Below are 53,195 nucleotides of genomic sequence, written 5' to 3'. Positions count from 1 at the left end.
ATGTCGACCACGGCGACGTCCAGGTCCTCCTCGCGCAGCGCGCGCAGTAGGGCCGGGCCGTTGTCCACGGAGGCGATCACCTCGCAGCCGTGCTCCCGCAGGGTGCGCATCAGCCCGTCCCTGAGCAGGAAGAGGTCTTCGGCGAGGACGACGCGCACGGAATCTCCAGGGTCACGGTGGTCGGGCCGCCCGGCGGGCTCCGCAGGGCGAGAGTGCCGTCGAAGGTACCCAACCGGCGCTGGACGCCGCGCAGTCCGGTGCCGTGGGAGAGGTCCGCGCCGCCCCGGCCGTCGTCGGTGACCGTGATGTGCAGCCGTGCGATCTCATGGGTCAGGGAGATACGCACCTCCTGGGCGCCGGAGTGCTTGGCCGCGTTGGCGAGGAGCTCGCTGACCGCGAAGTAGGCGGCGGACTCGACCGGTGCCGGAAGCCGCCCGGGCGGCAGGTGAACCTCGACGTGGACGTCGAGGAAGCTGTCGAGCGCGAGCGACCGTACGGCGTCGCCGAGCCCCCGGTCGGCGAGCACCGGGGGCTGGATGCCGTGGACCAGGTCGCGTAGGTCCTGGAGCGCCCGTGCGGAGGACTCCCGCACGTCGAGCAGCAGCGCGCGGACGGCGCTGAGGTCGATGTCGCCGATGTGGCCCGTGTCGCCGGTGTGGCCGGTGCCCAGCAGCCGGGTCGCCTCATCCAGCGTCATGCCGAGGGCGACCAGCCTGGCCTGTGCGCCGTCGTGCAGGTCCCGTTCGATGCGGCGCAGTTCGGCCGCCTGCGCGTCCAGCGACTCGTCACGGATGTCGGTGAGCCGTTCGACGCGCCGGGCGAGTTCGGTGCTGAGCGGCGCGGACAGCAGACGACGGCTCCAGCGGGCGTGCAGCTTGAGCATGACGGGAGCCAGGCGCACACCCGCCGCGATGAACGCGAGGCCGAGGACCAGCGCGGCGAGCATGGTCCGCGCGCCCATGGTGTCGGGCGGCTTGTACCCGGCAGCGCGGTGCGCGGAGCGGATAGAGGCGATGATGCGGTCCATTGACCTGGGCCCGTAGGGGCGCCCCGTGCGCGGCCGCGGCGTGCGCTTCAGATAGGACAGATACTCGGTGACAGTCTGTGGCGCGGCTGGCAGGGCACGGCGATCGACGGTGACGCACCATTCGGCGAAGCGGTCCATGTCGCCCTTGTAGCCGTCGCGGGTGCCATCGGCGATTCCGGCGTTGACGTCCTCCTTGGCCTGGTCGGACAGCCACGCGTCGGGGTCGTCATCTGGCGGAGGTACGGCGAGGGTTCGGTCCTCGCGGAGTGCGGGGAGGTGGCCGTCCACCAGCTCGGCGTCGACCACTTCGCCGGGGTCGTGCTTGGTCACTGGAGTTCCCGCAGGAGCGCGAGCACTTTCTCGCGGAACTCATCGCGCACGCGCTGCTTGGCGATGAGGAGTTGGTGGTCGCCCGCGATGGGTTCGACGGACCTGACTCCCTTGATGAGAAGCAGTGCGTTGATGATCGCCTGACTGTCGTCGTCGCGGACGTCCTCGTCCAAGGTGACCACGTACCCGGCATGGCGGTGGGTCATTTCGCTCCCCTGATCGTTTAGCTCTTCAGAATTTACATTATCTGGAGCCAAGCGGTCTGATGCCGCTGACGCGGCCCTCGCGGGGGCGGTCAGGGCGACCAGTTATGGGCGCCTTCGTGGCCGGCGGGCAGCGGGCACCAGGGCGCATCATCGTCAGGGAGGTAGCAGGTCGGTTCGTGCGTCCACTCGCGCGACTCCGAGGACCAGCGCAGCCACCAGTGGGTGACGTCGTCCGGGTCGAGATCGTCTGACTGACCCAGCGCGCAGTGAGGGCCAGCATGGCCGTCCTCAAGCTCACACTCCAACGGTGACTTCACCTCATGTGCGGCGCCGGGGAGTTGGCTCAGGTGCTGGATCTCCTCCGGCGTCAGCTCGACCGCGTCCGTTGTGCACTCGCGCATGACAATCCCCCGATCAGCAGTCATATGTGAGCTTATCGTGAACCAGAAGGCATGATCCCACAGCCCAACGACAGAGACTGTTCGAGGTGTTCGATTCTTCGTCAGGATCGATCCTAAGCTCAGGGCCCCTGGTGCCGGAATCTGTAGCCGCGCTCTCGATACCCATCTCGATTCGGGCCAAATTCACCAATCCGGTAGCGCATCGAACCTTGCGAACCTTAAGGTTCAGATATGGCAGAGAACGAACTCGGCATCGAAGAAGTCCGAGCGCAGATCGGCGACTTGGTCGATGACGCCCACTACGAAGGCACCATCACCCACGTCACCCGGCGCGGCCGCCGCCTTGCGTCCATCGTCCCCGCTGGCATGAAGGCCACCAGCATCTCCGACGCAGCCATCGAGGCTGCGGTCGACGCTGCGTGGCCTGGACTCCCCGAAGGCATCAGCATTGGCGAAGCCCGCCGCCGGGTCATCGCAGCGCTCAACGCCGCGTACCCCCACATGGTCGTTCCCTCCGAGCCGGAGGTTCTTCCGGACATCGACCGGCTCAAGCAGGTCAGCGAGAACATCGAAAAGCAGCTGACGGAGGGAGCGTTCGCCCCTGAGCAGGTGGAGCGACTGAGGCAGGCCGCCGAGAAAATCGCGGAGACCATCCGGGAGACGCGAGTGCGGATGACGCACCAGCAGATTTTGACCAAGACCATCGAGGAGGAGGGCGGCACGTGGGATGCAGCCCGGGCCGTCACGACGCTGGGCCTGGCTGGTCACGGCGTGGACGACAAGCGCGCCCGGGCGGTACTGCGCAGGATCGCTGCCACGGGCCTGCTGACCCGGACCAGCCAGACCCGAGCCATCTACGAGACCACCGAGAAGTGAGGACCCTGACCGTGAGCGACAACATGGACGCCCAACCGGACCGTTTTCTCGCCGACGCCAACACCCGCTTGCTCGCGGACCTGGACCAGGTGCTCGACGTCGAGGCCGGACTCGCCGAAGTGCTCTCGATCGCCGCAGCCGAAGACGCCCAGCGGGCCGCATTCACCATCAACGACGGCCTGGCCAACCTGTTCTTGCGGCTCGGGCCGCCCGACCATGAAACCGAGAAGTGAGGACGGCGACCATGCCGACTGTCGCTCCCGCGCCGCCCCTGCTGGTTCCGACCGGGGACGCCAGGCCCGTCGAGAAGGCAGCTGTTGACGGCATCGTGGATGGGTTCGAGCCCGAGACGTTCCTGTGGATTGTCTTCCACCGGCCCGACGGTGGAGCCCGCGTCTGGTACGCGTGGACCGACGGCGGCGCCACGCTCGGCAACCGTGTCGACCAACTGGCGCTCGCCGCGGGGCTGGACTGCGCCGACTGGCTCCACATCGGAGACCGCAACTGTCAACGCTCCACTCGGGGCCGCATCGCCATCGAGGCATATGCGCTCCGTCCGATCCTCGCTGACGTCCTAACCGGGGTACGCGCACCAGGCGACCGCCGCGACAAAGTGCTCCGCTTCATCGCCTGTGCGGCCGAGGAGACCGGGCAGACCCCGCGCCCCGGCGTACCGCGCTGGCTCGGCGTCGGCCCAACGCTGCTCAACCGCAAGTAGCGCGCCCTGCGCAGCAGGAGTCCCCCGCCTGAGGTAAGCAGGCGGGGGACTCGGCCGTACACGCTACCGGCTATCCGGCGGCATCGCCCCTGGGTGGTCAACGGCTTGACCACCCTCGGCCAGGGCGCGTCGCACCAACGGCAGCGACAGTACCCCGTGGGCCCGTCGACCCAACTCCCGCTTCCCCGCGCCCGCCGCGTGTTCGGCGCGCAGCGCATGGCCGAGCTGATCGAGCGCGCGGACCTCCGCATCCCGTGCCGTACGGACCGCCGCCAGCGCCTCGTCCACGGTCAGCGGGTGGTCAACGCCTTCACCACCGGTCTCCTCCGCTGTAGCTGACGGGCCGTGGTCAACGCGTTGACCCTTCTCCGGTGCCCCGCGGCCCGGCGGGTCATCCCGGTCCTCGAAGGGCCCGTACCGGAAGCGAGGCTCCCCGGTCAGCTCCTCCTCGTGGGCGTCGACGAGCTTGCGCAGCCGGGTCTCGTACCAGTCGGTGAAGATGTCCTCCACCTCCCAGTCCCGCGCCCGCGGCCAACCCGCGTCCCGCTCCAGGACCTCCATGAACGCCTTGTAGAGCGGATGCCCCCACTGACGCGGATGCTTCCCGCAGTCCTGCTCGCACACCGCGCACAGCACCGGCCACGGGTCACTGAACACGCCGTTCGGGAAGTCGTCCGACTGCACTTGGACCGCCAGGACGCCCGCCTCCGGCTTCGCCGCGTCGACCAGGATCTGCATCGACGGGCCGGGCAGCCACGCCTGCACCAGCGTGCCCCCACACTTGGGGCAGTACGGCACCGAGAGATCCAGGCCGCGCCGGCGGCGCACCTGATCCCCCACACTCGCCTGCCTCGGCATCCTGCGCCGCTTCGGCCTCTTACGCGACCGCGCCTTCGCCATCGGTCACCTCCGGCGCCACAGCGTAGAGGGCCTGGCGCCTGGTTATTTGCCTGGCCGGTGACCTGGGGTTGTACGGCCAGCTCAGGTCACGCTCCCACCGCCACCCACGGCCCAGCGAAATCCGTCCCCACATTCGACCCCGGGGTGATCAACGAAGGCAACGCTGTCCGGCCGGTCCCGTTCGTGGCAAACCGGTACGTCGCCGCAGTCAAGCCCAGATTCGCGGCCGCATCGACACCAGTCCAGCCGGAGCCACGGGTCAACGTTGGTGTCGCCGACGCGTTGAACAGCAGGCCGACCCAGTAGAACGCCCCCGCCGTCAGCAACTGAGACGCGACGACGCTGGTCTTCAGCCCGGCCGAGGAGACAGCGGCATCAATGCTCGTGGCGGCCATCAGCGTGCCGTCCGAGCGATACAGACCGACATGATTCTGACCCGCGACGGGTGATGATCCTTGGTTCCCGGCCCACCAGTAGATGCGTGTCGCGTTCACGTTGGCGGCGATGTTGACGCGGGTGAGATACAGCGTTCCGTTGTTCACCTGCGTGGAGTTGACCGCCAGCGCCGGGTCGTAACACCAAGCGGCAACCCCGTGGGCGGCGGGCGTGTCCTGACCGAGCGCGTTGCCCGTGACGGCCAGGTTGCCGCTCACGGTGCCGCCCGCCTTATAGAGGACGCCAGTCTCGAGCGCCGACGTCCGGGCCGCAAGAACATCTGCATCGGCCTGCGTGAACGCACCGATCGAGGCCGCAGGGACCGGGTCCGAGCCCCCAGTGGCGTGCGACGCCGCATGCGCGATCGGTGCGCGCGCGTCCGTCGTCGTCGGGTCGTCAGATCGGAGCGCCACGGTGGGCCCGTCACCAGCGGCACCGAGGGGCGGCTGCGGCCCCGGCTCGCCCTGGTCGCCTTTCGGCCCCGTGGGGCCAGCCGGTCCTTGTGGTCCCGCAGGTCCGACCGCTCCGGTCGGGCCGGGGTCACCATCGGCTCCTGCCGGTCCGGGCGCCCCGGCGGGTCCAGCAGGGCCTTCGGGGCCCGCCGGGCCCGGCACGTACACCACCGTGCCGCCGCCCGAGACCGTGCCGGACAGATCCGCGCGCAGATCCCCCAGCCAGTACGGGCCGCCCGTCTCCGGGACGAGGATGCGCGTCAGCACCGGCGTGCCGTCCAGCGCGCGGCCCTCCATGACCGCCCACAGCGTGTCCCCCGCCGCCGACTCGATCCCCGCGTTCGGCAGCAGATCGGCCGACCAGGCCCCGTCGCTCGCGGCCGTGATGCGTACGGGCCGCACGATCTCGCCCTCAGCGGAGGCCACGTAGCCCACCGCGCGGGCACCGGTCACATCTACCAGCTCGGCGGTCACCTCCACCCGGGACGGGTCGGCCGGGCCGATCAACTTGCCCTTCACGATGGTCATGGCGGTCTCCATTCAGTACCGGCGGCGGTCCGGGGCGAGCCCGAGCAGTCCCGTGCCGCTCGGGCTGTCAGAGGGTTGGGGCTGGGGCGCATCCCCAGTGATCCATGATCGCAATCGCGCGTTATTAATTGTGCGTTTCTGTAGGACACGGGACCCGCCATCAGTCCCGGCGCCGGTCCGCAGGAAGCCCCAGCAGACCGTTCCCACTGCTCCCCGGCGACTTGTCAGAAGGATCCGGATCCGGCGCACCATCACGGCGACACACCAGCGCATCCGGATCCCAAGACGGCGCCTGCAAGGAGTACTTGTCCGGACAGGACGGGCCTGCCGGGCCGCGCTCGCCTGTCTCACCCTGCTCTCCTTGTGGGCCCTGAGGCCCTTCCGGGCCGGTGGGACCCGCTGGCCCTGCTGGGCCAGGCGGGCCGGCCGCGCCGTCGGATCCGTTGCTGCCATCCGCGCCGCTGGCCCCGTCCGAGCCGTCCTTCCCTGACGAGCCGGAAGGACCAGGGCTCCCCGTCTTCCCGCTCGACCCGTCCCGGCCGTTCTGCCCGTCTTCCCCCGGCGGCCCGGTCGGTCCAGTTGGTCCTGGAGGGCCGGACGGGCCAGCATCACCCGGCGAGCCCCGAGACCCGGGCGGCCCGGCGACCGGCGTCGCTCCCAACCCCTGTACTTGCGCGGCCAGTTGGTCACGGGCATGGTTCGCGTCGGCCAGTTCTCGGGAGAGGCTGAGGAACGCCCACAGGCCGGCCGCCAGGGCGGCGGCGAACAGCAGCGCCCCGGCGGCCGCGATGTAGTCGCCGCGGCGACGCCGCTTACGGGCCTCCGCCCGGCTCATGCCCCAGCCCCTCTCATCACCATCACCATCGGCAGCACGATCCCGACCAGCGGGATGATGACCGATGCGACCATCCACCGGCGGGTCTGGGTGACCCGCTCGGCATCCCGCTCCCTCATCGTCTGGAGCCCTTCCACGGCCTTCACCAGCTCAGCGATGTCCTTGGCGACACTGGCTTTCTCGACCGCGTACACGTCCAGGCTCACCATGCGGTCGAGCCGGGCGTTGATCCCTGCCATGTCGTCGCGGATGTCCCCGCGTAGGGCTTGGATGAGCCGGCCCAGCTCGCCATTGGACGGCTCATCGGCCATGTCGTGCTCCGAGGATGTGTAACGTCAGGACACCGAGCGGACGGGCCGCTTGACCGCTCCTGCCGGTACGGGTGCCGTTACCTGTGTGCGGTCGAACATCGCCACGACAGCGGCGGCCGCGGAGAGCACGATGGCCTGCCGCTCGGCCGACCAGTCGAGACCGAAGCCGACGGCGAGCGCGAGCGTTGCCTGTACGAAGCCGAGGACCGCCGCGCCGACGCCGTCCTGGGCCATCACTGCGAGGATCAGGCCGACCAGGGCGGCGGCGAGCGCGTTAACGACGGCCTGCTGCTCGCCGCTGACGTCCAGGCCGAACGCGGCGGCCATCTTCACGAGGACGGCCACCAAGCCGAGCCAGAGAGCCGGCTCCCTGCCGAGGATCTTCACGGGGGTACTCCTTGATGAGAGGTGGATAGGGGGGTCAGACGTTGGGAACGCGCAGCTTGTCCCAGCTGGTCTTTCCGGGGATGCCGTCGGCGGCAGCGCCGGTGTAGCCGAGCTTCTTCTGCCAGCGGCGGTAGCTCTCACGGTCGGCGTTCGTCCAGTCCGGCCCGGGCCCGTTGCGGTACGCTCCGCAGCCCTCGGCGACGAGACGGCGGCCCATGGCCGTGATCACAGCGGAGTGGCGGCCGCCGTGGAAGAAGCTGGCGCCCGGGAACGGCTCGTAGTGCGGAGTCGGCTTCGGAGCAGGCTTGCTGTCACCGGTGTCGGGCTTCGACGGGCCTGATGCGTCCTTCGCGTAAGCCAGGACCTTGTCGAACGGCAGAGATCCCGGGTCGCCGTGGTCGTTCTCGGGGACGTGCTGATGCCCCAGCCATCCGTAGTAGGCGTTCCACTGGGACTGCGTCAGACGCACCCCATTGGTTCCGTAAGAGGCCGGGTACGCCTTCCACGTCACAGTGGAAGCCAGCCGAACGCCGTGCTTGTCGTGCGCCCACTTCACGAACTTGGCCAGCTCGCGCAGTGCCCAGTCCGGTGCCTCGGGCCAGAAGATGTGGCTGGTGTTCTTGCCGCCCCACTTCTTCGACGTGCCCGGATCGCAGGTGCCGACCAGTTCGACCTGGACGGCGTTGGCGGTGTTCGTCTCGACGCCGCCGGACTTGTTGACCAGGGCCCGGGCCGACTCGTCGAAGTCGAAGTGCTGGTGCCAGTTCAGGCGCTTGTTCTTGAAGTCGGGCACTGCGGTGAAGTTGGGTGCGGAGGCTCCGCCGCCGTAGGTGGGCAGCGTCTTGCCTTCGGTGGTGTGGATGACGCCGACGTTGGATTCCATGGAGGACCCGGGGTACTTGCTGCTGTACCACTGAGACGTTGAGGCGCCTGGGTATTTCTGGGGTCCTGTCCTCATGCTGCGGCCTCATGTGCGGCCATGACGTGCTCGCTTCTCCCCGCGCCCTGGTGTTGTTGGGGCGTTCTGCGCACCACGACGGGTGCGGTCCCTCAAGGGTGGTGCGGGGCGGAGGGTCGCCGCTGATCTCAGGCTACGGCCGTACGGGGTTGGCGTTGCCCCCTGCTCACTCCTCCGGCGGCTGCGGGTCGAGCAACGCAGCGGAGAGGATTGTGGCCCGCTTGCTGCATACTCCGCAGTAGATCACTACGTTGGATCCGTTGTTGGAGTAGAGCATTGGCACGTCCTGCACGATGTTGTAGTTGGGGCAGGTGTTGGTGGCGCAGCAGCACGTGGCCGAGTACCACAGGTACGGCTGGAAGAAGACCGGTTCGGTGGGCTGGAGCGGCGGCTCGGTGCTGGGCTGCGGGTCCGGGTCGGTGGGCTCCGGGTCGGTGGGCTCCGGGTCGGTCGGGGGATCGGTGAGCTCTTGAGCGGTTTCGTTGAGGTCGGTCATGACCCAATCACCATCCAATTGATCGTCGTGGCGGTTGTGTTTTCGCGGTTCACCCACACAGTGAGGCCCGTGCTGGTGACGCTGGAGACGCTGACGCCGGTGACGCCCGCGCCGGGCGGGCTAGCGGAGGCCCGGTAGCCGGGCACGGTGGTGTTCGCGGTGGCGTAGCCCCGAAAGGTCGTCCCGGCGACGCTGAGGCCGGTCACCAGGATGCTGGTCGGCGTGTACGCAGCCGTTGGGGTGATCGTCACGGTGCCGGTGGCGATGGACGGCGCGGACAGCACCCCGCCGATCGTCAGGTTTCCGGCGAGGTCGAGGACCATCCGGTAGGCGGAAGCGTCCCTGTTGTAGATGCCCAGCATGGCGCCCGTGTGGCCGGCGGAGGTCTCGATGTACGCGGCGACGGTGGAGCTGGCTGGGGCGGTCTGGAAGTACCGCGCGCGGAGCACCGCGACTCCCGGGCTGAAAATGATGTCGCTGCGCTGCGTGGCCGCGGTCGCGTCCTCGTATCCGATCGTGGCGCTCGTGCCGTCCATGAAGATCCGGCCGCCAATGAAGGTGGCCTGCGCCGTGCTGCGGATTCGTTCGGCGGCCCAAAAGTCGCGGCCGAAGAACGTGCGCCACATCATGTCGCTGAACCCGTTCGCGGTGAATGTGCCGCTGTTCAGGCCGAGGTCCGCGTCCCCGGTGACGGCTTCGACGACGTTGATGAATGCCTGGTTGGAACCGCTGGCATTGGTGAAGCGGAGATTCGGGTACGTGCTGTCGGGGTCGAGCTGCATGATGGCGCCGCTGCTGCCCTCGAGCAGCAGGCCGTCACCGGAGAGTTCCCCGACGGCACGCCCGGTGGCGTCGTAGACGAGGACCTTGTTGGCACCGGCCTCGTTGACGGTGATGCGCTCGCCGGTGGTGGCGGTCTGGAGCAGCGAGCCGGTGATCGTGCCACCCGTGATCGTCTTGCCGGTGATGGCGTCCGCTTTGAGGGCGGTGGCGTCCACGGAACCGGCGGCGAGTTTGGCTGTGGTGACTGCGTTGGCGTCCAGCTTCGCGGTGGTCACGGCGAGAGCGGCGATCTCGCGGGCGGTGATCGCGTTGGCTGCGATGTTCCCGGCCTGGATTCCGTCTGCCGCGACGTTCCCCGCCTGGACTGCGGCGGCGGCCAGGTTCCCGGCCTGGACGGCGGCGGCCGCGATGGTGCCCGCGGTCACCGCCCCGGCGTCGATTTTTCCGGCGATGACGGCGTTCGCTGCGATCTTCGCGGCGGTCACTGCGGTCGCTGCGATCTCGTTGGCCGTCACGGCGTTCGCGGTCAGCTTCGGGGTTGTGATGGCCCCGTCGCTGATCTCGGTGGAGCCGATCGCGCCGTCGGCGATGGCTGCCGAGGTGACGGCGTCGGCGGCGAGCTTGGCCGCGGTGACTGCGGCTGCGGCGAGGGCGTCGGCGTCGATCGCTGCGGTGGCGACCTTCGCCGCGGTGACCGCGTCGTCCGCGAGTTTGGTGGTGGTGACGATGCCGTCGAGGATGTCGCTGGCGACGACCGGCGCCGGCCCGGTCGGGCCCACCTCGGTCGAGGAGGGTGACGGGGCGCCAGAAGTGTTGCGTGCGAGGAGCCGCACGTAGATGGGCACGTTGGTGGGGACGACGACGGTGGCGCCCTGCGCGGTCTCGATTGTCGACTGGAGCGTGCTGGGCAGCGGGTCGAAGCTGGGCGTGGCGGAGGCGTGGACCTCGATGCGGGACCAGTCCAGCGGGATGGTCGCCCCGGCGGCGAAGGTGCCGTCCCAGGACACGGTGACGCCGCCGAGGACGGAGGCGACGATCGGCGCCGAGGGGGCCGGGGGCGGCGGGCCGTTGACCACCTGAATACCGGAGGTGCCGTCGGCCTGCTGCCCGACGATCGCCCGCAGGCTGCCGGAGTCGTCCTTCACCTCCAGGGCGGCGTTCTCGATCGATGCGCCGTGCGCGACGCGCTGCCCCTTCTTGATCTGGTCCACTTCGCGGCGCAGCCGGGCGACCTCGGCGGTGAGGGAGCTGTAGGTCGGCATGTCAGGCCACCTCCGGGGCGCCGTAGTGGAAGCTGTCGGCCCGGCTCAGGGTGAGGGTGATCTGGTCTTCCCCGCCGTCACCGGCGCCGGGCCGGATCGATTCCGCGGTGATACGCGACCAGCCCGACCATGACGTCCATTCGTTGTTGACATGGACCTGGACGTCGTCGCCGATCTGCCACGAGCCGACCGGCGCGGCCGGATGGTCCCGGACCTGGATCGATTCGACGTCGCCCATGATCTGGCGGCGCTTGCGCTCGGCGGTCACCCGCCGGCCGAGGGTGTCGTTCCCGTTGACAGTCGGCAGGGCGAGCACTGCCTCAAGGCGCAGGCGGCCGTCGCGGACCGAGTTGACCGCGAAGCGCGTCGCTGTGCCCTCCCCCGATCCGGTACCGATGACCGTGTTGGCGTAGTCGTCGCCGGAGTAGGAGACGGGCGGCGCGGACACGATGTTCACGCCGGACCGGAAGCCGATGTCGGTGCGGCGGGCACCGAGCCGCGGGTAGCCGAGGAGGATGCGGCGCCTCACAGTGCCGTTGGTCTGGTACTCGGTGTGGCAGGCGTACTGTGGCGCGCCCTCCTCGCTGACGAGGTCGTCGACCTGGTCTCCGAGCACGGGCGTCTCGTACCAGTGGCTCGCCCACGGCTCCTCCGGGGTGCCGGCCTTCGCGCTGGAGGTGGTTGCGTCGACCACGACGCCGAGATTCCCGTCGGGCTGTTCCTGGGCGTAGGCCCAGATGTCGCGGATGATTTTGCACGGGTCGCCGTAGGTGTACGGGGCGCGGCCGCCCAGGTTGCCGTGGGAGTCGTGCCGGTGCGCCAGATACGAGGACCATCCCGCGGCCTCGATGCTGTATTTGCCGCCCTCAGGTACCGCGGACCAGATGAGGCCGCCCCAGCGGAGGAACCCGTCGGCCTCCACGTAGATGAGGGCCTGGCCGGGCTGGAGCAGGTCCGCGTTGGCGCGCAGGAACTTCGGCGCGAGGGTGCCGGTGAGCGCCCCGGGCCCGTTGAGCTCCCGGCCGAACTCGACCTCGGACAGGGGCAGGGCTGGGTGCAGCATCTCGCCGGTGAGGGCGTGCTGCGTCCAGTACCGCCAGCGGCCCATCAGATGGGGCCCTCGGTGAACTCGATGTCGATGACGAACGTCGTGGCCCCATCTACGCCGATCGTGCCCGCATTGGTGGAGCGCGTCCGCATCCGGCTGTAGAAGGGCTGGGTGGTGCCGCGCATGGCCGCGCCCGTGGTGGTGGTCAGGTCGATCGTCTCGGCCATGATCATCGACCCGAGGCGTCGGGCGGCGCTGCCCTGGTTGTCGTCGATGCTGACCCACTGGGCGGCTTCTTCGGTGCCGAGCTTGAAGCGCAGCCCGCCGAAGACATTCCCAGTCGCCAGGCGGATGCCGCCGATGGTGAACATGACCTTCGCCTTGGTAGCCCACGAGGGGATGGCGATGTTCTGCATGTTGCCCGCAGGAGAGGCGGACGCCAGCGGCGGGTGAGTCTTCCACGTCTCGGAGGTGCCGGAGATCTCCACTAGCGGGTCGACCGCGTAATACGGGTAGAGGAACCGGTCCCGGCGGGGATTCGCGACCTTCCGCAGATCCTTGACCATGCTGTTGGTGATGGTCGCGGTCGACGCCGGTATGTCGATCCGTGCGAGCGGGATCGCCGAGTAGCCGGACGGCACGGTCGTAGCACTCGATGAGACGTTGGAGACGACCTCGAAGAAGACGATCGGATCCGTTTCCGGGTCTCGGGTGCCCTCGTACTCCGGGTCCTCCACGCGCAGGACCACCATGTCCGACCGGCCGCTGCCGCCCGTGGGGGCGATGGTGACCGACGTGTCGACGCCGATGTTGTAGGCGCTGTAGGAGCCCTGTACCGAGCTGACCCGGCCGATGATGACCGCAGAGCCGTCCGCGATCTGCACCCCGCCCCCGGGCGTGGCCAGGGCGGTCACCTTCAGGTGGTCGCCTTCGGTGATGCCCTCGTTCGCGCGGGACAGGTCGCGGATCATCATGCGGAACTGCTGGGCGGTGTGCATCGCCCCCGTGGTGGCGATCGGCGTCGGGTTCAGTGCCATGGCGGTCTCCTCAGATGGCCTTGTAGGTCGGCCACCAGGTGACGGCCAGGGTGCTGGTCAGGGTCGGGTCGGTGGCGGTCCACTGGATCTCGTTCAGGCCCGGCGCGAGAACGAACTCGTCGATACGGGACTTCGGCGCGAGGGGGGCGCCGCCGCCGTTGTTGCGCAGCACGGTGCGCCAGCCCGGCCGGGTGTCGATCTCCACCCACTCCCCCGCGGCGAGGGTCGTCTGCACGGTCAACGTGCGACCGGACGCGACGTGGGTGATGGTCGGGTTGGCGCAGGGGCCGTTGACCCGCAGCAGCGGCCAGGCGGGGGCGGTGCCTTCGACCTCGAGAAATCCCGGGCGGCCGACGGCCTCGGGGTCACCTGCGATCGTCAGCGGAAAGACGAGAGGGAAAGTGAGCCCGCCGGACGTCAGCAGGCCGAGGGGGATGGATGTCGTGCCGGTGGAGTCGGCGTAGAAGTAGTGGTCCTGGGCCTGGAACTCGATGTCGCACGGTGCGAAGCCGTGGATCATCTGGGTGAGGTCGGGCTCCAGCTTCCGGATCCTGCCGCGGACTGTGCGCGCGGGGCGGCCGGGGAACTTGAGCCGGAGGTCCATGGTGGTGCCGCCGGCGCCGCGCACCGCCGGGGTGTCCGGCAGGTCTTGGAGTGCGGCGAGCCGGTCAAGGACGGTGGCCGGGTTGCCGATGACCTTGATGGCGGCGTCGATCCTGATCGTGCGGCCGCCGTAGTAGTCCCGGCCGAGCCACAGTCCGTCCTCGGATGGCGGCTCCACGTCGCTGGTACGGACGGGCGGCTGACCCAGGCCCTCTAGCGCGCGGACCTGCACGTCGGTGCCGGCGCCGATGAGGACTCCGCCGAGTTCGTGCTGCCAGTCGTCCAGCTCTACCGGTGTGCTCACCGTGCCCCCACTCCGCCGCGCGCAAGGCGCCGCAGCTGGTACGAGTTGTCGGCGTCGATCCGGCGGGCGGTCTCGGACGCGCTGCCGCCGGAGGTGACGTGCCAGGTCTGGGAGCCGACCAGCGGGCCCTGCTCGCGGATGACGACGACGCGGCCGCCGTCGCCTGCGGGGGTGATGCCGAGGCCGAACCGGTGCGCCACATCCGACAGGACGTTGGTGGCGGCGCCGCGCTTGCTGGCGCCGAGCGGGATGTAGGCCTCCCCGCCGGTCTCCGGCTCGGCGAACCGGACGATGCCGCCGCGGGTGGCGTACATGCCGGCCCGGATGCCGCCGTTCGCGTAGGCCATGCCCTTCTCGGCCTTGGCCAGGTCGGCAAGGAACTGTGCGGCCCGGCCGCCGAGAGATTTGGAGATCTGGCTCTTGGCCTTGGTGGCGACGGCGATGATCTCGTCCTCACCCAGGCCGGTCTTGTCCGCCACAGCGTGGATGCCGACCTTGCTGGAGGAGATAGCGGCGATGATCTGCACCATCTCTGCTACTTCATCAGGGGTCAGCGCCTTATTGGCCTTCTTCGCCGCGTCGTTGGCTTTCTTGGCCTTGCCCTTGTCCTTCACCGCGGAGGAGGCGATGTCGATGGCGGCCTGGTCGCCCTGCGAGGCGAGCTGGGCGGCGAGGTCGCCGTAGCCCATGGATGCGAGCTTGGCGAGGTCGGCCTGGAACTTGCTGTTGCTGGTGTTGGCCTTCTCGAGCTGCCGCGTGTAGTCCGTGAGGCTGGCCTTCGCTGTCTTGGCGAGGGCGCGGAGTGCGGCGGCCATCTGCTCGATGTACTTCTTCGACCCGTTGGCCATCTTCTTCGCCAGCAGGACGCCGTCCTCGCCCATGCTGGCGAGTTGTTCCGCGACATCGGAGCCGACCCGGTCGGAGACCTTGGTGAGGTTCGCGTTCCAGGCGTTCGCCGCCTTCGCGGTGCTCTTGAGCTTCGCCTCGATGGCGGACAGGGAGAAGTAGTCGACCTCTTTGGTGCCGTGCTTCGTCTTCACCTTGCGGGTCTTGTGTCCGGCCTGCCCGGCGTCGGAGGCGGAGTACAGGGACCCGGTCTGGGGGTCGTACCGCCAGTCGGTGACGGATCCGTCGGCGTTCCACTCGATACCGCGCGGGTCGCCGCCGAGGCGCCGCACGATCTCCTCGGTGATCCGGCGAGACCGGGGCCTCTTGGCGGGGGCGAAGGGGACGTATCCCTCGCCCTGTGTCTCCGGCTCTCCCCACACCCGCCAGGATCCGGCTGGGGCGATCTGCGCGACGTGGTTCTCGGACCCGCCAGAGAAGCGTCGTACACCGCCGCGCTGGATGCCGCCGTTGGCGTAGTAGTCGACGATCCCGCCGTCTGCTTTCCCGAACCCTCCGAACCCGCCGAGGGCGGATATGGCGGCGCGTGCCGCCGCGATGCCCGTGGCGACCACGTTGATTGAGACTGTCTTGCCACTCAGCCTGTTGATGGCGGACTGGATCGCGGCGGCCTGCGCGCTCGGCGTTCCGGTGGGGATGGTGATGGTGACGTTTTTGCTGCCGGGAACAGCGTGGATTTTGAACCCGAGGGCTTCCAACTGCTGGCGGGCCTCAGCGGTCGGCGCCCGCATGGTGATGGTCTTGCCCTTGGTGTCCCGGACCTTGGCCTGGACGCTCTGCAGATCCTTGATCGCCGCCTTGGTCTCGGCGGTGAGCGTGACCTTCTTGTCCTTGACCGCCCCTTCCTGCCTCAGGAAGTCCGCGAGGGCCTGCTTCGCGGCGTCGGTCTTCGCGGTCAATTTGTACTCGCGGGTGCCCGGGATCAGCTTCGCGGTGATCCCGATCTCCTCGAGCTTCTTCTTCGCGTCCGCAGACAGTGCGTCGACCTTGACGGTCTTCTTGTCCGGGAACCGCTCGAACTCGGCCTGCACCGCCAGCAACTCCGCGAGGGTGGAGTCCAGCCCCTTGGCCTGAAGGAGGATGCTGACCTGGCCAGGGATCAGGCCCAAGGAATCGGCCACGCCCTCGGCCTGGGTCTTGGTGAGGCCGTAGTCCTGGGCAAGCTTGACAGCGGCATCGCGGGACTTCTGCATCTCCTCCCGGGCCGCTGACAGCTTCGTCGGCAGGTCTTTGCCTTGGGAGTCTGCGAAGTCGTAGGCCGCGATGGCCGCCGTACCCGCGGCGTCGGTCAGGTTGTTCAGGGTGCCGAAGAGGGCCTGACCATTCTTCGACGTGGTGTCCAGGGCTCCGTTGGACTGGAGCAGGGCCTTGCCGTAGCCCTGGGACTTGTCGATGCCCTCCTTCATCGCGTCGTTGGCCTGGGTGATCGCCTCGTTCACGCGGGCCTCGGCCGCCTGGAGGCTGACAGAGCCGCCCGACAGCAGGTCCAGGGACTGGCGCAGCGCACGGGTGCGGGAGTCGGCGTCCGCGGTCTTGTCCGCCAGCGCCCCCACGGCGTCCTTGAGCTGGTCGTAGGCGCTGACGCCCTTGTTCTTGTCGATGGTGTCGGTGAGGTCCTTGGCGTTCTTCCGCGCGGTCGCGGCATCCTTGCCGAGCTGGTCCAGCGCGTTGGCGGCCAGCAGGTACTTCATGCCGTCCATGCCGTCCTGCGCGGCGGCCAGCCCGGCGAGCTTCTTTTTCAGGGCGTCGATGGACGAGCCCTGGCTCAGGTAGGCGTCGGTGACCTGCTTGAGCGTGATGCCCTGTTGCCCGAGGAAATCCATCAGGTTCTTGCGGTGGCCCCCGAGGGTGGTGTTGAACTTCGCCTGCTGGATCTGCTGGGCGGCGGTGGCGCGGACTGACTCGTTGATCCGCCCGTTGGACTGCTGGAGCGCCCCGGTGAGCGCGTCAACCTGGGCTTTGTGCTCGGCCGCTGCCTGGGCCGCTTTCTGCTGCTCGTCCGCGTACATGCCGAGGGCCAGGGACGCCCCGGCGATGGCCACGCCCCACGGGCCGCCGAGCGCGTTCATGAGCCCGCCGCCGAGGCTGCGGGCCCCGGTCCCGGCGGCGGAGGCCACGCCACGGAGGGTGTTGGCGAAGCCCGTGCCGGACGCGGTGGCGCTGCGGAACGCCGCGCCCATCGCGCCGATCGTGGTGGAGCGAGCTTGGAGAACAGCCATGGCGGCGCCGTACCGGGTCAGGGACACCCCGCTGGAGGCGGCGAGCGAGCGTTGGAGGGCCATCTGCTGGTTGAAGCTGGCGAAGCTCGTGCGGAGAGGGCCGGATACCTGGCCGGCGAGCCTGCCGAGGGCGGGTTGCACGCGGTTGAACAACAGCATGGCGAACACCGCACTCTGGATGGGCCCGGGGAGGGCGCCGAACGCGGAGACGAGCCCGCCGACCAGGTGCCCGATCGGGCCCAGCACGGTGGACAGGGCGCCCACGGCGGTGGCGGCGGCGTCCAGGATCATCACCAGCATGTCCATGGCCGTTGCGGCGCCGGAGGATCCGGAGGTGACATCGGCGAACGCTGAGACGATCGGATCGACGCCGTCGGCCAGGTTGGACAGCACCTGGGCAGCGAGCTTCGCGGCGGTGATGATGAGGTGCAGGGCCGTAGCGGCCGCATCCGCTCCGAAATCCCTGAACCCGCTCCCCATGTCCCGCGCGGCGTCGGCGATGCCGCCGAACTCGCGGCGGACTGCTGCGACGATGTCGGGCCCGAAGAGGGTCGCTGCGGCGTTGAAGTAGTCGAAGAACGCGGTGATCTTTGGGGTGGCCTTCGACATCGCCGAGGTGATGCCGCGGGTCAGGAACTCAAGGCCCGGAGCCATCCCGTCGTAGATCGCCAGCCCGGTCTGCTTCGACTGGGTCTTCAGCTGGGTCATGGCGCCGGCCAGGCCCTTGCCCTTGGCCGCGGCGATCTCAGCAGCCGATCCGGTCTGACTGACGGCCCCCATCAGCGCGTCGAAACTGTCGACGCCCTGGTGCGCGAGAGCGATCGCACCGGACATGGCCGGCTTGCCCATGGACTTCTTGACCGCGGCGGCGAAGTCCTGCTGGCTCATCTTGTGCTGGGCCTTCGACAGGCCGTCGATGACCGTGCGGAGGCCCTTGAAGTTCCCCTGCGCGTCCCACGCCTCGATGCCCATGGCCTTCAGGCCCTCGATCATCTGCGGGGTGGGGGCCGCGAGGTTGGCCATCATGCCGCGCAACGTGGTGCCCGCGGTCTGGCCGAGGATGCCGGCCTTGCCGAGCATGCCGACCGCTGAGGCAGCCTCCTCCATGGAGACGCCGAGCCCGTGTGCTACCGGGCCGGCGTACTTCATGGCGTAGTAGATGTCCATGATGTCGCCGGACGCGGCGTTGGCGGTCGAGGCGAGGATGTCGGAGGCGCGGCCTGCCTGATCGGCGCCCATTCCGAACTGATCCATCATGTCGCCGAGGTACTTCGCGCTGTCGGCGGCGGACACCTGGGCGGCCGACGCGAGCTGAAGGGACGCGCGGGTCGCGGAGATCGCCTGGTCGGTGCGGAAACCCGCCTTCGCGAGCTCCACCATGGCGTCGGCTGCCTCGGTTGCCGAGGCGTTCGGCAAACTCAGGTCGTTGCCGAGCTGGGCGGCGGTCAGCGCAGCGCGCTTCATCTGGAGCTGCGTGGCCCCGGTGACCGCGCCGAAGCTATTCATCGCCTGCTGGTACTCATTGCCGTTCTTGACCAGCTCGCCCATGCCCAGCACCAGACCACCGCCGGACAGCAGCGCGGCCATGCGGGCCAGCTCGCCGCGGGCGCTGCGTGTGTCCCGTGCGATGCCGCGCAGGGCCCGCGTGTTCCCGACCCGGTTCATGTGGGTGGAAGCGGTACGGGCCGCGGCCGCGAGCCGAGTCAGGTCCCGGATAGCGGCGTTGATCTGCGCGTTCATGCCGCGCAGGTGGGCGCCGGCCTGGCGGGAGTTGGTGCCGAGGCTGTTGAGGTGCCGGTTCGCGATCCGGGCGGCGTCCCCGTACCGGCCGAGTTGCCGCGCGCTGGTGCGGGCGTTGTTCCCGAGGTTGTTCAGGTGCCGGGCGGCCTGCCGGGCCTCACGGCCCAGGGTGCGGATGCCGTTCGCCGAGGTGCGGGATGCGACACCAAGCTCGCGCACCTCGCGCTTCGCGGCCTGTGCGGCGCGTTCGAGGGAGCGGGCGTGCTGGGCGGACTCGCGCAGCACGCGGGCGAGGCTGTTGCCCTGCGCCCGCAGATCGACCGACAGGTTCCAGTTGGCCACCGCCCGCCCCTCCTCTCAGCTAGTCGTCGTCTTCGTCGTCGCGCCGTCTGCGGCCGGTCAGCTCCCGCTGCGCCTGAAGCGCGGCGTGTACGGCGGACGGCAGCAGGTAGACCTTCATGCCGCGGGCGGCCTGGCCCTCGGTGGGCAGCTCGGCCTGCTTGTCCGCAATGACTTCGCAGCCGACGCACTTGTGGGTGGCGGCCACGTACGCGTCCTCGTCGCCACCAGCCGCTTCGTCCCATTCGGCGTCCCGGGTGCCGCACTGGGGGCAGACGGTCCGCTGGTAGTCGCGGTAGGCCAGGGCCTTCTGCCGGTCACGCGCGGTCCAGGTGCCGTCTCCGATGCCCCGGAATTGAGAGTGCGGGATGCCCCACCGGTCACACAGCTCAAGCTCGGTGCGTAGCCGGACATCGGAGATCAGCCTTTTCCCACGTCAAGGCGGGTCACCTGCTGCACGTCCCACGCGGTCTGAAAGAGCTGAGCGGCCTCGCCCTCTGCCCAGGTGTTCAGGTAGTGGGCGGCGTCCTCTTCGGTGATGCCGTCCAGGGACGATTGGGCGATCAGCTTCGGTCCGAGCGTTTCGACGTCGTACTCGAGGCCGTCGTCGGACTGAACCTCACTCGCCGGGTGCTCCTTCTTCAGCGCCTCGAAAACAGGGCGCTCCAGCGCCTGGAATCGGAGGACGATGGCCTCTTCGTCGAACGCCGCCTGCGCCTTGGATACAGCGCGGGCAGCGGCGGCCGCCCGCTTCTTCAGGTTCGCATCGCTCGGATCAGCCTCAAGAAGCCGCTTCGCTTGCCGATCCTCGTACTGGGCTTCACCGAGGGCTTCTTTGACGACCTCGTCGTCGCAGATGGTGAGCTTCGCGATGGGCCGGTTGCGGTTCCGCAGCCGCTCCACGGTCTTCGCCCAGTGTGCGTCCTTGGCGACGGCGTCGGCCGGGGGCTCGATGGTGGTGGTCATGGTGGTCCTCCGTCAGGGAAGGGGGACCCGGCCGGGCGCCGCACGGGCGCCCCTTCCCGAACACGTCGTGTCGGGCCCGGCCGGGAGCTGGGGGAGAAGGTGGCGGCGCGGATCAGGGCCCGGTCGGGACGGTGGCGTTGAGTAGCGGCCGGTCGGTGATGGAGAACTTGACCATGAGCTTGGCGGCCTCGTTGTCCGCCGTGATCTCGGCCGAGTTGGAGGCCACGCGCACCGGGTAGACGTCCATGCCCTTGGCGGCGGCGGCCTTGCCCTTGCGGCAGATGATGACGAAACCCACCGTGCCCTTGGCAAGGTCGGTCTCGAGGGTGTCGCTCGTGTCGTCCTCATAGAACGTCAGCGAGCTGTCGGAAGCCTGGTCATCACCGGGGATCTTCGACACGAACGTGGAGTCCATGTCGGGGGTCTCGATCTCCTGGTTTTCCAGGGCGAACCCCTCGACCGCAGCGATCTGCTTGGTGTAGTCCGTCGCGCCGGTCATCTCCGCGGCGGTCGGCAGGTAGGAGGTGGAGGCAATCGTCTCGGCGAACAGGATCTTCGTTACGCCCTTGCGGTTGAACCTGGGCATGGGTTGGGCCCCTTTTTTCACGCGGTGTGTCAGTGGCGGCCACTACAAGGGGTGGCGTCCGCGTGGGGTCCCGCCGCGGTGCGGTGAAGCGCCTGACCGGGGTCAGGCGGTGGTCAGGCCGAGCCTGTACCTCTGCACGTAGCTGATGATCCCATCTGCTGGGTCGTTCGTTGCCCCGGGTTCGGTCTCCAACTCCCGGCAGATGCAGGAGACACCGGGGATGTCGAGGTCGTGCAGCCACAGACCCGTCGTCGGGTCACGGCCGAGGAACGCGGTGCGCGCCTTGTCGGCCATGCCCTCGACCTGTTCGAGGGTGCCGTACGACCCGGACTGACCCGGCGTCGGCCCGGACACAGAGGTGACCTGGTAGACGATCTCCATGTCCTCGTGCTCGTCCGCATATGGCGCGCCGGACACGATCACACCAACCACGGTGAGGACGTAGTACGGCGGGGCCTTGAAGCCGCTCGCGGTGCGCGGGATCGAGCCCTTCCCGATCGGCAGGGAGGTCGCCGTGCCGAGCAGCGCGGCCCCCGCATTGGTGACGATGCGCTTCTCAATCACCGCAGGCTCTCCTCGACAGCAGACCGCATCGCCATGCGCAGCGCCCCGGTGATGGCCGGCAGAGACGGCTGGACGTGCGGGAACGGCGGCTGGTTGTAAACCCGGCCCAGCGAGTCAGCGCCAACGAAGCCGAACTCGAGGCGCCGTCCCTGCGGCCGGTCGGTGCCGATCGTGCACTGCGCCCCGTACGGCAACCTGCGGTTCACCACCTGCCACGAGTTTCGGTAGTCGCCGGTGATGACGTTCGGGCCGGGCCGGCCGGAGGCATGCCCGCGGATCTGGGCACGGCCGAGCTCGCCGACGTGCTGCATGTGCCGGTGGATCGCCGGGCCGATCCGGTGCGCGGCGGCCTCGAGACGGTCGGCGAGCTGTTCGGGCGTCACAGCGTCTCCCGCGGGGCCTGGTTCTGGTCGAGGGGGGTGATACGGACGGCCTCGAGGGTCGCGGCGCGGGCGGGGTCCTGAGCGATCCACGACCGGCCGATCAGCGCCGTGTTCGCCGGATTGTGCACGGCGATGACCGTGATGATGTCGTCCTTGGCGGCCATCGGCGCGGTGAGAGGGGTGAAGAGCCGGTAGCGGGAGCGGGTCTCCTGGATCCACATCTGCCCGGCGTCCGGGACGGCGGACATCTCCGACTGTGCGGTGCCGCCCTGCACGGCGCCGGGTCCCTCGTACACGGTCTCCCCCGGCGGGTATTCGTTCTGGCCGGTGTCGGGGTTGTAGACGGGGTCACCGCCGCCCGGTCGGCTGATGCGGACGGTGTCGACCAGGAGGTTGGTGTCGAGCCAGCGGCCGACGGCGGCGAGGACGTTGTCGAGGCCGGGCATCAGGGCCTCCCCCGTGCCCAGTCGGCCAGTTGGGCGAGCATCGCTCGGGTGAGGTCGTACTGGACGTTCTGGAGGTCGTCCCGGTTGAGCGCGGCGGTCTCGAGGGCGCTGGGTTCGATGCTGGCCAGGAACTGGGCGATGGCCTCGCCGGGCTCCTCCGGTACGGCGACGGCGACGCGGGCCAGCCCGTCGAAGATGGCTCCGGCGGGGCTGCGGACGTGGAGGAGGAGCAGCGGAAGGGCGTTGGCCACGTCGTGCTCGAGGGTGTAGCCGACCACGTAGTTGCCGACCTCGGCGTCGTCGATGCTGATGTTGGCGTGGCCGGGCTGCGCGTCGATGACGACATTGTGCACGGACGGCCCAGGGGAAGTAGTCATCTTGAGCCTTTCGAGATCATTCGTCATCACGTGAGATGTCAGCACGCATGCGCGTCAGGGTGTAGTCCAGCAGGCCCATCAGTCGGTGGTAGGGCACCTGCCCGGTACCGTCCGGCACGAGAGTTCCGATTTGAGTGAGACCGTCTCCGTCGGCGTCGTATCGCTGCAAGGAGGTGATCACGATCCACTCTGTGAGGACCCCGTCGAAGCCCTCAAGCCGCCCGACCTCCGACACGGCATCTTCCAGACGCCTGTAGGCGGCCTTCAGTTCGGGGCTTTGCTCCGTCACGTCTACTTCTGCTTCCTCCGGCCTTGGCCGGTCTTCTGCGTTTTGAGCGCGAACGACGACTTCGGCAGCTTGCTCCGCTCCTAGTCGGCGACGTCCTCCACCCGAGTGAAGTGCTGGACGATGGCGTACTGCATGCGATGCCCGCGGACACGCTCGGTGTCCTCATGGATACTCGGCACCTGAATGCCTGCCTGCCGCTCGGCGAGCGTCATGAACGCGTAGAAGTCCTCGAACGATCCCCTGGCCTTTGCCACAATCGATCGCTTCGACCGGCGGCCCCCCTCGGTGGCGTCGTCCCAGGACGCCATAGGGGATCCGTAAATGAGTTGGCCATGCTCTCGTTCGACCTCGTGCAGCATGCGGGCTGCGGCCTCTTCGCGGGCGGCCAGAACTGGGTTCGGGGCTTGGTTCATGCCTGATCTCCTGATGCGATGTCGGTCCGGCCAGTCAGGTCGGGGCGGGGATGGAACTCGCGTATGCAACCGTGATGCGCGCTGGGGTAGGTGGCGCACTCCTCGACGGAGCGGATGGTGCCATCGGCGTGATCGGTGTCCGGGTGATTGACCCATCCGCACTCCGGCCCGTCCCGGACCTCCATCCACTCGACGGAGAGCTCAAGCCGGGCGGTGTTGACCGCGCCTGCGTTGGCGGTGACGACGCCCTGCCAGGACAACGCGGAGTGCGCCCAGGAGTGGACCGGGTGCCGGGCCTGGTTGGCGTAGATGACAGTGTCGAGCGGATGCGCCTCGAGGAGTACGGCCGCATCAACGCCGGAGGCGGCGCGTACGGCGTCCTGGGCGGCTCGGGCGAATACCTGAGCGCGGCGTACGGCCTCGCCGATGCGGCGGATCAGGTCGGCCCAGAACGGGGCGGTCAGGCCGGTGATGGCCGCTTGGTGGTCCGTGGTCCAGGTGAACAGCCGGATGTCCCGCTCGGCCGCGCGGAGGGCTCGTATGGCGCCGTCGCGGTAGGCGATGGGCAGGTCCTGCGCAGCCCAGCGTTCGGCCAGGGCGCGGGCCTGCCGGTCGTACTCGGCCACCGCGGCGTTGAAGTCGACCATGGCCTCGCGGATGCGGCGCGTCCGTCCCACCGCGCGGCCGCCTTCGATCTGCTCGAGCCGCTGGAGGAGGCTGGCCTGGCTGGTGCGGAGGATGGCCCACGTGCGGGTCAGCTGCGCCACGGCGGCCGCGATGAGCGCGGTGAGCTCCTGCCGGTCGTCCCGGGTGCGTGGGTCGCGGACGGGCGTGGTCATCGGCGGGGCCGTTCGCGGAGCTGGATGACCGAGAAGCCGATGCTGCTTGTGTCGTCTCCGGGTGGGTCGTCGGGCGCCGGGGGCTGGCCGGACTCGAGGCGGGCGATGTCCCGCTCGATCGCCTTGATGTTCTCGGTATAGGTGACTCCGACGACGGAGGTGACGTTGACGGAGGCGGGCTGCTCATGGACCAGGGCGGCCTTGCGCTCGTACAGCACCTCCAGTGCCACCGCGCGCGCGGAGCCGAGGCGGGTGTAGCGCAGATCGAGGTCGGCGAGGTGGGTGGCTGTGCCGAGCTGGCTGATGAGCCATGCGCGGATGGTGTCGTCCACCGGTCACCTCCAGAAGTTGAGTGGGAAGGGGGTGGGGTACGGTGCGGGCTCGTTGGCGCCCCAGCCCGTACGGGCCCGCACCGCGCGCGTCAGCTGCCGCCCTCGTCAGCTGACTTCCGGCCCCGGGCCGGTGTACGGGCCGTCGCCTTCTTTGCGGCGGCCGGCTTGGTGCCCTCTCCGTCGTCCTTCGCGGACTCGGTGTCGGGGGCGGGGAGCTTGCCGTCCTCCCACGCGTCCGGGTTGGTGACCAGGGCCGCCAGGCGCGGCTCGGGCTCCTCCCCCGCTGAGAGCATGACGTCGCGGTGCCGTTCCGGGTCTCGGACGAAGACGGTCTTCGCGAGGATGGCCATGGCGATCAGTCCTCGCCGAGCACGGTCGCGGAGATGTGAATGTCCGGCACGTACATCACCGGCATCGCCACGGCCGATGCGGTGGTGGAGAACTGCACCGGGTTGGACGTCTTCTCCGTGGAGACGTAGATGCCCGGCTCCTGCTGGGCGACCAGGCCAGGGTTGTCTCCGCCCTCGAGCTCGAGCTGTTCGGCGGTGATGCCGTACTGGGTCTCGGCCCACTGGGAGGGGTTCGGCGGAAGCATGATCCACCGGTTCTCGGGGATGGTGCGGACGTACTGGTCGTCGGTCCACACCTGCACGTCGTAGGTCTCGACGGGCGGCAGGTTCCAGCGGGCGCGGACGGCGTTGACCTCGTTGGGGGCGAGGGTGGCCGAGGGGGTGGTCTCCGGGCTGGAGGCGTTGAAGAACGCCCCGCGGTACTCGACGTTGGAGGCGAGGACGGACACGGCCCGCTCGGAGGTGAGGACCTTGACCGGGCGGGGTGCGCCGATGCTCTTGAGGTAGCGGATCCACGCCATCTCGTCGGTGAGCGGGGTGGCCGTGGGCTGGTCCCACAGCACACCAGCGGTGGGCCGGTTCGCGGACGGAACGTTCCAGTTGACGTCCAGGCCGAGGCCGGGGAGGTTGACGACTCCGTCGGTCAGCAGCTCACCGGCGGCGATCTCCATGGCGGTCTTGACGGACTCGAAGTGCCGGTCGAGGTCGTCGTACAGCTTGTCGAGGAACTCCTGGTCGTCGGCGCCGCGGGCGGCGGACGCGAGGATGATCTGGAGTTCGGTCATCGGCAGGGTCTGGCCGACCGGGGGCAGCATGCCCTCGTTGACGACGCGCTCGGCCTGCCGCTTGGCGATGACGTTCGGCGCGTCCCACGCACGGAACTTCGCGGCGTTGACTCGGCGCTTGCTGCTCTCGGTCTTGAACTTCACCCCGTTGATCTTCTTCTCCGGCACGATCTGCCGGGTGAGGAGGTAGTCCTCGGGGGTGATGAGGCCACGGACGTAGGCGTTGATGTCGTCCGGCGTGACATTCCGCAGGAGACGGTCCAGGGTGCTCATGATCGGTCTCCTTGGTTACCGGTAGTGGATGTTGACGCCGGGCGCGACGGATGCGACGTCGGTGGGGTCGAACGGGATGGGGCACAGGTTGGCGTAGACCTCGCCGAACCACAGCAGCGCCCCGGAGGTCTTCGTGGAGCCCGGCGTGAACAGGGACTCGGTGCACAGGAACCCGGCCAGGGTTTCCGTGCCGTCGGATGCTGTCGCGGCGCCGCCGGCGGTGGTGGTGGCCACGGTGACGGCCGGCGAGGTACCGCCGGTCAGCCCGGCAGCGGAGGCGGTCATCTGGCTGACGTCGTCGCCGAGGTACTGGCCGACGAAGGTGACGACCACAGCGGTTCCCGGGTGCGGGCCGCCGGTGACGGTGACGTCGCCGACGCCCACGTTGGACAGCGCCTCCAGCGCGGTCTTCACCTGCGCCGCAGTGGCGTTGTACGGGATCCCGGCGGTGGTCTGCCCGGAGAACGTCAGCGTGTAGGTGCCGCCGGTCGGCGTACCGGTCACGGTGACGGTCTGCACCTCGGATGTCGGCCCCGAGTAGGGGGCGTACAGCCCGGACGCTGTGATCTTTCCGAGGGGGATGCCGGACTTGATGACGTTCCGCGGCTGGAGCAGCGTCCCGGCCTCGTAGTGGACACCGGCGACGAACTTCGTCGTGTCCAGCGTGATGGTGTTGGTGTCGTTGGTTCCCACGAGGGAGGCGAGCCAGGGCCGGTCGGCGGTGGCTTCCTCGCTCACGGTCATGGGCTGGAAGTCGTTCACTTCCCTCTCCTCATGCTGTGGCTGGTGTTCTGCTGCGCCTGGTGGGGCGCGTCCACGGGGAGGAGAGGGCGTGGTCCCTGATGGTGCGGGGTCGTGCGGTCTATGCGGCGGGAATCTTGCCTCGGCGGCGCAGCATCTCCAGGCCGCGCTCGCCTGGCTTGGCGGGGTTCTGCCGCGGCGGGGGGCCGCCAGCGGGCGCTCCGCCAGGGGCCGGCGGCGGGGAAGTAGGCGGTGTAGCCGGGGTGGCGCCGAACAGCTCGGGCCGACGCTGCTTCAGCGCGGTGGCGGCTTCCCGCACGGTGTCGTCGTCGGCGTCGCTGTCGACGCGCAGCAGCGCCGCCGCGTCCTCGAGGTCATCGCCCGTGGCGCCGAGACCAACCAGGACAGCCCGCCGGTTCGCGCTCCGCTCCCTGGCGACAGCAGCCGCCTCCCGGGTGGCCAGTTCCTGCTCCCGCTTGGCCAGGGCCTGCTCGCGCTTCTCCTGCTCGGACAACTGCGCCTCGCGGGCCTTGCGGGCTTCCTCGATGAACGCCTTCGCGTCGTCCACGTTCGTGAAGCCGTGCTCGGCCGCGAACTCCTCGAGCGCCTTCCGGGCCCCGGCGCGCTCACCCTGCGCCTTCTCCTTCGCGGCGAGGGATGCGACCTCTTCCTGGGTGAAAGTGCGGGTGGGCGGCGGGCCGGGCTTGGGCGGCTCGGGGGTGGCCGGAGGTGTGGCGGGGGGCGGGTCGCCGCCGTCAGCGTAGAAGGTGGGGCTGAAAAGGCTCGGGGCGTAGGGGTGCGACCAGCCCGGTATGGCCTGGCTGGTGTGCGGGTGGTGCAGCGCGGGGCGGCGCATGAGGGCTGGTCCTCCCACAGGAGTAGTCGTCGGCCCCGCGCCTGAGATCAACGATCGCACGATTGTCACGCGGTGTTGCCCCCGGTCTGCCCCGTGGGACTGTTTTCGCTGGTCGGCTCGGCGTTGTTGCCGGGCTGGATGCTCTGCTGGCCGGGGACGGGCGGGAGCTGCGGCGTGGGCGGGGTATCGACCTGCTCCAGGTCGAGGCCGAGGAAGTCGCCCACCGCCGCGGTGTCGCCGGTGGCGTCGGCGAGGGCCTTGGCTTTCTCGAACTGGCGGGACTCGATCCGCTTGATCTCCTCGGCGACATCGTCGATGGGGAACCCGGCTTCAGCGAGCATGCGGACCGCGGTCTCCCGGCTGAAGACCTTGTCAACGCCAGCGGTGACCTGCTCGAGAACCGACTGCTTGTCGGTGGGTGTGTAGGGGCCCCAGGTGATTTTCGCGGGCTGGACGGTGACCCCGGCCCAGTCGGGGTGCTGCCCGGCGAGGTAGAGGCGCTGCACGAACCGCAGGAGGAGCGTGTACTTGTGGTCGCGGGCCAGCCGCATGCCACCGATGAGCGAGTCGAGCGGGCCCAAGCTGAGCTGGAGCGCGTACCCGGACGGGACCTTGGAGGGGTCGAGGGTGCCGAGGGAGACGGCGGGGAGGCGGGCGACGTTCGCGGCGCGGTCCTTGAGGTCGTGGACGTGCTCGCGGAGCCCGGCCAACTGGGGGGCCGTGTCGATGCTGGTGAGGCGGCCGTTCTCGCCGAGGTTCCAGGCGGTGCCGGGGGCAACGTCGAGCTGTGAGCCGTCGCGGCCGGTCTGGACGCCGGAGATGCCGATGATGGGGGCGCCGGTGGTGGCGGACGCGCGGGAGGAGTCTGTGTCCGCTCCGGCGAGCTCGTCGAAAACTTGGAGGACTTTGGCGAGGCTGGACTGGCCCCAGTGCTCCTCGGCCGGGGGCACGGTGTTGGGGACGTGGATGACCGGGATGAAGTCCAGTAGCAGGTCGAGGTGGTCCAGGACTTCGCCGTCGGAGCGGGTCGCGAACGTCGCGTGCTCGAACGGCAGGGAGTCAACGTCGACCGGGCCTTTGATGTCGCTGAGCTCCCAGGTGGCGTCGGTGAGGTAGCAGGTCACGTAGCTGGGTTCGTCGTTCCAGGCGTACATCCTGCTGATGGCGCCGCTGTCGGGGTTCAGGGTGTCGCCGGGGGTGAGCGGCGGCGGGGGCACCTCGATGCCGTCCGGGGAGTCGATCGGCTCGGGAGCCGGAAGGGGCGCCCGTACCGCTCGGCCGGCTTCGTCCACGCCGGGAGCGGTGGCCGGCCGGATCCAGTCCAGCTCGTAGGTGATGCGCCGCAGCCGCGCCTTGAGCCCGCGCTTCGGGTCCTCCGGCAGATCCCAGGCGAAGTGGACGCGGGTCGGGTACTCCCCGCCGTCGTCATCCTCGCCGATGACCGGGAAGTAGAAGCCGGGGTCGGAGACGCGCAGGGTGGGCCGCTTCTTCCCGGGGTCCCACGCCAGCCGGTACACCCCGTCTCCCAGGCTGACGGCCTTGCGTTCGCACTGCTGCATGCGCATCGGTAGTTGCTCGGTCTCCGCCCACTTCTCCAGCAGCTCCTGCACCCGGGCCGCGGCGGACGCCTCCGGGGTGGGCTGGCCGTCGGTGGTGTCGTCCTCGGCTCCGGGGACGGTGATGTGCTGCTCCCGGCCGAGGACGTGCGCGAGGAGGGTGTCGCAGAACATGGACGGGTCACCGAACTCGCGCCGGTCCCGGGCGTGCAGGTCGCCGCCCACCTCAGCGAGCTCGGCGGCCTGGTTCTGGTCGTAGGCGGCCAGCAGCTTGTAGGCGGCGAGGCGCTTCTCGTCCTCGGCTGGCACCCACATGGCGGCCGACTCCGGGAACGCCCTGCGGTTGGGCATGCCGAGGTGGTCGCTGTAGATCGGTTTGTAGTTCAGCCACGACCAGGCGTGGATCGTGACGGCACGGATGCCGCTGCGCAGGCCCACCGGTGTCCCTCCGAGTCAGGCCCCGCGCCTGATCATCAGGGTAATGGGATGGACCGGGCCGGTTGCCCCTGACAAGGCACGGCAGAGGGTAGGGGGCTGATCGGACTTCATGGGAACACCGAGCGCGCGGCATCACCCGATCGGAGTAACTGTCGGGTGGATGTGCCCTGCCCGTGGGCAGATTTTCGGGCTAGTGACACGAGTCGACCGTCGCACCGCATAGAGTGCTGTCACGGCTCGACTACGTGGAGCCTGTCGTCAGTTGCTGACCTCTTCGCCGGTTCGGGAAGGAGGTGAAGTGATGGCGAAGCACCGAAAACGGAAAGGCCAGGACTCGGGTCCGCGGCACTTGATGATCTTCTTGCGCCTGGTGGTTGCAGTGATCATCTGGTGCAGAGGTGACTCCTAGCCCCAGCCTTCTCCGCAGCGCCTGGGGTCGCCTCGTGCAGGAGGGGCCCCAGGTCGGTGCTACGCAATGTCTCATGCGCGCACTCACTATTGCGCTTCTACTGTAGGCCAACATATAGATCCACGAGTGGAGATTCCACATTGAGGATCCAATGTGCATCGCAATTTTGACGCAGCATTTGAAGCAGATCCGCTGCTAATCGCAAAGCTATGCGTCTACATATGCCCCGGTTCCGACTGATTCACCGTCGCCCGGACAGCCTGCGATCGGCGTATGGCGCGCTCCCGGTAGCCGCCGCGAGTGGATCTGCCAACTCGGTGAGCAGGTGCACGGCGGAGTCCATGCGGTCTGGTGAGTCCATGCCGGGCATCCAGGTGGCCATCTGTCCCTCGAGGCGGGGGAACTCCCCCACGTGGTGCACGAGACCCTGCTCGTAGAGCTGAGCGACCGGCTCGGCGCGGAGGCGTTTCCCCTGCTTGGCGTTGACGGTGATGACCCGCGGCATGACGCGGCCGTTCGTCAGTCCGTCGCGCTGGAGCTGCTGCCACGCCTGGAGCACATTCTGTTTGGCCATGTCGCCGCCGTAGTTGGTCTCCACGATGATGGCGTCCGCGTCCAGTTCGAGCGCGAGGAGGCAGGTGGTGCGGCCGCGCTCATCGGCGGACAGCTTGGCGGACCGGTCGGCGAGCAGGTAGCAGTGCCCGTCGGCGGTGCGGCCGCCGCCGGTGATGCCGGATTCGTCGTTGCTGTCGTCGCCACCCCCGGCGGGGTCGAGGCAGACGGCGGTCCGTACGAGGTCAACGCCGCGGAACTGCATGGGGGTGATGCGGTTGTCGGTAATCCAGGACCACTGCCACACGCCGCCCTCGAGCGGGCGGGGCTTTTGCATGTACAGGGACCACCAGACGCGTTCGCCGACGGCGCGCCGGATCTTCTCGAGGGCCTTCGTCCCGTACCGCAGCGGCCAGAGGGGTTCGCCAATGGGCCGGCCGAGGGGGTCGTCTTCGGAGTCGGCCAGCGCGGGGAGGTCGAGGACGGTCCAGTCGTCAGCGTCTTCACCTTGGAGGATCCGGCCGGCAAGGTCGTGCTCGTGCCAGCGGGTCTGGATGACGATGATGGAGCCGCCGGGCTCGATGCGGGTGTTGAGGACGGACGTCCACCAGTCCCACAAGCGCTTCCGCATGGTCGGGGACTGGGCCTCGGCGTCGTCCTTGATCGGGTCATCGACGATCGCGAGGTGCGCGCCCTTGCCAGTCAGACCTCCCCCGACGCCCGCGGTAACGAGCCCGCCCTCGAGACGATCGCCCGTCACCAGGTCGGCGAGGTCGAACCGGTTGGCCGCTTTCGATCCGGCGTGGAGGGCGATGCCGAGCTGATCGCCGTAGGCGTGGATGGCGTCGCGGATCCACCGGCCGTGGTCGTCGGCGAGGTCAGCCGAGTAGGAGGCGATCATCACGCGGCGCTCGGGGTGCCGGGCGAGGAACCACAGGGGCGCCCACCGCGCGGCCCGCCGGCTCTTGCCGTGCCGCGGAGGCATGGTGATCAGGACCTTACGGGGGTGGCCGCGGGCGATGTCCCGGAACACCTGGTCGATGAGGTCGAGGTGCGGGGCCTGCTTCTCGCGCCGGTCGGTGAGGACTGCGGCCATCGCACCCGGGGACCGCTTGAGGGCCATGTCCCGCTCGACTGCGGCGAGGGCTGTGCGGAGTTCGGGTGAGGCGGCTCGGGCGACGCGGCGGCGTTGGGCTCGGGGAAGGCGCCGGTACTGGGCGAGGATGTCCGCGTGGGGATCGGCTATGTCAGTCCTCGTCGGTGTCGCCGTCGTCATCCTGGTCCTCGTCCAGGTCGTCCTCGTCGTCGTCGTTCGGGATGCCTCTGTCGCCCCCGGTGTCGTCGTCTCCGGCGATGCCGATGAGCCGGTGCAGCTCGGCTGCCGTAGCGTCACGGATGGGGATGGCGCCGCCGCCGGGGCCGGACAGCTCCGTCTTCTCCGGCTCGTCTACGCCGTCGAGCTTCCGCAGATCCGCAATGATCTTACGTACGGCTTCTGTGGCTTGGAGGTCCTGCCCGCCGATCGCCTTGTCCCATAGTCCGGCGAGCATCTTGGTGAGCCGGGCGCGATGCAACACCCGGTACTGCTCCGCGGCCAAAGCCTCTCTGCGCTGCGCCTTCTCCAGGATTCGGCACAGTTCCTTGGATGCCGCGCCTCGGGATGCCATGCCCAACTCGGCGGCGATCTCATCGTTGTTCAGTCCGGCCATGGCGAGTTCGAGGTGCCGGGTACGGCGGAGGGCGACTTGTGCCTGTTTGGCTTTGGAGGCGGTCATGGCGGTGGGGCTCCCGCGTGTGTGGTTGTGGTCAGGCCCCGCGCCTACCGCCATGATCGGGCATTTTGACCGATCCGTTCCCCCGGCCGGGTTGTGGTGGGACCCTGCACGGCATGAGGAGCATGCGCAGGGCGGGGATGATGACCGGGGCCGCCGCGGCGATCGTCGTGGCGCTGGCGGGGTGTGGCGGGGGTGACGACGGCGGGTCCGGGAAGGGCGAGTCGTCGAAGCCGGCCGCCTCGAGGTCGTCGCCGCCGACGGCAAAGCAGGTGACCGTCGATGAGGCGCTGGCCGCGTACCAGAAGGCCGCGGCAGCGGGCTGTACGGACGCGCCGTCCTGCCAGGACCAGATGACGGCCAAGCTCGCCGCGGCGAAGGACCTGCGGGTCGCGCTGACGGCGGAGGACCGGGCGGCGTACGCGGAGCCGATCCGGCTGATCCGGCGGGCGGAGTCACTGGCCGACCACTACGGGCCGGAGGGGCTGGGCTCGAAGGGTGGGTACGCGGCGGTGAATCAGCCGTTGCAGCAGGCGGTCTCGTGGTTGGCGGTGAACCGGTAGACGCGGAGCGGCCCCGCGTCCAGGGGGCTGGTTCGCGGGGCCGCTGGCCCGGTGCGGAGGGGGTGCGCCGGGCGATCGTGGGGTGTGCGGCCGCCGATCACACAGTTCCTTGGCGCGGGGACACTAAGGAGTTGAATAGCCCGGCGGCCGCACTTCTTGATGGTGAGGCATGTTCGGGGATTCATTGCCCCGGGTCCGCTCTGGTGGTCAGGCCCAGGGTGCGGGTCCGCCGCGGTCCCAGGCGGTGAGCGCCGGCCCGTCGACCAGGACGAGTCGCTGGGCCAGCATGGTGTTGGTCTGGAGGGCGTCGCGGGTGAATCCGCTGGTGGTGACGATGACGCCCAGATCGGCGCCGTGGATGTCGCGGTAGGTGCCGTTGAGGATCTGGATGTGCTCGGAGCCGACCCGGTTGCCTTCGCGGTACCGCTTGCACTGGATGGCGATGCGGCGGCCGTCGCGGAGGCTCACGAGGACGTCGAGGCCGCGGTCGTTGGATCCGCCCTGGGTGATGGTGCTGCGCACGTTGGGGTCGCGCATGGCGAGCCGGGCGACGGCGCGCTCGAAGCCGCCGGAGGTCAGAGCCCGGAAGGCGGCCAGGTCGCGGTTCGTGGCGCGGCCGGCGCGGGGCAGGGTGATGTGGAAGCGTGCCCGGCCGCGGAGGCGCCGTGTCCGGCGGGCGGGGTGCAGCGCGGCGACGGTGCCGGCCAGGGCGGCGGCGGTGAGGGCGGACTGGACGGGCCAGGTGAGTACGACGACGAGCAGGCAGCCGAGGGTTACGGCCAAGCCGGATGGGCTGGTACGGCGTAAGCGGGCGATGGCGCGGCGTCGTCGGGAGCGTGAGCGGGTTCGGCGGATGGCGGTGGCCACGAGGGTGTCCTTCCGATGGTGGACTGGGGCGGCGGCCGGGGGTTGTTCCGGCCGCCGTGGTGCGGGTGCTGGTCAGTTGTCCCGGCTGTCGTCGTCGCGGGGTGCGGAACCGAGGCCGTACATGCCACGGATCACCTTGCCGTCCTGGGTCTGGCGGTGGATCTTCCCTTCCTTGACAAGGCGGCTGAGCGTGTTGTCGCGCGTGGATCCCTCGAGGTCCGTGAAATAGCTGATGGTGTCCCTGTGGGCGTAGTGGATTTTGAGTTCGGCAAGTTCCGCGAGGGCGGCGAGGATCTTCCCTTCCGCGGTAACGGGCTTCGCTGCGCTCGAGAGCGGGATGGCCGGGTGAGCAGGCTGCTGCTCGGCGCCTTGGTGCCGGTGGTGGACGATGCGGTGCGCAGGTCGGCTGGCGGTGCACTGCGCGGACACTTGGATGGCTGCGCTGGCTGCGCGGGTGTGGATCACGTGAGCGGTGATCGCACCCGCAAGAGTCCCAACGACGGCGATGGCGGTACTGCGGGTGGCGGTCATGCGGCAGGTCCCTTCAGGGTCAGATGTTCTGGGTGTCGTTGCTCGAGGTGGGGCCGAGGCCGTAGTAGCCGCGGACTTCCTTGCCGTCCTTGGTCTGCCGGTGGATCTTCCCGGTCTGGCGGAGCTTGGTCAGGGTGTTCTCGAGGGTGGAGGGGTTCAGCTTGGACAGGGCGGCGATCCGATCCTTGGGGACGTAGTTGGTCTCCAGGCCGAGAGGGTCGGCGAAGCCCTTGAGAGCGTCGAGGATCTTGTCTTCGGCGCTGGAAGCGGGCTTCGCAAGGGTCAGGCCGATGCCGCCGAGCAGGGTGGAGTTGCTGCTGTCCTCGTCGTCTTCGCCCAGGATCGATGTCGACGCGATCTCGTCACGGCGATCCCAGTCGGGCCAGTCCGCCGGGTAGGCCACCGCGTTGGGGTCGATGTAGGGGGCGGCGGATTCGAGGATGAAGGTGCGCATCATCTCGGCAGCGCCTCCGGGCCCGAGGGTGTAGCCGAGACCGAAGGTGGCTTTGGGGTCCTTCAGGGCGACGCTCTTGTCGTAAACAAGGGGGCGTTCGACGTCCCAGGAGGAGGGGATTTGTCCGGGGTCGACGCCTTCGAAGCCGGTGGTGACGAGGTGCTGCTGGCCGGAGTCGGAGCGCAGCATGACCAGGGATCCGCCCTGGATGACGTTCATGCGCAGGGCGGTGGAGCCGCCGACCTTTTCCGCGTTCACGGCCTGGTTGACGATGGTGAGGATGATGCCCTGGGAGCGGGCCTTGGCTGCGAGGGCTTCGACGATGATCCCGGCTTCCTTCTTGTGCTCGTCCCATTCGGAGAGGGGGACGTGGGCTTCGTCGAGGATGATGCGGACCCACGGCCGGTCCGGGGTGGGCTGGAAGTTCTTCATCTTCAGGCGGGCGGACTCTTCCATGCGCCAGTTCATGAGGGCGTAGGCGATGCGCAGGGTGCCCATGACGCCTTCGACGAGGCCCGTGTAGCAGGCCATGGTCTCCACATCGGGGTTGGAGGAGCCCTTGGGGTCGGCGTTGAGGATGGCGTGGCCGTTGACGTGGTCGGCGAGGGCGACGATCTGAACGAGGCCGCCCTTGCCGGAGCCGGTGACGCCGGCGATGAAAAGGTGGCGGGCACCGAGGACAGGGTCGGTGAACTGGATACGGGCGGGGAAGCCGGAGACGTGCCGGCCGACCTGGACGTAGCCGCCGTCACTGATCTTGAGGACTTGGGTACCAGGGAAGGGGACGCCTTCCTGGAGGGGGTTGTGCTTCATCAGGCGGATCTCGCCCTTGCGGGGGGCGCCGGGGACGGGGCTGTATGAGCAGAGCAGGGCGTTGGTGCGCAGGGCTCCGGCGAGTTCTGCGCGGTCGGGGGTTTTGAGGCTGTTGAGGTCTTCGCCGGCGACGACGTAGGCGACTTCACCGCCGGTGTTGGGGTCGGCCTGTACGTCCTCGAGGTAGGTGTTGGCCATGACGCCGCCGGAGCGGGCGACCCACTTTCGCCAGGCGCCCTGGAGGGTGGTGGTGTCGAGTTCGGGCGGGGCGACGAGGTTGACGGTGATGTGGCGCTCGCCCGTGTGGGCGCCGTCCTTGAAGGTGATCCAGTCGGTGCGGACCTGGTAGACGGAGGAGACGGTCTCCTTGGTGACGGTGACGGTGGTGCCGATGGGGGCGGTGATGGTGCCGGTCCAGCGGGTAGGGCCGAGGGTTCGGACGACGAGTTCCTGACCGCGGTGGGCGCCGGTGCGGGGGTCGGAGATGTGTTGGGCCCAGCGCTGGAGGATGCGCTCGGCGTCGGTCGCGGGCGGGGCGGGCATCCCAGGCGGCAGTGCCGTGGACGGGCCGGGTGCAGCGGGCCGGGGCTTGCGGCCGAGCACCTTGCGGAGCTTGATCGGGACGAGTGAGACGGCGGCCCACCATCCGAGGGAGACGATGCCGGGCACGGAGGGGAGTGTGAGGGCCCCGGCCATGAGGGCGTCGGCGCCTTCGGGGCCCATGAGGGTGCCGACGCCGAGGGCCATGCCGGTGGTGAGGGTGCTGATGAACATCGGGGAGCGGTGGGCGCGGATGATGTCGCTGGCGGGGATGTTCCCCATGAGGCTGTCGGGGAGGCGGTTCATGTAGTTCGCGGCGAGGAATCCGGCGGCGCCGCCGTAGGTGATGGCGGCGGTGAACGCGGCTCCGCCGTCGAGGAACGGGGCGAGGATGCCGGTGGCGATGGGGGCGGCGGAGGTCGCGATGGCGACGGCGCGCTCGGTTGAGGCGGCGCGGGGGGTAGTGGTGGCGTTGCTGCTCATGGCGGGCTCCTGGCGAGGGTGGGGCGGTTCTGGGGGTGTGGAGAGGGCCGGGACTTGGCCTTGTGCCGGTCCCGGCCCTGGGAGGGGTGGGGCGGCTATTCCTTGCGGAGCCAGTTGGTGTTGAGGTTGTCGATGCCGGTGACGGGGGATCGGAGGAGGGCTTCCCTGACGCCGCCGTGGCTGCGGTGCAGCTCTTCTCCGGCGGCTTTCGCGGCCCTCGCGGTGGTGTCACCGGCCGTGGCGTAGGCGATGGCGGCCTCGCGGACGCCGTTCATGAGCCGGGCGAGGTCGAGGGTTTCGGTGACGGTGGCCGAGTCGACCCCCATGTTGGCGATCATCTCGGAGGTGCGGGCCGTGTCCTGGGCTTCCTCGTCGATGCGCTGGGCCTGGACGCGGATCGCTTCGGCTGCGCGGGTGATGGTCTTCTGAAGGTCGGCGACGGCCTTCGCGAGCTGGCTGTAGGTCAGGTCAGGCATGGGGGTCATCCCTTCAGGAAGACGATCTCGGCGGAGGTGGCGAGGCCGGAGTCGACGACGGCCTTGTACATGCCGCCGTAGCGGGTCTCCGCGTTGGCGAGGACCGTCTTGCAGCCCTCTGCCGCGCGTACGGCCCGCTTGTTGATCTCCTCGGCTTTGGTGGCCTGCTCGGTGGCGGCCTCGGCGAGCTTGGTCAGTGCGCCGATCAGCTTGTCGCCGCCCTTCACGCTCTTGGCGCCCTCCAGCAGTTTGGTGACCTCATTGGCTTGGTCCTCGGCGTGCTTCTTCAGGGCCTTTGTCACCTCGGCGACCTTCTGCATGGAGTCGGCCTTGGTGCCGAGCTTGTACTCGAAGTCCTTCAGGGTGCGGACCTCGCCGCGTGTTAGCGACGCCTTGGCGGCGCCGTCGAGGACGACGTGGCTGTCGGTCACCTCTTTCACGCCAATGGGTTCGGGCTGGTGGTAGTCCGCGCTGCTGGCGGGTGCGGTCACGGGCTTGTCCTTGTCTCGAGCCTGCTTGCGGTCCTGGTGTGCCTGGTCGAGGCGGGCCTTCTCGCGGTCGGCGGCCTCGGTGGTGTCGTTCCAGCCGTCCTTGGCGCCGTCGCGGTACGCCTTGGCCTTGGCGACGGTGGCGGCAGCGAAGGCACCGTCCCGGTATCCGGTGGTGCGGGATTCCTCGAGAGCGGTGGAGAACGACTTGCCCTTCGGCCCCTTCGCCTTGTCGGCGGGGGCACTATCGGGGCCCTTGCCGGTCTTGCCGTCCTTCTCCGCCGGGGCGCTGCTGTCGTTCTGCTTCGGCTTCTTGCCGGGCTCGCCGCCGGTGCCGGAGGCGTCCTCCTTCTTGCCCTTCTTGAGGTTGACCTTCTTCGAGTCAGAGCCCGCACCGGTCGTGTCGCCCTTGCTGTCCTTGCCGCTCGCGTTCTTGGACTTCGTGTCGCCAGCGGGGGCGTCCTTCCCGGAGGCGCCGGCCGGGCCCTGGCCGCCGTTCTTGCCGCTGCCGGAACTGCTGGAACGCCCGCCGGATGATCCCGAGCCGCCACCCGAGCCGTCCTTCGTCTTGTCAGACCGCGACGGCTTCGACGCACCGCCGTCCTGCCCCTTCGGTTCCTTCGTGGGCTTGGAGGGCTTCGGTGAGGTGCTACCGGCGCCGCTGCTGCTCCCCGGCGCGCTCGCTCCACCACCACTGCCGTTGTTACCGCGGCCACCTCCCCCGCCGGACCCACTACCGCCCCGGCCGGAGCGCCCCGACGAGCCGTGACCCGTCGAGTTCTTCGGGCCTTTCAACCCGGCCCCGCCGGAGTTCTTACTGTTCAGCGACTTTCCATCCTTGCCGGACCCGCCAGCCGCCCCGGAATTCCCCGACAACGACTTGCCGAGAAGACCACCAGCGCGGTTCACCGACACCTGCCGGTTCACAGTGACCTTCCGGGCCTGCGCCTTTGCCTTTTCCAACTCGAGGCGCTTTATGTTGGAGCCCGCGCCCTTCTTCCAGCGCTCCGCGACCGCGAGCATCAATGCCCGCCAAATCCCCTGCTGCTGACCGGAGTTACTGGCACTGTTTCCGCTGCTCTGACCGGGGTTTTCACTACCGTGGTAAGAGGCACTGGAGCCGCCGCCGGTGGCGGCCTCGCTGGCGCCCTCAGCCGCCGCGGTGGTGGGGGCGAGGTCGAAGTCCGGGGCTGGCCGGGCGGGGTCGACCGCGGCGAACATGGAGCCGATCACGCCCGTCTGGCCGGTCCCAACTGACGGCGCAGTCGGGGGGTCGGTGGGGTCGGGTACTGCTGCGGGGACCGTATCGGCCGCCATCAAGAATCCTCACTCTCTGTGATTTCCGTGTGGGTGCCGTAGCTCCTCCCACCCCCTCCCAGCCCCCGAAAGGACCCGTTCAGACACCCTCATGGGGAGGGCCGGAGGCCGGGATCTTCTGGGTGGGAGGGGGCGGGAGGAACTACGCCGGGTTACTGCGCTTGCCCTTCTTCACCACGCCCACGAGGAACAGGGCCAGGGCGCCGCCGCCGACCAGCAGGCCCTCGTTGACGCCCCCGCCGCCAGGGCTGGCGGCCTCCTTGGCGGAGGCCGCGGTCTCCATGTCGTCGCCGCTGGTGGTCGGCGCGTACTGGGACTGGCAGGCGTCGACTACGTCCTGGTACGAGGGGGACCCGAAGTCCTTACCGACCTGGTCTTCCTTGTCCTTCACGCACTCGTTGATGGACGTCTGCCGGGTCTTGTTCTCGCTGTTCTCCGCCTTACGGTCGGCCGCGTTGACGCGGTTCAACTCCTTGAGCTTTTCCAGCTCGAGCTGCTGGGACTTGAGGGCGATTTCCTGCGCCTTCGCCTCGTTGGCGGCGACGTTCGCGGAGTACGCCTGGTAGCCGATCAGGCCGCCACCGGCGAGAACCGCTGCGCCGATTCCCAGGGCGGCTTTTCCACGCTTCGTCAGGCCCGGTTTGTGTGACCGTGCATGGCCGCCGTACGGGGTGGCGTCGATGTATTCGCGGGAGTCGTTCACGGGGAATTCCTCGTTCATGATGCGGTGGAATTCGTCGTCGGGGGCGGGCATGGTTTTACTCTCCGTTCTGTCGGGCGAGGTGGGCGGACCTGTGGATGAGGGTTTCGACGGCGGAAAACTGCTGGTCAGGCAGGTCGTTCCACGTGAAGAACTGCATGGTGATTCCGGCTTCGGCGAGGGCTTGCTGCATGTAGGCGACGGCCTTCGCGCGGGCGTGGGGGGTGATGTGGCCGGTCTTCTCGAGCAGGTCCTGGGCGTCGCGGATGCAGAGTCGGCCGATGACCGTGGTGTTCTGGGTCCGGCACCAGCCGTACCGGGTGAGGACGGCGAGGACCTGCTCGAGGTGGGCGGACGGCTTCTGCGGGACGGGGTTCTGCCACAGGCCGAGGTCGGCCATCAGGCCGCGCAGCGCGGCGGGGAGGAGCCGGTGGGACCACGGCGGCACCTCGGCCGGCGCCGCGGGCATGTCCCGCAGCGCCTCGTCGACCAGGCGGCGGGTAGCGGGGAGGCGGAGCGGTACCGCGGACGGGGTGGCCGTCCGCGGCCGCTGCTCGGTGCTGATCTGGGGCACGAACGGCTCCTTTCTGCTGGTCAGGCGGTGGTTAGAGGTCTCGGATCTGGTCGTCGAACAGGCTGCGTTCGTTGGCGATCCGGTCGAGTTCAGTGGTGTCGAAGGTGATCTGGAGGGCGACCGGGGTTTCCCGGGCGGGCTCCATCCGGGCGACCGTGCCGCGGCCGGGGTAGGCGGCCTTCATGCCGGACTCCAGGCGGTCCTTGACCGCGTCGAGGAGGTCCTGGGCTTCGGCGACGGTGCGCGCGGTCCAGGTGACGGGCTGGTTCATCGGGGTTCCTTCGTCTGTCGGTTGGCGGTCCGGTCCGTCAAGCGGCGGACCGGAGGATGCGGAAGTGACGGGCGATCTGGACCGCGCGGTCCGAGGCGATGGACCCGCCGAGGTCCGTCCGGACCACTTCGGCGATGGACCGCTTGCTGATGGACCGGTTCGTGGACCGGAGGATGTCGATGGCCTTCTGCTCGAGTTCCGTGAGGGCCAGTTCCTCGTCGGTCCGGTCCGCGGTCCGCTCGGCGCGGTCCGTCTTGGCGTCCTTGGTGTGGTCCGGTCCGCGGTCCGCTTTCGGGGCGGTTCGGGCGGGGAGTGCGGTCCGGTCCGGACCGGCGGGCAGGCCCTGGCGGTCCGCGTTCTCGGTCCGGTCCACGGGCGTGGTCTGCGGTCCACGGTCCGGCGTCGCGGTCCGGCGGTCCGGTCCGTTGTCGGTCCACTCAATGCGGTCCACGGTCCACTGGGATTCGCTGACGGTCCGGTCCATGTCGAGCGGTCCGCGGTCCGGGGTGAGTGCGGGGCGGTCCGTCTTGTGGTCCGTCAGGGCCGGGCGGTCCGCGGTCCGGTCCATGTCGACAGCCGGTCCGTTCGGAACGGAGACGATGGACCGGGCACGGTCCGCGGCGAGTTCGACGCGGCGCTCGGCAACGGCTTCGTGCTCGGTGAGCGCAGCCCGGATGTGAGCGTCGATCGTCTTGCGCGAACGGACAGGGTGAGCGATCCACGCCCACTTCCCGAGAACGGGCAGGGTCTGGGCAACGCGACCAAGGCGACGCAGGGTCTCCCGGTGGGCGTAGCGGTGGAACATCTCGAACGCGAGCTCGGCGATGACGGGGGCCGCGGCGAGGATGACGGAGCCGACGATCCCCCAGCCCTCAAGCTGGCCGTGCTGCCAGTTCACCCAGGAGGAGGTGCTGACCATGGCGAGCATGGCGAGGCGGGGCGCGAGGCCGCTGTCGGTGGTGACGGCGTACCGCTGGGAGAGGAGGGCGAAGAAGAGGGCGGCGACGTCGAACATGCCGCAGCCGAGGATGGCGATGGGCTTGGGGGCTTGGAGTTGCTGGGTGAGGAGGGTGTAGATGGACCAGGTGCCGACGGCGAGGGCGGCGGCCATGACGAGGACCAGGACGATGCGGATGGCCCAGTCGGCGGGGGTCATCCCGCGGATGAGTCGGTCGAAGAGGGGGTTGGGGGCGTCGGTGGCCGGCGGGGTGTGGGGGGTGGCCCCGGCCGTGGGCAGGGTCCACGACTCCCCGAGGTGGGGGATGCGGGTCGGCTCCGGGGCCGGGGTGCTGGTCACGGGGATCGGGTCCTTCCTGGAGCGGGGTGGGGTGGTCAGGCGATGACGGTTGCGGTGACGGCGGCGAGGGCTGTGAGGCCGATCGCGGTCAGGGTGATGTCGACGGCCCGCTGGAGCAGGCGGTGCTTGCGGCAGGCGATCTGGGACAGGACCTGGGTCTGGTGCTCCAGCCGGAGGTCGGCCAGGGAGGTGCGGATCTGTTCGGGGGTGCAGGTAGCCCAGTACGGGAAGCTGGCCTGGTCGTGGCCGTTGGCGCCGCCGATGCGGGGGCGGACGACGAGGAGCAGGAGCACGGTGGAGGCGACCAGGGCGGCTACGGCGGCGGCGCCGATGTAGCGGCCGGGGGTGGGGATGGGCTTGTCGGCGAGGGTGGCGATGCCAGCGAGTGCCGCGCCTTGGAAGGCGAGGAGGATCGACGCTTTACTGTCGGTACGGCCGAGGTCGGAGGCGACGCGGTTTCGGGCGTCGATGAGGTTGGCGGTGTAGTCGACGGTGCTCACGGCTTCGGCGTCCTCTCTGGTGGTCAGGCGGCGAGTCGGTGGGCGCGCAAGGCTCGGCGGGCGGTGCGCTGGCGGCGGGCTTGGTCCCGCTGGGAGCGCTGGGCGAGACGGAGGGTGGTGGCGGCGGCCCAGTGGCCGGCGCAGCGGGCGAGGTTCCGCTGGGTGCCCGCGTCGGGGAGGTTGTCGATGTGCTGGACGGCGGTGAGGTTTTCGGACGTCTCGAGGTCGGCGGCTCCCCAGGTGGTGAGGTCGGTGGGGGTGGCGCCGGTGTGCTGCGGGGTCATGGCGGTCTCCTGTCTTGGTCGTTCAGCTCAGGGCGGCGCGGGGGGTGTGGTCGGAATCGGCCTGGTCTTCGGTGTCGAGGTCGAGGACCAGGGCGAGGAGGTCCCAGGGGCTGCCGGGCTTGAGGCCCTGGCGGCGGGCCTCGGTGTACATGTGGCGGAGCGCGCCGTGTGCGATGGCGGCTCGGACGGTCGCGCCGCGCTCGGTGTCGGCGGCGTCCGCGCGGATGCGGTCGAGGTCGGCGCGCATCTCGGCGGTGATCTCGGCGTCGGCGCGTGCCTCGTTGCGCTCGCGATCGGCCTGGATGCGGTCGGCGTGTGCTTGGGCGAGGTCGCGGAGCAGGTCCTCGACGACGGCCTCTGCGCGGATGGCGGAGTCCGTTGCGGTGTCGGCCTCGGTCCGGGCCGCGTTGAGCTCGACGCGTAACTCCTGCAGCTCGGCGCGGTCGCGGTGGAGGTGGCGGAGTTCGACGGTGCGGATGATGCGGTACACGGGGCCTCCTCGTGTGGACGGTTCGGTCGGTGGGTGGTCTGGTCGGTCTCGGCGCCCACCAGCCGCGAGGGCTGGGGAGCACTGGGCCCGGCCGGGCCGGGCGGGGGTCAGTACACGCGGGAGAGAGCGCTGCTGGACTCGCGTGCCGCATCGGCTACCTCACGGTTGGCCTCCGCTGTGTTGCGCTGGATCTCGGCAGCGGTGTGGTGGCCCTGGGCGGCCAGGTCGTCGGCGACCTGCTCGAGGCCGGCGGCGTAGCCGTCGTACTCGGCGGCGATCTGGGCGCGCTGCTCGCTGGTGAACCGCATTGGGTGTCCCTTCCTGGTCAGTCGGTGATGTCGAAGATGAGGCCGCTGGGGGCGACGCTGAGGACGGTCGCGCAGTCGCCGCAGGTGTAGTTGCGGTAGCCGTCGGCGGTGTCGGTGGCGGTCATCTGGACGTCGCAGCAGTCGGGGGTGGTGTCGCGGCCGAGGTCGTCGCCGATGGTGAGTTCGTTGCCGTTGATGCTGGGGGCCATGGGGGTCTCCTTTCGGTGGGCGGTGGTGGTCTGGTCGGTCTCGGCGCCCACCAGTTGGGGGTGGCTGGTGGGCTTCGAGGCTGGCCGGGCCGGGTGGTGGGGCCCGCCTGTCGGCTCAGCGGGCCCCACCCGGTAGGTGGTCAGGTGGTGGGGCGGGGGATGGCCCGGCACTTCTCGGCATGGGCCTGTGCCCACCTCCGAACTTCGGTCAAAAACGGCGAGGCAACCGGGTTCGGGGTGTGGTCCTTCTCCCACGCGCTGCGGAAGGTTCCGAGCCTCGTGGCGGTCTCCTCTTCGGTACACCCCACACAGGAGGCCACGGCTGTCACGTTGACCGTCTTGCGAACGTCAGCTCCGTTGCTGGTGGGTGCGTAAGGAATCCCGTCTTCCACCCTGAAGGACAGGTCGACGGTGGCGCCGGCGACGGTGAGGTAGCGGGCGATGACGTCCTCGGGCCATGTGGTGGACGGCTGGTTGGTGGTGGTGCTGCGGGGGTTGAAGCGGACGCGGGACTTCTGCTCCATCACAGTGGTGTCCTTCTTGGTCAGTCGTTGCGGCGGGTGGGGCCGGAGAGGGCGTAGATGGTGGCGGTGATCCCCGCGAGGAGCAGCGCCAGCGTGATCAGCAGGGGCATCGTGGTGTCCTTTCTGGTCAGTGGCCGTCGTCGATGACGCCGGCCGCCTCGGTGATGAGTCCGCGGGGGGCGAACTCGTGGTCGTAGTGGGCGTACTGGGCGGTGAGGTGCCGCGCGGTGTCCTGCCGGTCGGCCGGGAGGTCGCGGAGCGCGGGGTTCTGGTCGCTGTCGCCGAGGCGGGCGGCCATGCGGACGATGAGGCTGATCAGGTTCGGGCCGTCCCCGGCGAGGACAGCGAGGAGCGTTTGGGACCGGTCCGCCGAGTGCTTTCCGAGCGCGATCCGCAGGAAGGCGTCCAGGGCGGCGTCAATCTCGGGGCCGAAGAAGCCCTGAAGGTCTTCGAAGAGCCCGGCGAGTTCGTCGTCGAGCGGCGGGACCGCGGTGTCGATGGTGGGGGTCTGGGCGCCGGGCCGGGTGGTGATCACGACTGCGCCTGGCTCTGCTGCCGCTGTTCCTCCGCCAGCCGGGCGGCCTCCTCAGCGAGCTTCGCCGCCTCCATCGCGGACTGCATATTCGCCAGCGTCTGCTCCGCGTAGAACTCCTCGTCCGTCATCGCGCACCCCCCGTCAGGACGCTCAGGGCCGGACGGGCCGGGGCGGTGTCGGCGGTGCGCGTGTGCTCGGCGTTGTCGTCGGCCATGGAACGGGCGAGGGACTGCGCCGCGACGATCAGCGTGTCGGCGATCTGCTCCGGCAGGTCGTAGGAGCCGATCAGCTCACCGAACGGCGTGTGGATCTGGAGCTGCGCCATCGGCGCGGTGCTGTCGTTGTCGATCAGCGGCAGGGCCGCGACGACGAGCGCCTGGATGGCGTCGGACAGGGCCCGGGACTGGACCCGCTGCGCCATGCGGAGGCCGTTGGCGGACAGCTGCTTCGCGGCGTCCACGGCGCGGGCCCGGCGCAGCGCCTCCTCGGCCTGGTTGGGGAAGTTGCGGATCTGCGCGTTCACCGGGTCACCGCCTGGAGCGCGTCACCGTCGATGCTGACCAGCGCCCGACGTCGGGCAACCGTCCCGAACACCGCGACCGTGTCACCCACGCCCAACTCGCGGCCCGCCAGGTAAGACGCGGCATCAAAGATCGCGCTGTTCAGGCTGACCGGGGCCGACTCGCCGCTCTGGTCCGTGACCGTGAGGCGCATCTGGCCACTCGGGAAGGAGCGAACGTTACTGATCGTTGCCGTGGCGGTGACCAGGGTGCCCGTGGGTACCTCGGCCAGCGGCTCGGTGACCGGGCCCTGCACGAGGTCGAAGTCGACGGGCAACCGGCCCGGCATCGGCGCCGGCGAGATGGAGGTTGGACGCGCCGTGGGCGCCTGACGTGTGACACGAGCCGTGTCGGTACTACGATCCATCATCAGGATCGACCTCCTGTTAACGGCAGGTAGGGCGGTTCATGTCCGGCCCGGTCTCTCACCACCGAGCTGGACACGCGGCCCCGTTCCGGCATGACGTCGGTCCGGGGCCGTGGTGCTTGGCTCGTGTCCACTCTATACCCAACACGAGTCGTGGTCTAGGATAGGAGTCAGAAATGAATCCGCTCGCTGAAGAGAAGGAGGAGGGATGGCAGAGGCCGCCTACAGACGCGTAGCCGAGGCGCTGCGTGCCGAGATCGAGGCGGGCACCCCCCCGCCCGGGCAGGCTCTGCCTACCGTCGAAGCGATCGCAAAGCGCTTCAAGGTCTCCAAGCAGACGGCGCACAACGCCATCCGCTCCCTCGCCAACGAGGGAGTGATCAACGTGGTGCGCCGACAAGGGACCTTCGTGCGAGACAGGCCGCGCGAGCGCGCAGTGATACGTGACCGGAACGTCTATCGAGACGAGATCGGGTACTTCTTCGACCGCAACGCCCAGAACTGGCGGGCCGTCGGAAAGCCGTCCCACCGCATCGAAGCGCCTCCGAACCACATCGCCGACCTGCTAGGGACACCGCGCGGGGACAATGTGCTGATCCGGGATCGCTCCATGGGCCCGAAGGAAGCTACACGCGCTTCCCAGATCGCCATCAGCTACCTGCCGCTTTCGGTAGTTGCCGAAGTCCCCGCCGTTGGGGGCACCAACACAGGCCCGGGTGGCATCTACGACCGCATCGAGGAGCACTACCAGGTGCCGATCGAGTGGTTCGAGACCGTGTCTGGCCGTGAGGCGAACGCCGAGGAGGAGGAGAGGCTGGGCGTGCGCCCGGGCGCTTCCGTCTTGGTTGTGACCCGCGAGTCGCGAGTCCGAGCGGGCGGCAGGTCACTCGTTGTAGAAGTGAACGAAACGCGCATGTCTGCAGAGGAGTTCGCGGTGTCGTACGCCGTGCAGCGTGACGCCTCGGCCGCATGGCCGCGCAGTGAGGAGGGGAGTGTGAGCTGACCGTTTTCGCGTCTTCGCTCTTGAGCGTGGACGCGCGAACGGCCGGCACGGGGTGGTAGCCCGACCGGCCGTTCTGACCACCGGCGACTCGCAGCGATTCGCCAGCAGTGTGAACCCCTCTGGAGAAAGGTTCGTAATGAGCCTATCGCTACTTTCCTCGAGAGAAAGTAATCGGGGTGCGATGCCCCGATGACCAGCAAAAACAGGACCCCCGAATACGTCACCTTCACGGACGCTGCCGAGCTCTTGGTCCGCGAGGGCTTGGCCAGCAGCATGACCCCGCAGGGGCTGCGTTACATCGGGCAAAGAGCCAACTGGCCCTTCGGAGACGGCGAAGGGCGTGAGCCCTACCTGATCGCTGGCCGGACCCGATTGATGCGTACCGATCGTCTGATCGCCTACTTCCGGAAGCACCCGCCGACCGGCCGCGGGCCAGATCGAGGCCCGCGCAAGCGGCGAGGTGCGCCGTGACTCGCTTACTGCCTTACTCGGGAGTTCGTGATAGTCCCGGGAACCACGAACGGCCGGTGTGGGTGGTCGAGACCCATCCGGCCGTTCGAGAAGTCCAGCGGATGCCAGTCCGCTGCCAGTACAGAACCGTCCTGCGAAAGAAGGTTCCTCGGTGAGGAGCGTACCTGTACGGGCCTCCAGGCGATACACGCACCCCGCGCCGTGGTCTGTGATCACTGACACGGCGGAGGCGAACCGGTGAGCATTGAGCACATGGCGATGGTGTTCGCCGCTGGTGGCATCGAGGCGAAGGAACGCCTGCTGCTGCTGGCCTACACCAACCGTTGCGACGCGCATGGGTACTGCTGGCCGGGCGAAGACCGGCTGGTCGAGGAGACTGGTATGTCTGCCAGCACCGTGCGGCGCGCGAAGAAGAACCTCATCAACATGGGGCTGATCAAGTCGCTGCGGCGCCCGGACACCAGCAACCTGACCAGGGTGAACATTGCGCTCCTGGCGTCGATGAAGCGCCCGAAGCGCGACTACGACGACAACCTCGTGGAGCGGATCGCGTTCACCGATCCTGCTGCTACGCCGTCTAAGGGTGCCCCTACGTATAGCGGCACCACCTCTGACCTGCGAACAGTTCATTCTGACCTGGACCACAGGTCAAGCTGCTCTGGCGGTCAGGTCAGGTTGACCTGTGGTCCAGGTCAACCTGACCTGGAAACCGTAAGGGAACCAGCAGTAGAACTCTCAGAAGAACCGGATGCGCCTTCGGCGCGTAGCGCCAATGAAGCCCGCAGGGCATCTACAGGTAGTAGGGGCGCTGCGACGCGCGGCTCCGCCGCATCCGGCAAAAGCAGGCACCGTCTCACCAAGGCCGAATACGAGGCGATCAAGTCCGTGCGGGCGCTGCTGCCCGACGACCTCGAGGCCAAGCTGCCCGTCAAGACGCCCACGAACCTCGGCGCCGCGATCCTGGCCGCTCTCGCTGCTGGAAGCCCGTACGAGCGGACTCCGGCGCAGCTGGTGGAGTACCGGGTCCTGAAGCGCTGGAACGGCTTCTGGGCGCGGAAGTTCTACGCCGGGGAGCTGACCAAGGGCCCGGCCGGGAAGCCTTCCGTGGTCGGCCCGCTGCTCGCCATGCTGAAGCACCAGCAGGAGTGCGGGGACATCTCGTGCGAGGACCGGGTGAACATCCACACCGGGGAGCAGTGCCGGGCATGCGAGACGCGGCGGGAGGACCGGAAGGCCGATCGGCGGCAGGAAGCGGATGGCGGCGCCGACGACTTCCCGCAGCAGCGTCCGGAGCTTCCGCTCCGGGAGTGCCACGACTGCGGCCGGCCGATCCGATCGGCGGTTCCGGCCCTGTGCCGCGACTGCTGCGAAGACGCCAAGGCCTGACATGGCGGCGCCCCTACCCGTCTGGGTGGGGGCGCAGCGGTGTGCACCATCACCCACAATTCATTGCACTGTATTGAATGATGCGCTAGCCTCGTGAGCGAGGGCGGGGCACCGGCGCCAGCAAGCCAACCGGTGCCCCTGATCCTGCCTCAACACCAGGTCTCCGGCAGGGCCTCGATGATCCCAACCCCAACCACCCAACACCCTGCCGGAGACCTCCCATGCCCGAAAACGGCACCAGCAATGGCCGATTCCCTGGCCCCTCGTACGACCGGCTCGTCACCGTAGCCGCGGCGCTCATAGCGGCCAAGCTCATGGATGGCGGCCCGCAAGACGCGTTGGCGTTCGTCACCATCGCCCAGTACCTGTTACCCCCGTCCGGTGACGGTCGGGGCCCGGGCCAGCCGGCCATCTGACTGAAGGAGACGCATGACCGCCGAAACCGTTGAGACCGAGACCCCCGTCGAGACCGAGGACTGGGAAACCATCTCCTACACCGTCGACATCGTGTGTATCCGTGGCGCCGATGTGCTGCTGATCGTGCGGGGCGATGCGCCGTACGAGGGCAAGCTGGCGCTGCCCGGCGGCGGCGTCAATCGCGGCGAGTTCGGTCGGGTCGCTGCCGCGCGCGAGTTTCTGGAGGAGGCCGGTGTCGTCGTCGACCCGGACGCTCTGGTCCTCGTCGGGGTCTACGATCAGCCCGATCGTGATCCGCGTGGCCGGGTCGTCACGGCGGCCTACCGCGTGGATCTGCCCTCCGACGCCACCGTCGTGGCCAAGGAGGGGGACGATGCGGCCGCAGTGCAGTGGGTGCCGCTGGACACGGTCCTGACCGACCTGGCCGACGACCTCGCGTTCGACCACCACGCGATCCTGGCCGACGCCTGGCGGCAGCGCCAGGTCGCAGCGGAGCTGGAGCAGCTGCGGAGCATCTACCGGGAGGTGTGGCTCCACGTGGTAGATGCGGGCAGCATGCTGCTGACCCATCGAGTGGAGAAGGCTCTCACCGGTGACACTTCCCTGTCAGACGAGAGCCGACTGCAAGGCTGGATTCATGGCGAGCACAAGTTGCCGGATCATGTCCGGCATCACTTTGTCGATCTGACCGCCTGACCTCCGCGCCCCCGCCACGCCACGGTGGGGGCGCAGTCGTGCGCACACCCGCGGATACGCTGGCCGGCCGACGGCCGACAACGGAGAGCATCCGGTGACCCAGTACTGCGTGAAGCTCCAGTTCGAAGCAGACGGCCCGGCCGTCACGGGCTGGTGGAGCGACGAAGCGACCGCGCGGAGCATCTACCGGGACTGGATCGGGCTGTACGGGAGCGGCCAGAGTGTCGTCATCCGCCTCGTCGAGGAGACCGCCGGCGGTCAGCGGGTGCTCGAGACGTGGCCGGCGCACGGAGACGGGCCAGAGTCCTGACCCGGCCAGTCGCTCGTCTTGGTGAACTCGGGTGGTGTTGCCGTGGGCCCGGCCGGAGGCCGGGTAGCGTCGGCGCCGGAGACTGGTCTCCACTCCCTCACCGTGCCCCCGCCAACCCCGGCGGGGGCACACGCGTTTCTACCGCATGGTCATATCCTGTGCCGATATCACCGGGATCGGTCCCGGGGTAGGACGCGAGGGGGCGGTATGGCACACCAGCCGGAAGCGGCGCCGGAAGGCGGCAGAGACGAGACCGAGAACGAACCCCGGGCCGGAGAGGAAACAGGCACCTCAGGCCAGGTGGTGCCCAGCCTGAAGGGCACGCCCAGGGACATCGCCTCTTTCCTCGCCTCGCAGGACAGGCTCAAGAAGTTCTTCGCGGAGCAGACCACGCTCGGCGAGATAGCGGGGCGCGCGGTCCTCGAGTCGTTGGCCGTGAAAATCAGGCCCTCTGGCCTGGACAACCTGGTGGCCAACATGCGGCTCATGGATCAGGTCGGGAAGGGCGTACTCGGCCAGGCCCACATCCAGGCTGCCGCTCGTATCGCCGAGATGAAATACGAGTTCGGCGCAGTCAGCAGCTGGCGCACAGCGCTCGAGACTCAGAGCGTCATCGGCCAGTTCCTGAAGGCGCAGCGGGAGCAGTCCGAGGCGTACCGGTCCGCATTTCGCCAGCTGTCCGCGGTCAGCCGGGTGCAGGTGCACTTCACGGACTGGATCGTGCAGCAGAACGCTGCAAGCAAGCTGATCACGGAGTACGGCAGCCGGCCTCTGAGTGCTTGGCGGGACTACGTCACTGGGCTTCCGGCCTCGCCGACGCTCGTGCAGGTGAAGACCTCAACAGCCGTGGGGCAGAGCAGCGCGGGGCTCCTCGGGGCCGACGCCCTGATCTCCGACGCGAGGGACGACGAAGAAACCACGCTGGAGATCGTGGACCGGGTGGAGTCCGACGTCCTCGAGCCGTGGGAGTCCGGCCGGCTCAGTGTGGCCGCCGAGCTTCGGGTCACCCTGTCCGGCATCCACTCGAAGGCCCCGGACTGGTTGAACGGGGCGTGGGATCTCGTGCGCGGGAAGAACCCGGTGTCTGCCGCGTTGATGGCGCAGTGCATCGTCGAGACTATCGATCAGCTGTTGCGGGCTGCCGCGCCTGAGGAGGAAGTTGTCGAGTGGCTACCCCGCTCTGGGAGGCCTGAGCGCGAGTGGTACAGCGATCGCGGCGTAATCACGCGTCCGATGAGGGTCCGGTACATCGCTCAGAAGACGCACGCTGACGTGAAGCTGGTGTCGTCTCAGGTGGATAGCTGGGCGGCGCTCGTTAGCCGGTTGATGAACGAGGCGCAGGGGCTGAAGCACGGCTCAGGCGCGGAGAATGCGCTGAAGGCGCGGGCGCTGCTCGTGTCGGCCGAGGCGTTCCTGATCGCCTTGTTCATGGGTGCTTAGCTGCTGCTGAGTTGGCTTCGTGGGGTGTGGGCCCCCGTCCCGGGGTGTATCCGGGGCGGGGGCCTTGCTCTGCCGCTGACTCGGCCGCCCGTTCAGCGCTTCTTCGTCCGCTTCACCTGCGGTTTGTTCCAGTCCCCGCGGTGCTTCTGGCAGCGGGAGTAGCCGACCATGGCGAGCCGTTGGCAGGGCCTGCCGGTCTTGGTCTTGGTTGATCCGCACTTGGTCTGTTTGCCCATGCGCTCTCCCAGGGTGTCCGTGGCGGGTTCGGGTGTTGATGCCCTCGCTCATCGTCCGGGCGAGAGTGAGTGGCTGCCTGGGGTCCGGGCGTCGGCGTCTGGTTCTGGCGGCTGGGTGACCGGTTCCGGGTGGGGCGGATCCCACCTTCTTTCATTGCGCGCGCAGTGAATTACGGATAGGGTGGAGCCACACCGCCCACCCGGCCAAAGGGGACCGCGGTCATCGACGCCAGCCAATCCGCAGGGGAGACCGTCATGCAGATCGTCAAGGCCGTGAACGGTGCCGAGTTCGTCGTCGTCAAGCCCGACAGCTACACCGCCCGCATGGCCCGCGACGTACACCCCGTCACCATGGCCGACGGCACCGTGTGGACCGCCGGAGCCGGACGCCCCGGAACCGCCATCGCCTGGCCTTCGGACCAGCCCGCCTGACCCCTGATCCGGCCGCCCCGCACCGACCCCCGCGGGCGGGGCGGCCACCCCTCGCACCACCCGGGGCAAGCACCGGCCTCTGTCGAGCCACGCTGAAACTCCTTCACCACCGCCAACCGCACCACCGACACCGAAGGGACACCCCCATGGACGACCCCGTCCGCGCCGCCGGACAGATCGTGGCCATCGAGCAGGCTCGGGCCTACGTCGAAGGCACCAAGAAGCCCATCGACACGACCAACACCGGGCAGCTTGTCGGCCACCTCATGGAAGCCGAGGTGCTACTGGCGGAGATCGTCAAGGCGTTCAGCGAGCCCGCTACCGCCTGAGAGGACCCCACCATGCCCACCACCTTGGCCCCATCCCGCCACGACATCGCCAGCATCCTCCACACCGCCCACCAGGAACTGAGCCGCCGCGGCTGGACCCAGGGCCGGCCCTGCGACATCCTGGGCCACATTCATGCCCTCTCCGCGATCGGCCTCGGCACCGTCGGCTGCACCTACGACCCCCGGCACATCCTGAGCTGGGAGGACCAGGCCCGATACGAGGCCGCTGTCTGCGCCGTCGCCCAGCGCCTGGGCCTTGAGACCCCCGACGAACCCGACGGATTCGCGGAACTCATCGCCTGGCACGACGCGCCCGAGCGCACCCAGTACGACGTCCTCGACGCGTTGAAGGACACCGCCCGAGCTCTCGAGGGATACACCCTTGACCGGGTCTTCACCCCAACCGCCGCCGACATGACGGCCATCCACGACGGTGTCGCCCTGGACTGCTACGGCGAGGACAGCTCCTGCATCGCGCTCGGCCACATCGACCCCGCACTCATGGTCGACGCGTCCGCGGCGTTCCTCCGCGACCTCACCGGCGAACCCTTCTTCGACGAGTGCCGCAGGCCCGCGGAGCTCCAGCGCCGCGTCCGGCGGGACTGGGCCGTGTACTGGCGCGACGAGCAGGGCCACCAGTGGTGGGACCTCGGCCACAGCCAGTCCACCCCGGGTGCCGTGCCCGTGACGATCCTGCCGGGCGACTGACGACCGCCACTCCCCCGCCCCCTGCCGGTCGCCGAGCGGGGGCAACACCCCGCGCCCGCCGAGGCAGCCTGAAACCCGCCCCGCCGAAAGGACCCCGCAGCGATGACGACCCCGCTGGAGCGCGCCGCGCAGGCCGTGGAAGAGGCCCGGGAGGCGGTATTCCAGAAGCGCCATCTGCCCGCCATCGACGACCTCATCCGAGCCGTCCGCCGCCACGACGCGGAGATCCTGCGCGCCGAGGCCAGCGAGCACGACTGCGTCGAGTGGGAAGACGCCGCCAACCGCATCGACCCTGACCAGGAGCCCCGCCCGTGACCCGCCGCCGCACCTACACCCGCACCTGTGCCCACCCTGGTTGCCCCGAGCGCAGCTTCGTGGAGTACACGGCCCGCCGCGACCTCGAGGGCGTCAGCCCTACCTGGAAGTGCTACCGGCACAACAAGCCCAACGAAGTCCTGTCCGTAGACAACCCGGAGACCACCGGCGTCCTGACCCTCCACCCCAGCTACATCGACAGCTACCGGCGTGAGGACCCGCCCAAGCTGATCGGCTACTTCTGGGGACCGGAAGGCGCGGAGGAGGGCCACA

At 69.1% G+C, this 53,195-nt stretch carries 69 protein-coding genes (2 of these 69 cut by a window edge); 16 read left to right on the top strand and 53 right to left on the bottom strand.

All coding sequences use genetic code 11. The annotated features are described in order from the left end of the window. The 4 genes from ACWY4P_RS54010 to ACWY4P_RS53995 all read right to left on the bottom strand — a co-directional run. Positions 1 to 158, bottom strand: the 5' end (the start) of a protein-coding gene (locus tag ACWY4P_RS54010) for a response regulator transcription factor (RefSeq protein ID WP_456204776.1). The gene continues 487 nt to the left of window position 1, outside the view; 158 of the gene's 645 nt are visible here — the first part of the coding sequence; its start codon is at positions 156 to 158; its stop codon lies beyond the left edge, outside the window. Beyond that, a complete protein-coding gene (locus ACWY4P_RS54005) occupies positions 110 to 1,357 on the bottom strand; it encodes an ATP-binding protein (protein WP_456213452.1) in 1,248 nt (415 codons plus the stop codon). The genes ACWY4P_RS54010 and ACWY4P_RS54005 overlap by 49 nt, the downstream gene beginning before the upstream one ends. Continuing rightward, entirely contained in the window at positions 1,354 to 1,563 is a 210-nt protein-coding gene (locus ACWY4P_RS54000) for a hypothetical protein (RefSeq protein ID WP_456213451.1), read from the bottom strand. Before ACWY4P_RS54000 ends, ACWY4P_RS54005 begins: the two co-directional genes overlap by 4 nt. Positions 1,564 to 1,652: 89 nt before the next feature. After that, positions 1,653 to 1,964 carry a hypothetical protein gene (locus ACWY4P_RS53995; protein WP_456213450.1) on the bottom strand — a complete coding sequence of 104 codons (312 nt, stop codon included), beginning with the start codon at positions 1,962 to 1,964 and terminating at the stop codon, positions 1,653 to 1,655. 231 nt (positions 1,965 to 2,195) lie between these two features. Here ACWY4P_RS53995 and ACWY4P_RS53990 point away from each other — a divergent pair, with 231 nt between their 5' ends. The 3 genes from ACWY4P_RS53990 to ACWY4P_RS53980 are packed head-to-tail and all read left to right on the top strand — an operon-like array spanning position 2,196 to position 3,558. After that, positions 2,196 to 2,840, top strand: coding sequence for a hypothetical protein (locus ACWY4P_RS53990; RefSeq protein ID WP_456213449.1), 645 nt, complete (start codon positions 2,196 to 2,198; stop codon positions 2,838 to 2,840). Between the two features lie 11 nt (positions 2,841 to 2,851). Next, positions 2,852 to 3,073: a hypothetical protein gene (locus ACWY4P_RS53985; RefSeq protein ID WP_456213448.1), complete on the top strand. Its 222-nt coding sequence runs from the start codon at positions 2,852 to 2,854 to the stop codon at positions 3,071 to 3,073. Between the two features lie 11 nt (positions 3,074 to 3,084). Beyond that, on the top strand, positions 3,085 to 3,558 hold the full coding sequence (locus ACWY4P_RS53980) for a hypothetical protein (RefSeq protein ID WP_456213447.1): 474 nt from the start codon (positions 3,085 to 3,087) through the stop codon (positions 3,556 to 3,558). A 63-nt stretch (positions 3,559 to 3,621) separates the two neighbouring features. On the opposite strand, the gene ACWY4P_RS53975 is transcribed toward ACWY4P_RS53980, so the two are convergent. The 29 genes from ACWY4P_RS53975 to ACWY4P_RS53835 form a co-directional block, all read right to left on the bottom strand. Then, positions 3,622 to 4,398 carry a hypothetical protein gene (locus tag ACWY4P_RS53975; RefSeq protein WP_456213446.1) on the bottom strand — a complete coding sequence of 259 codons (777 nt, stop codon included), beginning with the start codon at positions 4,396 to 4,398 and terminating at the stop codon, positions 3,622 to 3,624. A 146-nt stretch (positions 4,399 to 4,544) separates the two neighbouring features. Continuing rightward, a complete protein-coding gene (locus ACWY4P_RS53970; protein WP_456213445.1) occupies positions 4,545 to 5,873 on the bottom strand; it encodes a hypothetical protein in 1,329 nt (442 codons plus the stop codon). A gap of 831 nt (positions 5,874 to 6,704) precedes the next feature. Continuing rightward, positions 6,705 to 7,019, bottom strand: a complete 315-nt coding sequence (locus ACWY4P_RS53965) for a hypothetical protein (protein ID WP_456213444.1) — start codon at positions 7,017 to 7,019, stop codon at positions 6,705 to 6,707. A gap of 24 nt (positions 7,020 to 7,043) precedes the next feature. Continuing rightward, a complete protein-coding gene (locus ACWY4P_RS53960; protein ID WP_456213443.1) occupies positions 7,044 to 7,406 on the bottom strand; it encodes a hypothetical protein in 363 nt (120 codons plus the stop codon). Between the two features lie 34 nt (positions 7,407 to 7,440). Beyond that, positions 7,441 to 8,289 (bottom strand): peptidoglycan-binding protein, encoded by an 849-nt coding sequence (locus ACWY4P_RS53955; RefSeq protein WP_456213442.1) that lies wholly within the window; start codon positions 8,287 to 8,289, stop codon positions 7,441 to 7,443. Positions 8,290 to 8,530: 241 nt separating this feature from the next. Continuing rightward, the gene (locus ACWY4P_RS53950; protein ID WP_456213441.1) at positions 8,531 to 8,860 is read right to left on the bottom strand and encodes a hypothetical protein; all 330 of its coding nucleotides are present in this window, start codon (positions 8,858 to 8,860) and stop codon (positions 8,531 to 8,533) included. After that, on the bottom strand, positions 8,857 to 10,905 hold the full coding sequence (locus tag ACWY4P_RS53945; protein WP_456213440.1) for a hypothetical protein: 2,049 nt from the start codon (positions 10,903 to 10,905) through the stop codon (positions 8,857 to 8,859). Before ACWY4P_RS53945 ends, ACWY4P_RS53950 begins: the two co-directional genes overlap by 4 nt. Position 10,906: 1 nt before the next feature. Then, positions 10,907 to 12,013: a hypothetical protein gene (locus ACWY4P_RS53940; protein ID WP_456213439.1), complete on the bottom strand. Its 1,107-nt coding sequence runs from the start codon at positions 12,011 to 12,013 to the stop codon at positions 10,907 to 10,909. Further along, on the bottom strand, positions 12,013 to 12,990 hold the full coding sequence (locus tag ACWY4P_RS53935; protein WP_456213438.1) for a hypothetical protein: 978 nt from the start codon (positions 12,988 to 12,990) through the stop codon (positions 12,013 to 12,015). Before ACWY4P_RS53935 ends, ACWY4P_RS53940 begins: the two co-directional genes overlap by 1 nt. Positions 12,991 to 13,000: 10 nt before the next feature. Beyond that, positions 13,001 to 13,897 (bottom strand): phage distal tail protein, encoded by an 897-nt coding sequence (locus ACWY4P_RS53930; RefSeq protein WP_456213437.1) that lies wholly within the window; start codon positions 13,895 to 13,897, stop codon positions 13,001 to 13,003. Next, positions 13,894 to 19,104: a phage tail tape measure protein gene (locus tag ACWY4P_RS53925; RefSeq protein ID WP_456213436.1), complete on the bottom strand. Its 5,211-nt coding sequence runs from the start codon at positions 19,102 to 19,104 to the stop codon at positions 13,894 to 13,896. Before ACWY4P_RS53925 ends, ACWY4P_RS53930 begins: the two co-directional genes overlap by 4 nt. 19 nt (positions 19,105 to 19,123) lie before the next feature. Beyond that, on the bottom strand, positions 19,124 to 19,309 hold the full coding sequence (locus tag ACWY4P_RS53920) for a hypothetical protein (RefSeq protein ID WP_456213435.1): 186 nt from the start codon (positions 19,307 to 19,309) through the stop codon (positions 19,124 to 19,126). A gap of 212 nt (positions 19,310 to 19,521) precedes the next feature. Further along, positions 19,522 to 20,067: a hypothetical protein gene (locus ACWY4P_RS53915; RefSeq protein WP_456213434.1), complete on the bottom strand. Its 546-nt coding sequence runs from the start codon at positions 20,065 to 20,067 to the stop codon at positions 19,522 to 19,524. A gap of 112 nt (positions 20,068 to 20,179) precedes the next feature. Beyond that, entirely contained in the window at positions 20,180 to 20,653 is a 474-nt protein-coding gene (locus ACWY4P_RS53910) for a phage tail tube protein (RefSeq protein ID WP_456213433.1), read from the bottom strand. A 102-nt stretch (positions 20,654 to 20,755) separates the two neighbouring features. Continuing rightward, the gene (locus ACWY4P_RS53905) at positions 20,756 to 21,217 is read right to left on the bottom strand and encodes a hypothetical protein (RefSeq protein ID WP_456213432.1); all 462 of its coding nucleotides are present in this window, start codon (positions 21,215 to 21,217) and stop codon (positions 20,756 to 20,758) included. Then, positions 21,214 to 21,600 carry a hypothetical protein gene (locus tag ACWY4P_RS53900; protein ID WP_456213431.1) on the bottom strand — a complete coding sequence of 129 codons (387 nt, stop codon included), beginning with the start codon at positions 21,598 to 21,600 and terminating at the stop codon, positions 21,214 to 21,216. The genes ACWY4P_RS53905 and ACWY4P_RS53900 overlap by 4 nt, the downstream gene beginning before the upstream one ends. Continuing rightward, positions 21,597 to 22,046, bottom strand: a complete 450-nt coding sequence (locus ACWY4P_RS53895) for a DUF6093 family protein (RefSeq protein ID WP_456213430.1) — start codon at positions 22,044 to 22,046, stop codon at positions 21,597 to 21,599. Before ACWY4P_RS53895 ends, ACWY4P_RS53900 begins: the two co-directional genes overlap by 4 nt. Continuing rightward, a complete protein-coding gene (locus tag ACWY4P_RS53890) occupies positions 22,046 to 22,423 on the bottom strand; it encodes a hypothetical protein (protein ID WP_456213429.1) in 378 nt (125 codons plus the stop codon). The genes ACWY4P_RS53895 and ACWY4P_RS53890 overlap by 1 nt, the downstream gene beginning before the upstream one ends. Positions 22,424 to 22,439: 16 nt before the next feature. Next, the gene (locus ACWY4P_RS53885) at positions 22,440 to 22,712 is read right to left on the bottom strand and encodes a hypothetical protein (RefSeq protein ID WP_456213428.1); all 273 of its coding nucleotides are present in this window, start codon (positions 22,710 to 22,712) and stop codon (positions 22,440 to 22,442) included. A gap of 80 nt (positions 22,713 to 22,792) precedes the next feature. Continuing rightward, positions 22,793 to 23,125 carry a hypothetical protein gene (locus ACWY4P_RS53880; protein ID WP_456213427.1) on the bottom strand — a complete coding sequence of 111 codons (333 nt, stop codon included), beginning with the start codon at positions 23,123 to 23,125 and terminating at the stop codon, positions 22,793 to 22,795. Then, the gene (locus tag ACWY4P_RS53875) at positions 23,122 to 23,964 is read right to left on the bottom strand and encodes a hypothetical protein (protein WP_456213426.1); all 843 of its coding nucleotides are present in this window, start codon (positions 23,962 to 23,964) and stop codon (positions 23,122 to 23,124) included. The genes ACWY4P_RS53880 and ACWY4P_RS53875 overlap by 4 nt, the downstream gene beginning before the upstream one ends. After that, positions 23,961 to 24,296, bottom strand: coding sequence for a hypothetical protein (locus ACWY4P_RS53870; protein WP_456213425.1), 336 nt, complete (start codon positions 24,294 to 24,296; stop codon positions 23,961 to 23,963). Before ACWY4P_RS53870 ends, ACWY4P_RS53875 begins: the two co-directional genes overlap by 4 nt. A gap of 89 nt (positions 24,297 to 24,385) precedes the next feature. Beyond that, the gene (locus ACWY4P_RS53865; RefSeq protein WP_456213424.1) at positions 24,386 to 24,646 is read right to left on the bottom strand and encodes a hypothetical protein; all 261 of its coding nucleotides are present in this window, start codon (positions 24,644 to 24,646) and stop codon (positions 24,386 to 24,388) included. 5 nt (positions 24,647 to 24,651) lie between these two features. After that, positions 24,652 to 25,704 (bottom strand): major capsid protein, encoded by a 1,053-nt coding sequence (locus ACWY4P_RS53860; protein WP_456213423.1) that lies wholly within the window; start codon positions 25,702 to 25,704, stop codon positions 24,652 to 24,654. A 15-nt stretch (positions 25,705 to 25,719) separates the two neighbouring features. Beyond that, positions 25,720 to 26,466, bottom strand: a complete 747-nt coding sequence (locus ACWY4P_RS53855; protein ID WP_456213422.1) for a hypothetical protein — start codon at positions 26,464 to 26,466, stop codon at positions 25,720 to 25,722. A 100-nt stretch (positions 26,467 to 26,566) separates the two neighbouring features. Further along, the gene (locus ACWY4P_RS53850) at positions 26,567 to 27,301 is read right to left on the bottom strand and encodes a hypothetical protein (RefSeq protein WP_456213421.1); all 735 of its coding nucleotides are present in this window, start codon (positions 27,299 to 27,301) and stop codon (positions 26,567 to 26,569) included. Positions 27,302 to 27,366: 65 nt separating this feature from the next. Continuing rightward, a complete protein-coding gene (locus ACWY4P_RS53845; protein ID WP_456213420.1) occupies positions 27,367 to 29,295 on the bottom strand; it encodes a hypothetical protein in 1,929 nt (642 codons plus the stop codon). Between the two features lie 650 nt (positions 29,296 to 29,945). Continuing rightward, positions 29,946 to 31,532, bottom strand: a complete 1,587-nt coding sequence (locus ACWY4P_RS53840; protein ID WP_456213419.1) for a terminase large subunit domain-containing protein — start codon at positions 31,530 to 31,532, stop codon at positions 29,946 to 29,948. Then, positions 31,504 to 32,031: a hypothetical protein gene (locus tag ACWY4P_RS53835; RefSeq protein ID WP_456213418.1), complete on the bottom strand. Its 528-nt coding sequence runs from the start codon at positions 32,029 to 32,031 to the stop codon at positions 31,504 to 31,506. The genes ACWY4P_RS53840 and ACWY4P_RS53835 overlap by 29 nt, the downstream gene beginning before the upstream one ends. Positions 32,032 to 32,144: 113 nt before the next feature. On the opposite strand from ACWY4P_RS53835, the gene ACWY4P_RS53830 reads away from it, so the two are divergent. Continuing rightward, on the top strand, positions 32,145 to 32,591 hold the full coding sequence (locus tag ACWY4P_RS53830) for a hypothetical protein (RefSeq protein WP_456213417.1): 447 nt from the start codon (positions 32,145 to 32,147) through the stop codon (positions 32,589 to 32,591). Positions 32,592 to 32,798: 207 nt separating this feature from the next. Here ACWY4P_RS53830 and ACWY4P_RS53825 read toward each other — a convergent pair whose 3' ends face one another. The 19 genes from ACWY4P_RS53825 to ACWY4P_RS53735 form a co-directional block, all read right to left on the bottom strand. Beyond that, a complete protein-coding gene (locus tag ACWY4P_RS53825; protein ID WP_456213416.1) occupies positions 32,799 to 33,374 on the bottom strand; it encodes a restriction endonuclease in 576 nt (191 codons plus the stop codon). Between the two features lie 156 nt (positions 33,375 to 33,530). Then, positions 33,531 to 33,989, bottom strand: a complete 459-nt coding sequence (locus tag ACWY4P_RS53820; RefSeq protein WP_456213415.1) for a hypothetical protein — start codon at positions 33,987 to 33,989, stop codon at positions 33,531 to 33,533. A gap of 19 nt (positions 33,990 to 34,008) precedes the next feature. Further along, positions 34,009 to 36,279, bottom strand: a complete 2,271-nt coding sequence (locus ACWY4P_RS53815; protein ID WP_456213414.1) for a hypothetical protein — start codon at positions 36,277 to 36,279, stop codon at positions 34,009 to 34,011. Positions 36,280 to 36,374: 95 nt separating this feature from the next. Further along, complete coding sequence (locus tag ACWY4P_RS53810) at positions 36,375 to 36,755, bottom strand: hypothetical protein (RefSeq protein ID WP_456213413.1); 381 nt, start codon at positions 36,753 to 36,755, stop codon at positions 36,375 to 36,377. A gap of 5 nt (positions 36,756 to 36,760) precedes the next feature. Continuing rightward, positions 36,761 to 38,464: a hypothetical protein gene (locus ACWY4P_RS53805; RefSeq protein ID WP_456213412.1), complete on the bottom strand. Its 1,704-nt coding sequence runs from the start codon at positions 38,462 to 38,464 to the stop codon at positions 36,761 to 36,763. Positions 38,465 to 38,702: 238 nt separating this feature from the next. Then, on the bottom strand, positions 38,703 to 39,314 hold the full coding sequence (locus ACWY4P_RS53800) for a hypothetical protein (RefSeq protein WP_456213411.1): 612 nt from the start codon (positions 39,312 to 39,314) through the stop codon (positions 38,703 to 38,705). Positions 39,315 to 39,318: 4 nt separating this feature from the next. Next, on the bottom strand, positions 39,319 to 39,834 hold the full coding sequence (locus tag ACWY4P_RS53795) for a DUF6197 family protein (protein WP_456213410.1): 516 nt from the start codon (positions 39,832 to 39,834) through the stop codon (positions 39,319 to 39,321). A 31-nt stretch (positions 39,835 to 39,865) separates the two neighbouring features. Then, positions 39,866 to 40,105, bottom strand: a complete 240-nt coding sequence (locus ACWY4P_RS53790) for a hypothetical protein (protein ID WP_456213409.1) — start codon at positions 40,103 to 40,105, stop codon at positions 39,866 to 39,868. Between the two features lie 37 nt (positions 40,106 to 40,142). Further along, positions 40,143 to 41,402, bottom strand: coding sequence for a DUF2637 domain-containing protein (locus ACWY4P_RS53785; RefSeq protein WP_456213408.1), 1,260 nt, complete (start codon positions 41,400 to 41,402; stop codon positions 40,143 to 40,145). Positions 41,403 to 41,437: 35 nt separating this feature from the next. Next, positions 41,438 to 41,902, bottom strand: a complete 465-nt coding sequence (locus tag ACWY4P_RS53780; RefSeq protein WP_456213407.1) for a Pycsar system effector family protein — start codon at positions 41,900 to 41,902, stop codon at positions 41,438 to 41,440. A gap of 23 nt (positions 41,903 to 41,925) precedes the next feature. Beyond that, positions 41,926 to 42,186: a hypothetical protein gene (locus ACWY4P_RS53775; protein WP_456213406.1), complete on the bottom strand. Its 261-nt coding sequence runs from the start codon at positions 42,184 to 42,186 to the stop codon at positions 41,926 to 41,928. Between the two features lie 22 nt (positions 42,187 to 42,208). Then, positions 42,209 to 42,676 carry a hypothetical protein gene (locus tag ACWY4P_RS53770; RefSeq protein ID WP_456205724.1) on the bottom strand — a complete coding sequence of 156 codons (468 nt, stop codon included), beginning with the start codon at positions 42,674 to 42,676 and terminating at the stop codon, positions 42,209 to 42,211. A gap of 107 nt (positions 42,677 to 42,783) precedes the next feature. Continuing rightward, entirely contained in the window at positions 42,784 to 42,984 is a 201-nt protein-coding gene (locus tag ACWY4P_RS53765; protein ID WP_456213405.1) for a hypothetical protein, read from the bottom strand. A gap of 17 nt (positions 42,985 to 43,001) precedes the next feature. Beyond that, entirely contained in the window at positions 43,002 to 43,193 is a 192-nt protein-coding gene (locus ACWY4P_RS53760) for a hypothetical protein (RefSeq protein WP_456213404.1), read from the bottom strand. 140 nt (positions 43,194 to 43,333) lie between these two features. Next, entirely contained in the window at positions 43,334 to 43,717 is a 384-nt protein-coding gene (locus ACWY4P_RS53755) for a hypothetical protein (RefSeq protein WP_456213403.1), read from the bottom strand. A 127-nt stretch (positions 43,718 to 43,844) separates the two neighbouring features. Then, positions 43,845 to 44,252: a hypothetical protein gene (locus ACWY4P_RS53750; RefSeq protein WP_456213402.1), complete on the bottom strand. Its 408-nt coding sequence runs from the start codon at positions 44,250 to 44,252 to the stop codon at positions 43,845 to 43,847. Further along, positions 44,249 to 44,380 (bottom strand): hypothetical protein, encoded by a 132-nt coding sequence (locus ACWY4P_RS53745; protein ID WP_456213401.1) that lies wholly within the window; start codon positions 44,378 to 44,380, stop codon positions 44,249 to 44,251. Before ACWY4P_RS53745 ends, ACWY4P_RS53750 begins: the two co-directional genes overlap by 4 nt. Further along, on the bottom strand, positions 44,377 to 44,775 hold the full coding sequence (locus ACWY4P_RS53740) for a hypothetical protein (RefSeq protein WP_456213400.1): 399 nt from the start codon (positions 44,773 to 44,775) through the stop codon (positions 44,377 to 44,379). Before ACWY4P_RS53740 ends, ACWY4P_RS53745 begins: the two co-directional genes overlap by 4 nt. After that, entirely contained in the window at positions 44,772 to 45,089 is a 318-nt protein-coding gene (locus ACWY4P_RS53735; RefSeq protein ID WP_456213399.1) for a hypothetical protein, read from the bottom strand. The genes ACWY4P_RS53740 and ACWY4P_RS53735 overlap by 4 nt, the downstream gene beginning before the upstream one ends. A 298-nt stretch (positions 45,090 to 45,387) precedes the next feature. Here ACWY4P_RS53735 and ACWY4P_RS53730 point away from each other — a divergent pair, with 298 nt between their 5' ends. The 7 genes from ACWY4P_RS53730 to ACWY4P_RS53700 all read left to right on the top strand — a co-directional run bounded on the left by ACWY4P_RS53730 (position 45,388) and on the right by ACWY4P_RS53700 (position 50,902). Then, positions 45,388 to 46,182, top strand: coding sequence for a GntR family transcriptional regulator (locus ACWY4P_RS53730; protein ID WP_456213398.1), 795 nt, complete (start codon positions 45,388 to 45,390; stop codon positions 46,180 to 46,182). Positions 46,183 to 46,371: 189 nt separating this feature from the next. Continuing rightward, positions 46,372 to 46,653: a hypothetical protein gene (locus ACWY4P_RS53725; RefSeq protein ID WP_456213397.1), complete on the top strand. Its 282-nt coding sequence runs from the start codon at positions 46,372 to 46,374 to the stop codon at positions 46,651 to 46,653. Positions 46,654 to 46,890: 237 nt separating this feature from the next. Next, positions 46,891 to 48,039 carry a helix-turn-helix domain-containing protein gene (locus ACWY4P_RS53720; protein WP_456213396.1) on the top strand — a complete coding sequence of 383 codons (1,149 nt, stop codon included), beginning with the start codon at positions 46,891 to 46,893 and terminating at the stop codon, positions 48,037 to 48,039. Between the two features lie 221 nt (positions 48,040 to 48,260). Beyond that, on the top strand, positions 48,261 to 48,455 hold the full coding sequence (locus ACWY4P_RS53715; RefSeq protein ID WP_456213395.1) for a hypothetical protein: 195 nt from the start codon (positions 48,261 to 48,263) through the stop codon (positions 48,453 to 48,455). Positions 48,456 to 48,468: 13 nt separating this feature from the next. Then, positions 48,469 to 49,152, top strand: a complete 684-nt coding sequence (locus tag ACWY4P_RS53710) for an NUDIX domain-containing protein (RefSeq protein WP_456213394.1) — start codon at positions 48,469 to 48,471, stop codon at positions 49,150 to 49,152. 94 nt (positions 49,153 to 49,246) lie between these two features. After that, a complete protein-coding gene (locus ACWY4P_RS53705; protein ID WP_456213393.1) occupies positions 49,247 to 49,462 on the top strand; it encodes a hypothetical protein in 216 nt (71 codons plus the stop codon). A 207-nt stretch (positions 49,463 to 49,669) separates the two neighbouring features. Then, complete coding sequence (locus ACWY4P_RS53700; RefSeq protein WP_456213392.1) at positions 49,670 to 50,902, top strand: pPIWI-associating nuclease domain-containing protein; 1,233 nt, start codon at positions 49,670 to 49,672, stop codon at positions 50,900 to 50,902. 92 nt (positions 50,903 to 50,994) lie between these two features. On the opposite strand, the gene ACWY4P_RS53695 is transcribed toward ACWY4P_RS53700, so the two are convergent. Further along, positions 50,995 to 51,138, bottom strand: coding sequence for an HGGxSTG domain-containing protein (locus ACWY4P_RS53695; RefSeq protein ID WP_456213391.1), 144 nt, complete (start codon positions 51,136 to 51,138; stop codon positions 50,995 to 50,997). Positions 51,139 to 51,393: 255 nt separating this feature from the next. Here ACWY4P_RS53695 and ACWY4P_RS53690 point away from each other — a divergent pair, with 255 nt between their 5' ends. The 5 genes from ACWY4P_RS53690 to ACWY4P_RS53670 all read left to right on the top strand — a co-directional run. Next, positions 51,394 to 51,570, top strand: coding sequence for a hypothetical protein (locus ACWY4P_RS53690; RefSeq protein ID WP_456213523.1), 177 nt, complete (start codon positions 51,394 to 51,396; stop codon positions 51,568 to 51,570). Between the two features lie 146 nt (positions 51,571 to 51,716). Beyond that, entirely contained in the window at positions 51,717 to 51,899 is a 183-nt protein-coding gene (locus tag ACWY4P_RS53685; protein WP_456213522.1) for a hypothetical protein, read from the top strand. A gap of 12 nt (positions 51,900 to 51,911) precedes the next feature. After that, the gene (locus ACWY4P_RS53680) at positions 51,912 to 52,607 is read left to right on the top strand and encodes a DUF6197 family protein (protein WP_456213521.1); all 696 of its coding nucleotides are present in this window, start codon (positions 51,912 to 51,914) and stop codon (positions 52,605 to 52,607) included. Positions 52,608 to 52,709: 102 nt separating this feature from the next. Continuing rightward, positions 52,710 to 52,922, top strand: coding sequence for a hypothetical protein (locus tag ACWY4P_RS53675; protein ID WP_456213520.1), 213 nt, complete (start codon positions 52,710 to 52,712; stop codon positions 52,920 to 52,922). Further along, positions 52,919 to 53,195: the 5' portion of a hypothetical protein gene (locus tag ACWY4P_RS53670; RefSeq protein WP_456213519.1), read on the top strand. The gene runs 263 nt beyond the window's last position; 277 of the gene's 540 nt are visible here — the first part of the coding sequence; the start codon lies at positions 52,919 to 52,921; the stop codon falls past the right edge of the window. Before ACWY4P_RS53675 ends, ACWY4P_RS53670 begins: the two co-directional genes overlap by 4 nt.

Source organism: Streptomyces sp. LZ34 (assembly GCF_053890475.1).
Note: the sequence above shows the minus strand (reverse complement) of the source record. Positions and strands in the feature narration are given on the sequence as shown.

Excerpts from the sequence above, each read along its gene's own strand:
- ACWY4P_RS54000 (WP_456213451.1), bottom strand. The coding sequence starts at position 1,563 with ATGACCCACCGCCATGCCGGGTACGTGGTCACCTTGGACGAGGACGTC.
- ACWY4P_RS53995 (WP_456213450.1), bottom strand. The coding sequence starts at position 1,964 with ATGCGCGAGTGCACAACGGACGCGGTCGAGCTGACGCCGGAGGAGATC.
- ACWY4P_RS53990 (WP_456213449.1), top strand. The coding sequence starts at position 2,196 with ATGGCAGAGAACGAACTCGGCATCGAAGAAGTCCGAGCGCAGATCGGC.
- ACWY4P_RS53980 (WP_456213447.1), top strand. The coding sequence starts at position 3,085 with ATGCCGACTGTCGCTCCCGCGCCGCCCCTGCTGGTTCCGACCGGGGAC.
- ACWY4P_RS53970 (WP_456213445.1), bottom strand. The coding sequence starts at position 5,873 with ATGACCATCGTGAAGGGCAAGTTGATCGGCCCGGCCGACCCGTCCCGG.
- ACWY4P_RS53965 (WP_456213444.1), bottom strand. The coding sequence starts at position 7,019 with ATGGCCGATGAGCCGTCCAATGGCGAGCTGGGCCGGCTCATCCAAGCC.
- ACWY4P_RS53955 (WP_456213442.1), bottom strand. The coding sequence starts at position 8,289 with ATGGAATCCAACGTCGGCGTCATCCACACCACCGAAGGCAAGACGCTG.
- ACWY4P_RS53950 (WP_456213441.1), bottom strand. The coding sequence starts at position 8,860 with ATGACCGACCTCAACGAAACCGCTCAAGAGCTCACCGATCCCCCGACC.
- ACWY4P_RS53945 (WP_456213440.1), bottom strand. The coding sequence starts at position 10,905 with ATGCCGACCTACAGCTCCCTCACCGCCGAGGTCGCCCGGCTGCGCCGC.
- ACWY4P_RS53940 (WP_456213439.1), bottom strand. The coding sequence starts at position 12,013 with ATGGGCCGCTGGCGGTACTGGACGCAGCACGCCCTCACCGGCGAGATG.
- ACWY4P_RS53935 (WP_456213438.1), bottom strand. The coding sequence starts at position 12,990 with ATGGCACTGAACCCGACGCCGATCGCCACCACGGGGGCGATGCACACC.
- ACWY4P_RS53915 (WP_456213434.1), bottom strand. The coding sequence starts at position 20,067 with ATGACCACCACCATCGAGCCCCCGGCCGACGCCGTCGCCAAGGACGCA.
- ACWY4P_RS53910 (WP_456213433.1), bottom strand. The coding sequence starts at position 20,653 with ATGCCCAGGTTCAACCGCAAGGGCGTAACGAAGATCCTGTTCGCCGAG.
- ACWY4P_RS53895 (WP_456213430.1), bottom strand. The coding sequence starts at position 22,046 with ATGCCCGGCCTCGACAACGTCCTCGCCGCCGTCGGCCGCTGGCTCGAC.
- ACWY4P_RS53890 (WP_456213429.1), bottom strand. The coding sequence starts at position 22,423 with ATGACTACTTCCCCTGGGCCGTCCGTGCACAATGTCGTCATCGACGCG.
- ACWY4P_RS53880 (WP_456213427.1), bottom strand. The coding sequence starts at position 23,125 with ATGAACCAAGCCCCGAACCCAGTTCTGGCCGCCCGCGAAGAGGCCGCA.
- ACWY4P_RS53875 (WP_456213426.1), bottom strand. The coding sequence starts at position 23,964 with ATGACCACGCCCGTCCGCGACCCACGCACCCGGGACGACCGGCAGGAG.
- ACWY4P_RS53865 (WP_456213424.1), bottom strand. The coding sequence starts at position 24,646 with ATGGCCATCCTCGCGAAGACCGTCTTCGTCCGAGACCCGGAACGGCAC.
- ACWY4P_RS53860 (WP_456213423.1), bottom strand. The coding sequence starts at position 25,704 with ATGAGCACCCTGGACCGTCTCCTGCGGAATGTCACGCCGGACGACATC.
- ACWY4P_RS53850 (WP_456213421.1), bottom strand. The coding sequence starts at position 27,301 with ATGCGCCGCCCCGCGCTGCACCACCCGCACACCAGCCAGGCCATACCG.
- ACWY4P_RS53840 (WP_456213419.1), bottom strand. The coding sequence starts at position 31,532 with ATGACGACGGCGACACCGACGAGGACTGACATAGCCGATCCCCACGCG.
- ACWY4P_RS53835 (WP_456213418.1), bottom strand. The coding sequence starts at position 32,031 with ATGACCGCCTCCAAAGCCAAACAGGCACAAGTCGCCCTCCGCCGTACC.
- ACWY4P_RS53830 (WP_456213417.1), top strand. The coding sequence starts at position 32,145 with ATGAGGAGCATGCGCAGGGCGGGGATGATGACCGGGGCCGCCGCGGCG.
- ACWY4P_RS53820 (WP_456213415.1), bottom strand. The coding sequence starts at position 33,989 with ATGACCGCCACCCGCAGTACCGCCATCGCCGTCGTTGGGACTCTTGCG.
- ACWY4P_RS53815 (WP_456213414.1), bottom strand. The coding sequence starts at position 36,279 with ATGAGCAGCAACGCCACCACTACCCCCCGCGCCGCCTCAACCGAGCGC.
- ACWY4P_RS53810 (WP_456213413.1), bottom strand. The coding sequence starts at position 36,755 with ATGCCTGACCTGACCTACAGCCAGCTCGCGAAGGCCGTCGCCGACCTT.
- ACWY4P_RS53805 (WP_456213412.1), bottom strand. The coding sequence starts at position 38,464 with ATGTTCGCCGCGGTCGACCCCGCCCGGCCAGCCCCGGACTTCGACCTC.
- ACWY4P_RS53800 (WP_456213411.1), bottom strand. The coding sequence starts at position 39,314 with ATGCCCGCCCCCGACGACGAATTCCACCGCATCATGAACGAGGAATTC.
- ACWY4P_RS53790 (WP_456213409.1), bottom strand. The coding sequence starts at position 40,105 with ATGAACCAGCCCGTCACCTGGACCGCGCGCACCGTCGCCGAAGCCCAG.
- ACWY4P_RS53775 (WP_456213406.1), bottom strand. The coding sequence starts at position 42,186 with ATGACCCCGCAGCACACCGGCGCCACCCCCACCGACCTCACCACCTGG.
- ACWY4P_RS53765 (WP_456213405.1), bottom strand. The coding sequence starts at position 42,984 with ATGCGGTTCACCAGCGAGCAGCGCGCCCAGATCGCCGCCGAGTACGAC.
- ACWY4P_RS53760 (WP_456213404.1), bottom strand. The coding sequence starts at position 43,193 with ATGGCCCCCAGCATCAACGGCAACGAACTCACCATCGGCGACGACCTC.
- ACWY4P_RS53755 (WP_456213403.1), bottom strand. The coding sequence starts at position 43,717 with ATGGAGCAGAAGTCCCGCGTCCGCTTCAACCCCCGCAGCACCACCACC.
- ACWY4P_RS53745 (WP_456213401.1), bottom strand. The coding sequence starts at position 44,380 with ATGACGGACGAGGAGTTCTACGCGGAGCAGACGCTGGCGAATATGCAG.
- ACWY4P_RS53730 (WP_456213398.1), top strand. The coding sequence starts at position 45,388 with ATGGCAGAGGCCGCCTACAGACGCGTAGCCGAGGCGCTGCGTGCCGAG.
- ACWY4P_RS53725 (WP_456213397.1), top strand. The coding sequence starts at position 46,372 with ATGACCAGCAAAAACAGGACCCCCGAATACGTCACCTTCACGGACGCT.
- ACWY4P_RS53715 (WP_456213395.1), top strand. The coding sequence starts at position 48,261 with ATGCCCGAAAACGGCACCAGCAATGGCCGATTCCCTGGCCCCTCGTAC.
- ACWY4P_RS53710 (WP_456213394.1), top strand. The coding sequence starts at position 48,469 with ATGACCGCCGAAACCGTTGAGACCGAGACCCCCGTCGAGACCGAGGAC.
- ACWY4P_RS53700 (WP_456213392.1), top strand. The coding sequence starts at position 49,670 with ATGGCACACCAGCCGGAAGCGGCGCCGGAAGGCGGCAGAGACGAGACC.
- ACWY4P_RS53695 (WP_456213391.1), bottom strand. The coding sequence starts at position 51,138 with ATGGGCAAACAGACCAAGTGCGGATCAACCAAGACCAAGACCGGCAGG.
- ACWY4P_RS53690 (WP_456213523.1), top strand. The coding sequence starts at position 51,394 with ATGCAGATCGTCAAGGCCGTGAACGGTGCCGAGTTCGTCGTCGTCAAG.
- ACWY4P_RS53685 (WP_456213522.1), top strand. The coding sequence starts at position 51,717 with ATGGACGACCCCGTCCGCGCCGCCGGACAGATCGTGGCCATCGAGCAG.
- ACWY4P_RS53680 (WP_456213521.1), top strand. The coding sequence starts at position 51,912 with ATGCCCACCACCTTGGCCCCATCCCGCCACGACATCGCCAGCATCCTC.
- ACWY4P_RS53675 (WP_456213520.1), top strand. The coding sequence starts at position 52,710 with ATGACGACCCCGCTGGAGCGCGCCGCGCAGGCCGTGGAAGAGGCCCGG.